Annotated in this window: 61 protein-coding genes (1 of these 61 cut by a window edge); 29 read left to right on the top strand and 32 right to left on the bottom strand. The window is 70.4% G+C overall.

Features of this window, described 5'->3' with window-relative positions:
* On the bottom strand, positions 1 to 451 hold the 5' portion of the coding sequence (locus tag ABZ463_RS37800) for a GNAT family N-acetyltransferase (RefSeq protein WP_362784203.1). Its footprint begins 326 nt before the window's first position; 451 of the gene's 777 nt are visible here — the first part of the coding sequence; it begins with the start codon at positions 449 to 451; its stop codon lies beyond the left edge, outside the window.
* A 411-nt stretch (positions 452 to 862) separates the two neighbouring features.
* Between ABZ463_RS37800 and ABZ463_RS37795 the strand changes: the two genes are divergently transcribed.
* Positions 863 to 1132 carry a GlsB/YeaQ/YmgE family stress response membrane protein gene (locus ABZ463_RS37795; RefSeq protein ID WP_362784200.1) on the top strand — a complete coding sequence of 90 codons (270 nt, stop codon included), beginning with the start codon at positions 863 to 865 and terminating at the stop codon, positions 1130 to 1132.
* Positions 1133 to 1322: 190 nt separating this feature from the next.
* Here the strand turns inward: ABZ463_RS37795 and ABZ463_RS37790 are convergent, their stop codons facing one another.
* The gene (locus ABZ463_RS37790) at positions 1323 to 2330 is read right to left on the bottom strand and encodes a sporulation protein (protein ID WP_362784197.1); all 1008 of its coding nucleotides are present in this window, start codon (positions 2328 to 2330) and stop codon (positions 1323 to 1325) included.
* A 336-nt stretch (positions 2331 to 2666) separates the two neighbouring features.
* Between ABZ463_RS37790 and ABZ463_RS37785 the strand changes: the two genes are divergently transcribed.
* Positions 2667 to 3350, top strand: a complete 684-nt coding sequence (locus ABZ463_RS37785) for a YoaK family protein (RefSeq protein WP_362784194.1) — start codon at positions 2667 to 2669, stop codon at positions 3348 to 3350.
* Between the two features lie 58 nt (positions 3351 to 3408).
* Here the strand turns inward: ABZ463_RS37785 and ABZ463_RS37780 are convergent, their stop codons facing one another.
* The gene (locus tag ABZ463_RS37780; RefSeq protein WP_362784191.1) at positions 3409 to 4914 is read right to left on the bottom strand and encodes an alpha/beta fold hydrolase; all 1506 of its coding nucleotides are present in this window, start codon (positions 4912 to 4914) and stop codon (positions 3409 to 3411) included.
* Positions 4915 to 5088: 174 nt separating this feature from the next.
* Between ABZ463_RS37780 and ABZ463_RS37775 the strand changes: the two genes are divergently transcribed.
* On the top strand, positions 5089 to 5496 hold the full coding sequence (locus ABZ463_RS37775) for a hypothetical protein (protein ID WP_362784189.1): 408 nt from the start codon (positions 5089 to 5091) through the stop codon (positions 5494 to 5496).
* Positions 5497 to 5642: 146 nt separating this feature from the next.
* Here the strand turns inward: ABZ463_RS37775 and ABZ463_RS37770 are convergent, their stop codons facing one another.
* Positions 5643 to 6464 carry a class I SAM-dependent methyltransferase gene (locus ABZ463_RS37770; RefSeq protein ID WP_362784187.1) on the bottom strand — a complete coding sequence of 274 codons (822 nt, stop codon included), beginning with the start codon at positions 6462 to 6464 and terminating at the stop codon, positions 5643 to 5645.
* 91 nt (positions 6465 to 6555) lie between these two features.
* On the opposite strand from ABZ463_RS37770, the gene ABZ463_RS37765 reads away from it, so the two are divergent.
* Both ABZ463_RS37765 and ABZ463_RS37760 read left to right on the top strand, forming a co-directional pair.
* Positions 6556 to 7158, top strand: coding sequence for a TetR family transcriptional regulator (locus ABZ463_RS37765; protein ID WP_362784184.1), 603 nt, complete (start codon positions 6556 to 6558; stop codon positions 7156 to 7158).
* A gap of 66 nt (positions 7159 to 7224) precedes the next feature.
* Positions 7225 to 7866: a hypothetical protein gene (locus tag ABZ463_RS37760; RefSeq protein WP_362784182.1), complete on the top strand. Its 642-nt coding sequence runs from the start codon at positions 7225 to 7227 to the stop codon at positions 7864 to 7866.
* Between the two features lie 41 nt (positions 7867 to 7907).
* Here ABZ463_RS37760 and ABZ463_RS37755 read toward each other — a convergent pair whose 3' ends face one another.
* The 3 genes from ABZ463_RS37755 to ABZ463_RS37745 form a co-directional block, all read right to left on the bottom strand.
* The gene (locus ABZ463_RS37755; protein ID WP_362784179.1) at positions 7908 to 8120 is read right to left on the bottom strand and encodes a DUF397 domain-containing protein; all 213 of its coding nucleotides are present in this window, start codon (positions 8118 to 8120) and stop codon (positions 7908 to 7910) included.
* A 360-nt stretch (positions 8121 to 8480) separates the two neighbouring features.
* A complete protein-coding gene (locus ABZ463_RS37750) occupies positions 8481 to 8693 on the bottom strand; it encodes a DUF397 domain-containing protein (RefSeq protein ID WP_362784176.1) in 213 nt (70 codons plus the stop codon).
* Positions 8684 to 9514 carry a helix-turn-helix transcriptional regulator gene (locus ABZ463_RS37745; RefSeq protein WP_362784173.1) on the bottom strand — a complete coding sequence of 277 codons (831 nt, stop codon included), beginning with the start codon at positions 9512 to 9514 and terminating at the stop codon, positions 8684 to 8686. Before ABZ463_RS37745 ends, ABZ463_RS37750 begins: the two co-directional genes overlap by 10 nt.
* 215 nt (positions 9515 to 9729) lie before the next feature.
* On the opposite strand from ABZ463_RS37745, the gene ABZ463_RS37740 reads away from it, so the two are divergent.
* Positions 9730 to 10197, top strand: a complete 468-nt coding sequence (locus ABZ463_RS37740; RefSeq protein WP_362784170.1) for an ATP-binding protein — start codon at positions 9730 to 9732, stop codon at positions 10195 to 10197.
* Positions 10198 to 10364: 167 nt separating this feature from the next.
* Positions 10365 to 10559, top strand: a complete 195-nt coding sequence (locus tag ABZ463_RS37735) for a hypothetical protein (RefSeq protein WP_362784167.1) — start codon at positions 10365 to 10367, stop codon at positions 10557 to 10559.
* Positions 10560 to 10736: 177 nt separating this feature from the next.
* Here the strand turns inward: ABZ463_RS37735 and ABZ463_RS37730 are convergent, their stop codons facing one another.
* A complete protein-coding gene (locus ABZ463_RS37730) occupies positions 10737 to 11333 on the bottom strand; it encodes a dihydrofolate reductase family protein (RefSeq protein WP_362784164.1) in 597 nt (198 codons plus the stop codon).
* A 171-nt stretch (positions 11334 to 11504) separates the two neighbouring features.
* Between ABZ463_RS37730 and ABZ463_RS37725 the strand changes: the two genes are divergently transcribed.
* Genes ABZ463_RS37725 through ABZ463_RS37715 form a run of 3 tightly spaced genes read left to right on the top strand, consistent with a single transcriptional unit; the run spans position 11505 to position 13368 of the window.
* The gene (locus ABZ463_RS37725) at positions 11505 to 12248 is read left to right on the top strand and encodes a CPBP family intramembrane glutamic endopeptidase (protein ID WP_362784161.1); all 744 of its coding nucleotides are present in this window, start codon (positions 11505 to 11507) and stop codon (positions 12246 to 12248) included.
* Positions 12249 to 12262: 14 nt separating this feature from the next.
* A complete protein-coding gene (locus ABZ463_RS37720; protein ID WP_352015415.1) occupies positions 12263 to 12613 on the top strand; it encodes a PadR family transcriptional regulator in 351 nt (116 codons plus the stop codon).
* A complete protein-coding gene (locus ABZ463_RS37715) occupies positions 12610 to 13368 on the top strand; it encodes a hypothetical protein (RefSeq protein ID WP_362784158.1) in 759 nt (252 codons plus the stop codon). Before ABZ463_RS37720 ends, ABZ463_RS37715 begins: the two co-directional genes overlap by 4 nt.
* A gap of 6 nt (positions 13369 to 13374) precedes the next feature.
* Here the strand turns inward: ABZ463_RS37715 and ABZ463_RS37710 are convergent, their stop codons facing one another.
* The 4 genes from ABZ463_RS37710 to ABZ463_RS37695 form a co-directional block, all read right to left on the bottom strand.
* A complete protein-coding gene (locus ABZ463_RS37710) occupies positions 13375 to 14238 on the bottom strand; it encodes an SAM-dependent methyltransferase (RefSeq protein WP_362784155.1) in 864 nt (287 codons plus the stop codon).
* 311 nt (positions 14239 to 14549) lie between these two features.
* On the bottom strand, positions 14550 to 14735 hold the full coding sequence (locus ABZ463_RS37705) for a hypothetical protein (RefSeq protein ID WP_362784152.1): 186 nt from the start codon (positions 14733 to 14735) through the stop codon (positions 14550 to 14552).
* A 344-nt stretch (positions 14736 to 15079) separates the two neighbouring features.
* Positions 15080 to 15277, bottom strand: coding sequence for a ferredoxin (locus tag ABZ463_RS37700; protein ID WP_352015502.1), 198 nt, complete (start codon positions 15275 to 15277; stop codon positions 15080 to 15082).
* A gap of 75 nt (positions 15278 to 15352) precedes the next feature.
* Positions 15353 to 16564: a cytochrome P450 gene (locus ABZ463_RS37695; RefSeq protein WP_362784149.1), complete on the bottom strand. Its 1212-nt coding sequence runs from the start codon at positions 16562 to 16564 to the stop codon at positions 15353 to 15355.
* A gap of 147 nt (positions 16565 to 16711) precedes the next feature.
* Between ABZ463_RS37695 and ABZ463_RS37690 the strand changes: the two genes are divergently transcribed.
* Positions 16712 to 17380, top strand: coding sequence for a TetR/AcrR family transcriptional regulator (locus tag ABZ463_RS37690; RefSeq protein WP_362784147.1), 669 nt, complete (start codon positions 16712 to 16714; stop codon positions 17378 to 17380).
* A gap of 5 nt (positions 17381 to 17385) precedes the next feature.
* On the opposite strand, the gene ABZ463_RS37685 is transcribed toward ABZ463_RS37690, so the two are convergent.
* On the bottom strand, positions 17386 to 17859 hold the full coding sequence (locus tag ABZ463_RS37685) for an Rrf2 family transcriptional regulator (RefSeq protein WP_362784144.1): 474 nt from the start codon (positions 17857 to 17859) through the stop codon (positions 17386 to 17388).
* 80 nt (positions 17860 to 17939) lie between these two features.
* Between ABZ463_RS37685 and ABZ463_RS37680 the strand changes: the two genes are divergently transcribed.
* Positions 17940 to 18713 (top strand): NAD(P)H-binding protein, encoded by a 774-nt coding sequence (locus ABZ463_RS37680; RefSeq protein WP_362784141.1) that lies wholly within the window; start codon positions 17940 to 17942, stop codon positions 18711 to 18713.
* Here the strand turns inward: ABZ463_RS37680 and ABZ463_RS37675 are convergent.
* On the bottom strand, positions 18698 to 19282 hold the full coding sequence (locus ABZ463_RS37675; protein ID WP_362784138.1) for a hypothetical protein: 585 nt from the start codon (positions 19280 to 19282) through the stop codon (positions 18698 to 18700). The two genes, ABZ463_RS37680 and ABZ463_RS37675, sit on opposite strands and share 16 nt — an antisense overlap.
* Before the next feature lie 435 nt (positions 19283 to 19717).
* Here ABZ463_RS37675 and ABZ463_RS37670 point away from each other — a divergent pair, with 435 nt between their 5' ends.
* Positions 19718 to 21373, top strand: coding sequence for a carbohydrate-binding protein (locus ABZ463_RS37670; RefSeq protein ID WP_362784135.1), 1656 nt, complete (start codon positions 19718 to 19720; stop codon positions 21371 to 21373).
* Between the two features lie 427 nt (positions 21374 to 21800).
* Here the strand turns inward: ABZ463_RS37670 and ABZ463_RS37665 are convergent, their stop codons facing one another.
* On the bottom strand, positions 21801 to 22871 hold the full coding sequence (locus ABZ463_RS37665) for a helix-turn-helix domain-containing protein (protein WP_362784132.1): 1071 nt from the start codon (positions 22869 to 22871) through the stop codon (positions 21801 to 21803).
* 72 nt (positions 22872 to 22943) lie between these two features.
* Here ABZ463_RS37665 and ABZ463_RS37660 point away from each other — a divergent pair, with 72 nt between their 5' ends.
* Positions 22944 to 23693 (top strand): DJ-1/PfpI family protein, encoded by a 750-nt coding sequence (locus tag ABZ463_RS37660; RefSeq protein WP_362784129.1) that lies wholly within the window; start codon positions 22944 to 22946, stop codon positions 23691 to 23693.
* Between the two features lie 77 nt (positions 23694 to 23770).
* Here ABZ463_RS37660 and ABZ463_RS37655 read toward each other — a convergent pair whose 3' ends face one another.
* Positions 23771 to 25609, bottom strand: coding sequence for a siderophore-interacting protein (locus ABZ463_RS37655; protein WP_362784126.1), 1839 nt, complete (start codon positions 25607 to 25609; stop codon positions 23771 to 23773).
* A gap of 255 nt (positions 25610 to 25864) precedes the next feature.
* Here ABZ463_RS37655 and ABZ463_RS37650 point away from each other — a divergent pair, with 255 nt between their 5' ends.
* Positions 25865 to 26593: an AraC family transcriptional regulator gene (locus tag ABZ463_RS37650; protein ID WP_362784123.1), complete on the top strand. Its 729-nt coding sequence runs from the start codon at positions 25865 to 25867 to the stop codon at positions 26591 to 26593.
* Between the two features lie 225 nt (positions 26594 to 26818).
* Here the strand turns inward: ABZ463_RS37650 and ABZ463_RS37645 are convergent, their stop codons facing one another.
* Positions 26819 to 27880, bottom strand: coding sequence for a hypothetical protein (locus ABZ463_RS37645; protein WP_362784120.1), 1062 nt, complete (start codon positions 27878 to 27880; stop codon positions 26819 to 26821).
* A 523-nt stretch (positions 27881 to 28403) separates the two neighbouring features.
* On the opposite strand from ABZ463_RS37645, the gene ABZ463_RS37640 reads away from it, so the two are divergent.
* Positions 28404 to 29207, top strand: a complete 804-nt coding sequence (locus ABZ463_RS37640) for a GNAT family N-acetyltransferase (protein ID WP_362784117.1) — start codon at positions 28404 to 28406, stop codon at positions 29205 to 29207.
* Here the strand turns inward: ABZ463_RS37640 and ABZ463_RS37635 are convergent.
* Positions 29098 to 29502: a helix-turn-helix domain-containing protein gene (locus tag ABZ463_RS37635; RefSeq protein WP_362784114.1), complete on the bottom strand. Its 405-nt coding sequence runs from the start codon at positions 29500 to 29502 to the stop codon at positions 29098 to 29100. The genes ABZ463_RS37640 and ABZ463_RS37635 overlap by 110 nt on opposite strands.
* Positions 29503 to 29574: 72 nt before the next feature.
* Here ABZ463_RS37635 and ABZ463_RS37630 point away from each other — a divergent pair, with 72 nt between their 5' ends.
* Genes ABZ463_RS37630 through ABZ463_RS37620 form a run of 3 tightly spaced genes read left to right on the top strand, consistent with a single transcriptional unit; the run spans position 29575 to position 32416 of the window.
* Entirely contained in the window at positions 29575 to 30834 is a 1260-nt protein-coding gene (locus ABZ463_RS37630) for a carotenoid oxygenase family protein (protein WP_362784111.1), read from the top strand.
* A gap of 20 nt (positions 30835 to 30854) precedes the next feature.
* A complete protein-coding gene (locus tag ABZ463_RS37625) occupies positions 30855 to 31736 on the top strand; it encodes a TetR/AcrR family transcriptional regulator C-terminal domain-containing protein (protein ID WP_362784109.1) in 882 nt (293 codons plus the stop codon).
* Between the two features lie 41 nt (positions 31737 to 31777).
* Entirely contained in the window at positions 31778 to 32416 is a 639-nt protein-coding gene (locus ABZ463_RS37620) for an HNH endonuclease family protein (protein WP_362784106.1), read from the top strand.
* A 170-nt stretch (positions 32417 to 32586) separates the two neighbouring features.
* On the opposite strand, the gene ABZ463_RS37615 is transcribed toward ABZ463_RS37620, so the two are convergent.
* Both ABZ463_RS37615 and ABZ463_RS37610 read right to left on the bottom strand, forming a co-directional pair.
* The gene (locus ABZ463_RS37615) at positions 32587 to 32889 is read right to left on the bottom strand and encodes a hypothetical protein (protein ID WP_362784103.1); all 303 of its coding nucleotides are present in this window, start codon (positions 32887 to 32889) and stop codon (positions 32587 to 32589) included.
* A 186-nt stretch (positions 32890 to 33075) separates the two neighbouring features.
* Positions 33076 to 33651 carry a hypothetical protein gene (locus ABZ463_RS37610; RefSeq protein WP_362784100.1) on the bottom strand — a complete coding sequence of 192 codons (576 nt, stop codon included), beginning with the start codon at positions 33649 to 33651 and terminating at the stop codon, positions 33076 to 33078.
* 289 nt (positions 33652 to 33940) lie between these two features.
* On the opposite strand from ABZ463_RS37610, the gene ABZ463_RS37605 reads away from it, so the two are divergent.
* Positions 33941 to 34135 carry a hypothetical protein gene (locus ABZ463_RS37605; RefSeq protein WP_352015393.1) on the top strand — a complete coding sequence of 65 codons (195 nt, stop codon included), beginning with the start codon at positions 33941 to 33943 and terminating at the stop codon, positions 34133 to 34135.
* 141 nt (positions 34136 to 34276) lie between these two features.
* Positions 34277 to 34729: a hypothetical protein gene (locus tag ABZ463_RS37600; RefSeq protein WP_362784097.1), complete on the top strand. Its 453-nt coding sequence runs from the start codon at positions 34277 to 34279 to the stop codon at positions 34727 to 34729.
* Between the two features lie 58 nt (positions 34730 to 34787).
* Here the strand turns inward: ABZ463_RS37600 and ABZ463_RS37595 are convergent, their stop codons facing one another.
* Genes ABZ463_RS37595 through ABZ463_RS37585 form a run of 3 tightly spaced genes read right to left on the bottom strand, consistent with a single transcriptional unit; the run spans position 34788 to position 37510 of the window.
* Positions 34788 to 35942, bottom strand: a complete 1155-nt coding sequence (locus tag ABZ463_RS37595; RefSeq protein WP_362784094.1) for a glycosyltransferase family 4 protein — start codon at positions 35940 to 35942, stop codon at positions 34788 to 34790.
* Positions 35939 to 36787, bottom strand: a complete 849-nt coding sequence (locus ABZ463_RS37590) for a sulfotransferase (protein WP_362784091.1) — start codon at positions 36785 to 36787, stop codon at positions 35939 to 35941. The genes ABZ463_RS37595 and ABZ463_RS37590 overlap by 4 nt, the downstream gene beginning before the upstream one ends.
* A 60-nt stretch (positions 36788 to 36847) precedes the next feature.
* Complete coding sequence (locus ABZ463_RS37585; protein ID WP_362784088.1) at positions 36848 to 37510, bottom strand: macro domain-containing protein; 663 nt, start codon at positions 37508 to 37510, stop codon at positions 36848 to 36850.
* 181 nt (positions 37511 to 37691) lie between these two features.
* Here ABZ463_RS37585 and ABZ463_RS37580 point away from each other — a divergent pair, with 181 nt between their 5' ends.
* Positions 37692 to 39272: an ADP-ribosyltransferase domain-containing protein gene (locus ABZ463_RS37580; RefSeq protein WP_362784086.1), complete on the top strand. Its 1581-nt coding sequence runs from the start codon at positions 37692 to 37694 to the stop codon at positions 39270 to 39272.
* 14 nt (positions 39273 to 39286) lie between these two features.
* Positions 39287 to 39652: a helix-turn-helix domain-containing protein gene (locus ABZ463_RS37575; protein WP_352015387.1), complete on the top strand. Its 366-nt coding sequence runs from the start codon at positions 39287 to 39289 to the stop codon at positions 39650 to 39652.
* Positions 39653 to 39719: 67 nt separating this feature from the next.
* On the opposite strand, the gene ABZ463_RS37570 is transcribed toward ABZ463_RS37575, so the two are convergent.
* The 3 genes from ABZ463_RS37570 to ABZ463_RS37560 form a co-directional block, all read right to left on the bottom strand.
* Positions 39720 to 40352, bottom strand: a complete 633-nt coding sequence (locus ABZ463_RS37570) for an NAD(P)H-binding protein (protein ID WP_362784082.1) — start codon at positions 40350 to 40352, stop codon at positions 39720 to 39722.
* A gap of 496 nt (positions 40353 to 40848) precedes the next feature.
* Positions 40849 to 41202, bottom strand: a complete 354-nt coding sequence (locus ABZ463_RS37565; RefSeq protein WP_362784079.1) for a hypothetical protein — start codon at positions 41200 to 41202, stop codon at positions 40849 to 40851.
* A gap of 164 nt (positions 41203 to 41366) precedes the next feature.
* A complete protein-coding gene (locus tag ABZ463_RS37560; protein ID WP_362784076.1) occupies positions 41367 to 42164 on the bottom strand; it encodes an aminotransferase class IV family protein in 798 nt (265 codons plus the stop codon).
* A gap of 90 nt (positions 42165 to 42254) precedes the next feature.
* Here ABZ463_RS37560 and ABZ463_RS37555 point away from each other — a divergent pair, with 90 nt between their 5' ends.
* Together ABZ463_RS37555 and ABZ463_RS37550 are read left to right on the top strand one after the other, a co-directional pair.
* Positions 42255 to 42608, top strand: coding sequence for a MerR family transcriptional regulator (locus tag ABZ463_RS37555; RefSeq protein WP_362784073.1), 354 nt, complete (start codon positions 42255 to 42257; stop codon positions 42606 to 42608).
* A gap of 329 nt (positions 42609 to 42937) precedes the next feature.
* Positions 42938 to 43288 carry a hypothetical protein gene (locus ABZ463_RS37550; protein WP_362784070.1) on the top strand — a complete coding sequence of 117 codons (351 nt, stop codon included), beginning with the start codon at positions 42938 to 42940 and terminating at the stop codon, positions 43286 to 43288.
* A gap of 63 nt (positions 43289 to 43351) precedes the next feature.
* Here ABZ463_RS37550 and ABZ463_RS37545 read toward each other — a convergent pair whose 3' ends face one another.
* Complete coding sequence (locus tag ABZ463_RS37545; RefSeq protein WP_362784067.1) at positions 43352 to 44005, bottom strand: response regulator transcription factor; 654 nt, start codon at positions 44003 to 44005, stop codon at positions 43352 to 43354.
* Complete coding sequence (locus ABZ463_RS37540) at positions 44002 to 45321, bottom strand: histidine kinase (RefSeq protein ID WP_362784214.1); 1320 nt, start codon at positions 45319 to 45321, stop codon at positions 44002 to 44004. Before ABZ463_RS37540 ends, ABZ463_RS37545 begins: the two co-directional genes overlap by 4 nt.
* Before the next feature lie 178 nt (positions 45322 to 45499).
* Here ABZ463_RS37540 and ABZ463_RS37535 point away from each other — a divergent pair, with 178 nt between their 5' ends.
* A complete protein-coding gene (locus ABZ463_RS37535; RefSeq protein WP_362784065.1) occupies positions 45500 to 46615 on the top strand; it encodes a hypothetical protein in 1116 nt (371 codons plus the stop codon).
* A gap of 1 nt (position 46616) precedes the next feature.
* Here ABZ463_RS37535 and ABZ463_RS37530 read toward each other — a convergent pair whose 3' ends face one another.
* Positions 46617 to 47555, bottom strand: coding sequence for an MBL fold metallo-hydrolase (locus ABZ463_RS37530; protein ID WP_362784062.1), 939 nt, complete (start codon positions 47553 to 47555; stop codon positions 46617 to 46619).
* Between the two features lie 82 nt (positions 47556 to 47637).
* On the opposite strand from ABZ463_RS37530, the gene ABZ463_RS37525 reads away from it, so the two are divergent.
* Positions 47638 to 48498, top strand: a complete 861-nt coding sequence (locus tag ABZ463_RS37525; protein WP_352015378.1) for a LysR substrate-binding domain-containing protein — start codon at positions 47638 to 47640, stop codon at positions 48496 to 48498.
* Here ABZ463_RS37525 and ABZ463_RS37520 read toward each other — a convergent pair.
* The gene (locus tag ABZ463_RS37520; protein ID WP_362784058.1) at positions 48477 to 49082 is read right to left on the bottom strand and encodes a TetR/AcrR family transcriptional regulator; all 606 of its coding nucleotides are present in this window, start codon (positions 49080 to 49082) and stop codon (positions 48477 to 48479) included. The genes ABZ463_RS37525 and ABZ463_RS37520 overlap by 22 nt on opposite strands.
* 84 nt (positions 49083 to 49166) lie before the next feature.
* Between ABZ463_RS37520 and ABZ463_RS37515 the strand changes: the two genes are divergently transcribed.
* Positions 49167 to 50183, top strand: coding sequence for a hypothetical protein (locus ABZ463_RS37515; protein WP_362784055.1), 1017 nt, complete (start codon positions 49167 to 49169; stop codon positions 50181 to 50183).
* Here the strand turns inward: ABZ463_RS37515 and ABZ463_RS37510 are convergent.
* Positions 50162 to 50452, bottom strand: coding sequence for a hypothetical protein (locus ABZ463_RS37510; protein ID WP_362784053.1), 291 nt, complete (start codon positions 50450 to 50452; stop codon positions 50162 to 50164). The two genes, ABZ463_RS37515 and ABZ463_RS37510, sit on opposite strands and share 22 nt — an antisense overlap.
* A gap of 25 nt (positions 50453 to 50477) precedes the next feature.
* On the bottom strand, positions 50478 to 50930 hold the full coding sequence (locus ABZ463_RS37505) for a carboxymuconolactone decarboxylase family protein (RefSeq protein WP_352015374.1): 453 nt from the start codon (positions 50928 to 50930) through the stop codon (positions 50478 to 50480).
* A 102-nt stretch (positions 50931 to 51032) separates the two neighbouring features.
* Here ABZ463_RS37505 and ABZ463_RS37500 point away from each other — a divergent pair, with 102 nt between their 5' ends.
* A complete protein-coding gene (locus ABZ463_RS37500; protein WP_362784050.1) occupies positions 51033 to 53216 on the top strand; it encodes a BTAD domain-containing putative transcriptional regulator in 2184 nt (727 codons plus the stop codon).
* Positions 53217 to 53395 lie beyond the last annotated feature (179 nt).

Genomic DNA, 53395 nt, shown 5'->3' with positions numbered 1-53395 from the left:
GCCACCCCATGTCGGTGTCCCACACCTCGGACTCCATCGCGGCGATACGCCGCAGGTCGGCCAGGTCGTGGACCTCCCGCAGGACGACCCCGGCGGGCAGGACCGGCTCGGCCGCCGTCTCGGACACCAGGCCGATCATGACCGTCTCGGTCTCCTCGGCGTGGAAACCGGCCTTCACCAGCCGTTCCACGATGTCCTCGGGGTGGTCGTGCCCCCGGGTCTTCCACTCGACCGCCTCACCGCGCGCCGCGAAGTAGTCGCGCTGCCTGGCGATCAGTGTGTCCAGAGCCGCGCCCTCGATCCCCAGGTCACGGGGCCCGGTCACCAGCCCCCGGTGCTCGCCGACGACCCGCAGCACCGGACCGTCCTGCTCGTGGGAGACACCGGAAGGGGGTCTGAGAGGGACACCGCGCATCTGCTGGTCATAGACGTTCAAAAGGTCGCGGATCATACCCCGAGCGTACCGGTGAGGGACGGAGCACACGCGGGGCCCGGGAAATCGCTCTCAGGAGACGGGCACGGGCGGGAGGGAACCCGGCGTGGCTTTGCGTGACGTCGCCCCCGAACCCCGGGCGCATCGGGCAGAGTAGGAGGGGGGCCGCGATCGAGGGAGAGAACATCGTGGTTCTGTCTGGCGGGGGTGGTCTCTGGTGGAGACGCGCCCGGTTTCCCGCCGCCGCTCTGTGGATCCTGATGACGTTGCTGAACGTCTACGAGTTCCTGATGACCTTCTGAGCGCCGCCGCCTCACGGGGCGGCGCTCAGAACTCCGGGAACCGCGACGGGGCGCCCGGTCGTTGACGCGACGTCAGGTTGACCGCCTCCACCCCCGGTCGGAGGCAGCTCACAGGAGTGTGCGCACCATGGCAGTGACCGGCATCATCTCCGCAATCATCGTCGGTCTTGTGATCGGCGTCCTCGGACGACTCGTCGTTCCCGGCCGTCAGAACATCCCGGTCTGGCTCACCGTCGTGATCGGCGTCGTCGCCGCGCTGATCGGCACGGCGATCGCGACCGTGCTCGGCGTGGCCAGCACCCGAGGGGTCGACTGGATCGAGCTCATCATCCAGATCGCCCTGGCCGCGGTCGGCGTCGCCTTCGCCGCAGGCCAGTACGGCAGGCGCCGGTCGTAGCCGCCCCTTCCACGAGAACAGACGTGGCCCCCGCCCGTGTCAGGGCGGGGGCCACATCACCTCTCACCACCTGGACCTGAAGCCGTAAGCCGACCGGCTGGGGTGATCCAAGGCCGTATGGCAGGGCGCGTCCGAAGCGGGCCATCCGGGACCGTTCGAGGCCGTACCGCCCGTCCAGGCCGGGCGGCTCCTACCAGTCGCCTTCGCCCTCGTCGTCGCCCTCGAAGATCTCCTCGACGACCTCGCCCGCGACGAAACCACCGACCAGACCGGCCGCTCCGGCCGCCGCGACCGTGCCCCAGCCGGGACCCCCACCGTGGTGACCGCCGTGGTGACCGCCATGATGGCCGCCGTGGTACTCCTCGTGGTGCCCGCCGTACCCGCCATGGGCGTAGGGGTCGTGATGGCCGGAGAAGCCACCGTGACCGCCGTGGGACAGGGCGGCGAGCCAGTTGTTGATCTCACCGGCCCAGTCGCGGTGCGGCGCCCCGTGGTGGTCGCTCTGCCAGTGGGCGAAGGAGTCTCCGCCGTGGCTGTGGCCGCCCGAACGCTTGTCGGCCTCCAGGATGAGGTCGAACCCGCCGGGGTTGGTGACGAAGGTCAGCTCGACCTCGTTGATCCGCCCCGAGTAGGCGGGCGGCGGATAGAACTCGATCTCCTGGTAGAACGGCAGCTGCTGGTGGACGCCACGGATGTGGCCGGTCTCCAGGTCGGCGCTCTTGAAGTGGAACCCGAGCTGGGAGAAGGCCCGCAGCACCGCCTCCTGGGAGGCCAGCGGCTCGATCACCAGCGGGTCCATGTCGCCCTTGTCGACGGCGGCGGCGATGGACAGCTCGGTGCGCACCCCCAGGGCCATGCCGTGCAGGTGCTGCCCGCCGATCTCCGAGAGCGGAGACTCCCACGGGACGGTGATCTGGAAGGGGATCACCCTGTCCTGACCGGTGCGCAGGGAGAACGGCCCGGAGACCGAGACGTTGTGGAACTCCACCAGCCCCACGTACTCCCCGTCGCCGTGCTCGGACTCGGTCCTGGCGACCAGGCCGAGCGAGACGTACTCGATCTCGGCGTCGAAGTCACCACCCTTGATGCGCACCTCGCCGTGCAGCGTCCCGCCCGGCTGTACACGCGGGGTGGCCAGAACCGTGTCCACCGAGGGACCTCCGACACCGAAGGCTCCCAGCATCCGTTTGAAGATCACGGCTTCCTCTCCTGCTACCGATGCCTGTGAGATGTGATCATTCGGCCAAACGGCCGCGTCACCACCGGAGTTCCCGGAGACCGGATCAGGCCACCTCGGCCGTGCCCCGGAGGCGGGGTCGGGCGGTCGCCGACGAGGACGGCGCGGTGGTCCTCAGGGCCGTGGCCGGTACGGCGAGCCGGTCGGGCGGTTTCCGACGACGGTTGCGCGGGCGGCGTCTCCTCGCGTTGGGTCCGGGTGCCTTCGCGGGTAGGAACCGTCTCACGTCGGCACGGCGGTGAGGAGTTCGGGGATGAACGGCGTCGTGGGGGCGCGGAGCCGTACGCGGGGACGGTCGTGAGGGGCGGGTTGCGGTGGGTCTCCGACCTGCTGTTCGTTCCCGGGGCGAACCGGCACGGAGTGCTGCCCGCCCTGCTGGTCGTGCTGACCGTCACGACCGGACTCGTGGACGCGCTCAGCTTCCTCGGGCTGAGCCGGGTCTTCGTCGCCAACATGACCGGCAACGTGGCCTTCCTCGGTTTCGCCCTGGCCGGGGACCCACAGCTGTCGGTCTGGGCGCCGCCCCTGGCCGTGGCGGTCTTCACCGCCGGGGCCTGGAGCACCGGCCGTCTGGCCCGGTGGATGCCGCAGGCGCGGCGGGAGTTCACGGTCCTCACGGCCGTGCACGCCCTCCTGGTCGCGGTGGCCCTCGTGGTCGCCCTGCTGGCGGGCCAGCGTACGGCCGGCGTCCGGGCGACACTGATCGCCCTGCTGGGGTACGGCATGGGCCTGCAGAACGCCGCGGCACGTCGTCTCGCGGTGCCCGACCTGGTCACCATCACCGTCCTGACCAGCACCCTCACCCTCCTGGCCGCCGACCCACCGGAACGGGCCGGGCTACGCCGTTCGGTCTCGATAACCGCCCTGTTCACCGGCGCCCTGACCGGCGCGGTCCTCTTCCTGAACCTCGGCGCGGTCCCGGTCCTGGCCGTCGCCCTGGTCCTCCTCACCGCCGTGACCCTCGCCTCCCGCCCCCGGTAGACCGGCCGTTGGACGTTTCCGGGTACGGGCCGCTTCCCTTGACCGAACGGCGTTGGAGCTACGGGGTGACGGGTTCGACCTTGAGGGGTGGGATCAGAGCGGCGCATGCCGTGGAACCGGGGTCGCCGGTGCGGACGAACTGGGAGACAAGGCCCGTGACGCAGCCGCTGCGTTCGAAGTCCACCAGATGGCCGAGGTTGGGCAGCACGATCTGGCGGGTGCGGGTGAATGATCGGGCGACCTGCGCCGCCTGCGTGGCGGGTGTGTTGGCGTCCAGATCGCCGGAGAGCAGCAGCACCGGTACGTCCGGCGCGGTGCCCGACGGCCTGTACGGGCGTACGCCCTTCACCTTCGGCCACTGCAGGCAGAAGTCACCGAAGCCGTAGCGGGCCGAACCGGCCGCCTCGGGGCTGAAGGGCCCGGTCCGGCCGGGTGCCGTGCGCGCCAGCGCTCTGCCGTACTGCCGTGCGCGTTGCGCCAACGGTGCGTTGGGCCGCCACAGCACGGGGAAGTCGTTGCAGCCCATGGCGGAGGCCGTCGATTCGTTGATGTCGCCGCCACGCCCGGGCCACAGGCGCTGGGCCAAGGCGGTGAGCCGTCCGTAGTCACCGCGTACGGCATCGTGCAGCATGGCGGGAAAGCGGCCCATCACCCCGATGGTGGCGGGGTTTCCGCGGTTGCTGCTGGCGGCGTTCTGCAGGGCCAGGCCGGCCAGCATGCCCTCGGTGAAGGTCACCGTACGGCTGGCACCGCCACCGGGATCGGGCACGACGAGCGTGACCGGACGTGCGCGGAGGCGGGTGGCGAACGTCCGCAGATCGGCGACGGCGGTGTCGGCGTCGCACGCTCCGGCGCTGCGTTCGCAGACGGCGCGCAGCATGCCGGGGAAGGCGCGGGCGCCCGGTCCCTGGAGCGGGTCGGCGTCGACCGGTAGGACTCCGGACAGAACGATGGACGCGACGCGGCTGGGGTGGCGGCGGGCGTAGACCTGCATGAGGTAGGTGCCGTAGGACTGCCCGATGAGATGGAGGCGTTCGACGCCGATGCGTGCGCGGACGGCGTCGATGTCGTCACTGACGGCGGTGGCGGTGTAGCCGCGGCTTCGAGGGCCGAGTACGGCACCGCAGCGTGCGACGGCGCTTTGGACCGCGGCCCGTCCGGCCAGGGTGTCGAGGGTGAGGCCGCAGTTCAGGGCGCCGGAGGCGTTCGTGCCCCGCGGATCGACCAGGAGGAGGTCGTGGTCGGTGAGAAGCGGTTCGAGCAGGGCGGTGTAGAAGCCGGTGAGGGGGATGGGCGCGTTACCGGGCCCGCCGGGGTTGACGGCGATGGTGCCGGCGGCCGGGGCCGAGGCGGCGGACCGGCGGATGAGGGCGTAGGCGACGTCGACGGTACCGAGCGCCGGGTCGGCTTGGACGAGCGGGCGGCTGACGGTGTCGCATTCGACCTGGTGACCGGGGACCGTGGGACACCAGGTCGGAGCGGCCGAGGCGGCGTGGGCGGGGAGTCCGGGAAGCATGGCCAGCCCTGCGATGGCGGTGGCAAGCCAGCGGTGTGCGTGCAACATGGTCCTGACGCTAGAAGTCCCGATCGTGGCGCGGCATGGGACCAATGGATGAACTTCTCCCCCGCCGCGCGGCGGATGGCGATGGCCCCCGGTTCGGAGGTGATACCAGCACCACCCTCAAGTGGGAACGCAGCACCATCGTTCGCCGGAGCCGCGAGTTTCTACCTTTGAGGCATGAAGAAGATCCTCGGAGTCACCACCTTGCTGGCCGCCGCCGCGATCGCCGGGGGCGCGGTACTGATCCACAGCAACAGCCGCGAGCCGATCGTGCCCGCTTCGGAGACCACCCGCACCACGTACCGACTGACCGGAGACGAGATGGAGGTCGACTCCAGCGGCCCGGTGACGATCACCGTGGTCACCGGGCCTGCGGGCGAGGTCGTGGTCGACCGCAGGCTGCGCTGGACCGGCCCCAAGCGCCACGCCGAGTCGTGGAGCGAGCACCGCATGGCCATCGACTACGAATGCGGGGGCGGCGACTGCGGCGCCGACTACCGGCTGAGCGTGCCTGGCGGTACCCGGGTCAGGTTCGGCGGCGTGAAGGCCAGCTGCCCGCCCGAGATCGCATGCGAGGAGGCCTAGACCCAGCGCCGTTCGGTCAGAGCCGGGGCGGCGGTTTCAAGGACCGGCGGGGATCCGGAAAGCCACAAGGCCGGACTCCGCCTTCGAGGCTCGATCACGTGGCTGAAGCTCCTCACCACAACCACATGATCCGAACCCCGAACGGCTCAGGGGGACAGGGACGCGGTGACGGCCATCGTGGTGTAGGTCATGGTGAAGCCGCCTCCGATGGCGTCGATGGCGGCTCCGACGTCCTGAAGGATCTCGGCCAGCCTGTCCGGGGGGAGCCGGGTGAGCACGCCGGTGGTGGGGAGCAGGTCGAGCCAGTCGGCACGGCTGTAGTGGTGCTCCCAGTCGAACCGCAGCTGTTCCGGCTCGCCGAACACGGCCGCCTTCCTGATGCCGTCGGCGAACGTCGTGAACATCGTCCGGTAGACGTCCCTGGCCGGTTTCGGTGACGCGGCGCCGAGCGGCGAGTCGGGCACGGCCTTCCCGAAGGCCGTGGCGAACGCCTCGGCGACAGGGGGCGGCGCGTCGTAGGCGTGGGCGAACACCGCGAGCAGGCCACCGGGACGCAGCACCCGCGCCGCCTTGGCCGCGCCCACGGCCGGGTCCACCCAGTGCCAGGACTGCCCCGCGACGACCGCGTCGAAGGTACGGCCCGCGGCGTCCCATTCCTCGAAGGTCGCGACCTCGACCTCGATCCCGGTACGGCGGGCGAACTCGGCCATCCGCACGTCCGGCTCGACCCCCAGCACCTCACACCCGGCCGCCAGGAACTGACGGGCCTCGATACCGGTGCCGCAGCCGACGTCGAGGACGCCGAGGCCGGGGCTGTCGGCGATGATCCGCCGCACCAGGGCGTCGGGGTAGGCGGGCCGGGCACGGTCGTAGCGTTCGGCGTCGACGCCGAACGACTCGGCCATCTGCCTGGCCTTGTGGGCTTCGTTCGGCTGGGGCTCCGGTTGCTCTCGCATTAGAGTGGGCATGCGCCCACCATAGTGGGCACATGCCCACTCGACAATCGGGTTACGGTTCGCGGTAAGCGAAGAAGGGTTCGAGGAGAAGGAGGGGCCGGAGATGCCGACCGGGGTGGCCCTTCGGGACGTACGGCAGCAGCTGTTCGACGCCGCCGAGCGGGTCCTGCTCCAGGACGGCGCGAACGGCCTGACCAGCCGGGCCGTCACAACGGAGGCGGGCGTCGCCAAGGGGGTCCTGCACCGGCACTTCGAGGACTTCGACGCCTTCCTCGCCGACCTTGTGCGCGACCGTGTCGCCCGGCTTGAGAGCCAGGCCGCGACCCTTCGTGACTCGGCCGGGACCGGAGACGTCGCGGGCAACCTGACCGGGGCGTTGGTCGACCTGTTCGACCCGGTCGCCGTGGGAATCGTCGGGCTCATCATCTTCCGCGACGAACTACGCGCCCGGCTGCGACAGGACCGACCGGCTCCCGGCATCCCGGTCCTGACGGACGCCGCGACCATGGTCGCCGGCTACCTGAGGGAGGAACGCGAGATGGGTCGCATCGCGGTGGACGCCGACGCGGACGCGCTCGCGCTCTCCCTGGTCGGTGCCGGGCACCTGCTGTTCGCCGACCGAGGGAGAACAGCCCCGGGACCCGGCGAAGTCGGCAGGGTCGTGAACGCCGTCCTCGCCGACGTCATACAGAGACGCCTGCTGTGAACCGGTGACCGGCGTTCGCCTGGTTCATGGGCCTCGCCCTCGACCCCCGTTGTTAGGCTCCTTCCGGTGAGTGAGCAACCGCTCGACGGTGGTGTGAAGCTGACATCCGCCGAGATCGAGGCCCTCGACGCCAGGTGGGCATCCTGCTGGACACCGGGCGAGGTGGCGCGGCGGCTGGCCGGGGTCTCGACGACCTGGTGTGTGGCCGCGGGCTGGGCGCTGGACCTGTTCCGTGGTAGGCGGACGCGCGAGCACGGGGACATCGAGATCGCGGTTCCCGCCGCCGACTTTCCCGAGGTTCGTGACCGCTTTCCCGGGTACGCCCTTGACGCGGTCAGCAGCGGCACTCTCTGGGAGAACGCCACGGCGGACGTCCTGGCCGCCACACATCAGACCTGGCTTCGTGAGCCGTCCACCGGCGACTATCTGCTCGACGTCTTCCGGGAACCGCATGACGGGAGCACCTGGATCTGCCGCCACGACGAGACGGTCCGGCTTCCCTACGAGGACATCATCGACCACAGTCCGGACGGGATCCCGTACCTGGTGCCCGAACTGGTGCTGCTGTTCAAGGCCAAGCACGCTCGCCCCAAGGACCACCGGGACTTCCATGGCACCGTCCCGCACCTGACCCCGGCCCAGCGCCGGACACTGGCCGACCTCCTCGCCCACACCTACCCGGGACACCCCTGGCTCGCGGGCCTGTAGCCCGCCTCACGCGGCTTCAACCGTGATCCGCGAGGTGGGAGTCAGAAGTCGAACTCGCCGTTTTTGGCGCCGTGGATGAAGGCGTCCCAGACGGCGGCGCGTACGACGTAGGGGGCCTGGTCGGGGGCTTCGGTGTCGCGGATGGCGACGCGGCTTTCGGAGAGGGGGCCGACCTCAAGGCAGTTGCCGCCGTTGGAGCTGCTTTTGGTGGCCTTGCGCCAGTGGGCGTTTCTCAGCTCTTCGCTCAGGTTCATTTTCAGGAACCTCCTCTGACTTCGGATCGGCTCGCTGCTGAGGCGTCCGGTGCCGTGGGCGTTCGTCGAGCTTCTTCATCCTGAATCCGCAGCTCAGAACGGTCAACAGGTTGTGGAGAACGCGCGATTCGGCACCGGGCGGACCGCCGGGCGTTTCAGCTCGGTCCGGGCAGTTCTGCGCCGACCGCCTTGGAGTACCTGGTGCGGAGGGTGAGAAAGGCTCGTTGTTTGGTGAGCGAATGGGTTTCCGGTGGGGGCGCCGTCCGGGGGTGGGCGGTGCCCCCTTTTTGTTCCTGTACGGCTCGCGGTTGTTTCGGGATGCCCTGTGGGTGATGGGAACCGAGGTCCGCGAGGCGGGGGTTAGAAGTCGAACTCGCCGTTTTTGGCGCCGTGGATGAAGGCGTCCCAGACGGCGGCGCGTACGACGTAGGGGGCCTGGTCGGGGGCTTCGGTGTCGCGGATGGCGACGCGGCCCCCGGAGAGGGGGGCGACCTCAAGGCAGTTGCCGCCATTGGCTCCGCTCTTGGTCGCCTTCCGCCAGGAAGCTCTGGCTAGTTCTTCGCTCAGGTCCATCTTTTGAGCATCTCCTTCATTATGCTGATCGATCCCCGCTGAGACTCTGCCTCGGATCGTAGTGATGAGTAGTTGGCGGAGATTTCTCGGACGATTTCCGGGGCGTCGGTGATTCGAGCCATCCCGGGCGATTCTAGGTACACCTTGTCCGCCTCCCCGGGGATCTGGGCGATGACGAACCCGCCCAAGAGTCCGTACGTGGAGCCCTGGGCTACGGGGACAATCTGTATCCGGATACGAGGAGACTTTACCGCCTCTAGCAGGCGCTCTACCTGACGGCGCATGACGTCCTTGCCGCCGATAGGGCGCATCAGGACGGTCTCGTCCATTACTACCCACAGCAAGGGGGCATTCGAGGTTTGCAGGATGGACTGTCTGCCCATCCTGAGCTTCGTCAGCTCCTCTACCTGCTCTTCATTGGTCATGACGTTGCCGCTGATTACCGCATGGGCATACTCGGCGGTCTGAAGTAGGCCGGGTACGACGAGGGGCTCCCAGGACTGGATCGAGGCGGCAAGAGCCTCGACCTCCATCCAGGAGCGGAACCAGGTGGGGGCTCCACGTACTTCGGCGACGACCTCTTTGAACATGTCAATCAGTGCGCCCTTCGTCCCCAACACCTGGTCGCACTGCTGGATGAACATCTCGGACGGGCGGCGGCCTGCGCGCTCCACCTGACCAACCTGGCTGTGGCTGTAGGAGACGCGGTCGGCGAGCTGTTCCTGGGTGAAGCCTGAGGCCTCTCGGTAGCGGCGGAGTGCCAGGCCGAGGGCGGCGAGCGGGGTCTTCGGGTTGGGGTCGAGCTTCTTCGGGGCAGGCACGGACCCTCCTGATACCGAGGTGCTACAGATACGACATACAGATTCCGTGCAACCGTCTAATAGGTGTGCGCGGAATCCCCATTCAGAAGGTAACCGGTTGACGGCAATCTGGGAACCGCCCAAGGAAATACAAGGGCACAGTCAAGGACCCCGTCGTACGGCTCAGCAGATATTTGCGTCATAGCCGGGCGGCCTGGAGAAGGTGGGTGATTCCTATGGCAAACGGACAATGCTGGCGGGAAAAGACCCTGGGAGATTTCGTGCTGGAAAGGGACCCGGCGTCGGTTCCGGCTGCCAGGGAGAGGGCTCTGAAGATTATCGGGGAGGACTGTTCCGTACGGGACGACGTTCTTCTCGTGGTCTCCGAGCTGGTGACCAACGCGATCCGGCACCCGGAACTGACCGGGAGGGTCCACGTCACCCTGACGGCGGGCATGGGGCTGCTCATCGTGGAGGTTCGCGACCCCGGCACCTGGTACGAGGCGCCCCGGGTCGTGCCACCGTACGACCCGCTCGCCGTCGGGGGCAGGGGGTTGCTTCTGGTCGCGCTGCTGTGCGGGGGGCGGTGGGGGACCTACGTCATCGGGGGTGGCGAGCGGATCGTGTGGGCCGCCGTACCCGTGACGGCGTGGGCTCCGCGCGCGCAGGAGGTGATCGCCGCCCGCAGGCGGCTGGTGGCCTGAGACCGGCCACCTCTCAGAACGACCCCGCTGGGGGTGCCTGCGGGCCGGGCCGGGCCCGCCTGGCTCCGCGTCGCGGAGCCCCTCCCACCGGGGTCCCATCCCTCTCCGGAAAACCAGAAGCCGGAGAAACCAGAAGAGCCAGAAGAGCCGGAGAAACCGGAGGGTCCATGTCCTCGAAGACCAAGAGCCTGATCGAGTTCGCCGCCGCCGTCGTGTTCGTCGTCGGGCTGCTGGCCTTTTCCATCTGGGCCGTTTCTGAGCCGGCCGCGATTTCCGTGCCGCTCCTTTTTCTCCTGGCGGTGCTGAGCGTTTCCGCGCTCATCGCGGTCCTCAAGCCGCCGAGTCGCGGGCGGCGCTGGTAAGAACTCCCCGGTAGGGTCTCTGGCCGACCTTCCCCCGGGGTCACGGTCCATTCCGCGAACCGTGGCGCCCTATCGGGGCAAAAACACAGCAGCCCTCTCCGACGGCATCCGGAGGGGACTGCTGTGTTTCGTCATTCCCGGTGAAACCGGTTTCCCCCGATCACACCGAGCACCCGGTCAGGCGGGTACGGCCGGGCGGTAGACGCACACCTGCGCCCCCGTGGTTGCGGTGACCAGGGAGACCAGGTCGAAGGTACGCAGCGCGCCGTCGCCGGGGAAGATCGTCTTGCCGCCGCCGAGGATCACCGGCATGACGACGAGTCTGAGCTCGTCGACCAGGCCCTCACCGATGAGGGTGCGCGCCAGAGTGGGGCTGCCCATGACCAGCAGGTCGCCCCCGTCCTGCTCACGCAGCTTCCGGATGTGGGCCACGGCCTCCTCGCCGGGCAGGAGGCTGGTGTTCTCCCAGGTCAGCTCGTCGTCGCGGAGGGTGCGCGAGACCACGTACTTCTGGATGGAGTTCATCCGGTCGGAGAACGGGTCGCCGCCGCGCTCCGGCCAGGCCGCGGCCATCGTCTGCCAGGTGCGACGCCCGAACAGCAACGCCTGCGCCGCGGACAGCCCTTCGTCGAAGAAGCCGCCGACGACCTTGGGGTCGAAGAACGGGTGTGACCAGCCGCCGTGGGTGAAGCCGCCGTCGGTGTCCTCCTCGGGGCCGCCCGGTGCCTGCACGACGCCGTCCAGGCTCATGAACTCGCTGATCACGATGCGCATGGGTCTCGCTCCTTCGATGTGCTCTCGTCCCGCCACAGGCTATTGCCGACGATTTGGACTGTCAAGACAACTCAATTTGTCGGTGGAAAGTGGCCATTGCAATATAGGTTGTATTCCTAACTAGGTTGCTCTACCGTTTAGGTAGCGAAGCACTTAGCGGAGGTTTCCCCCATGTCGTTCACCCCTCTGGCCTTTGGGCTGTCGGCCGTACTGGTCGTCTATCTGGCCGTCGTCAGCCCTCTGACGGGCAAGCACACCTACGACCGGCTGGGCCGTACCCGTGACGAGGACCCCGGCGTCTACCGCAGGATGCTCACGATCTGGAGCGCCGAACTGTGGGCGGTGGCCGCCGTGGCGCTGGTGATCGTCGCGATCGAGCCGAACCTCGACCTGGCGGACATCGGCCTGGTGATCAACAGGCCGCCGGACACCACCCTGGGGATGGTCGTCGGTGCCGTGTTCACCATGACGGTCGTCTCGATCGCCCGCGGGTGGGCGGCGGCCAGGGGGGTCAAGACGTCCAAGGCGGCTCAGGCCGCCCTCCAGCAGAAGGCCGTCAGCCACCTGCTGCCGCGTACGAGGACCGAGCGCTGGTACGCCGCGGGGCTCTCGGTGACCGCGGGCATCACCGAGGAGATCGTCTTCCGGGGGCTGCTCATCGCCGTCGGCACGGAGGCCTTCGGCCTCAGCCGGGAGGTCGCGGCGGGGCTCGCGCTCGCGGTGTTCGTCGCGGGCCACCTCTACCAGGGCTGGCGCGGCATGGTCCCGGTCGCCGTGGCCGGCCTCAGCCTGACCTTCCTCTACTTCAGGACCGGCGACCTGCTCCTGCCGATCCTGGTCCACGCGATGATCGACCTGTTCGCCCTCACGTTCTCCAGGCGGCAGCGGACCGAGCTGGTCAGGGAAGCGGCATAGGTAGGATCGCGACTGTGACGAGCGACCGACGTGCGAGCTGGCTCAAGGGCGTTCTCGACCTGCTGGTCCTGGCCAGCCTGACGTCCGGGGAGAACTACGGCTACGAGATCGCCAAGGACCTGGCCGAGTCGGGCCTGGGCCAGATCAAGGGCGGCACCCTCTACCCGGTGCTCAACCGGCTTGAGGAGGCGGGGCTGGTCACCGCCGAGTTCCGGGTCACCGAGCGCGGGCCGGGACGCCGCTACTACCGGCTCACCGACCAGGGCAGGCGGACGCTCGCCGAGCAGAGCGGTCTCTGGCTGAGTTTCGACGAGTCCGTGCGCGCCGTACTCGGCAGGGGCGGTGCGGAGGAGGTGTCACGATGAACGGTTACTTCGAGCGGCTCACCGCCGCGATGACCGAGGCGGGCATGCCCGCGGACCGGGTCGAGGCGACCGTCACCGACCTGCGGGCCTACCTCGCCGAGAGCGGTGGCGACCCCGAGGAGGAGTTCGGCCCGGCGGACGAGCTGGCCGCCGAACTGACCGGCGCCTCGGCCCCGCCCGTCGAGGGCGCCCAGACCTGGCGCTGGACCGCCGACCTGTTCCACGACGTCAAGATGCTCAACGAGTACGGCGCGCAGGGCTGGGAGGTCGAGAAGGTCGACGTCAAGGGCATGTTCGTCAGTGTCCGCGACCCCGAGAACTCCCAGCAGTGGGAGTACCGCAGGGAGACGCGCCGCCCCGGCCTCGTCGAGTCGCTCGCCCCCGACGGCTGGGAGCCGTGCGGGACGTGGGTGTGGTTCGAGTACTTCAAGCGTCCCAGGGCCGTCAGCCTGGGACCGGCCGCCGAGCTGAGCGCCCCGCCACGGGGGCCGGGGCGGGGCTTCTTCCTCAGCCCGAGGTTCTACGCCCTGGTCGGCGTCCTCCTGGTGGCCGAGGTCGTGTTCACGGTGCTCGTGCTGGTCGTCGGAAAGGATGAGATCGGGGAGTTCGACGGCCTCGACACCCTGTTCGGCCTGTTCACCGGCGCGACCCTGGGGGTGGCGGCCGTGGTGGCGGTGCTGTGGCTGTTCAGCAGGTCGCGCGGCGGGGGCCGCGACGAGCGCGACGGCGACGGCGGGAGCCGGCGGGCACCGTAGGAGGGGTCACGCGGCGGGGGCCGGGACCACCGAGCGGACCAGGCGGCAGTTCTCCGGCGGCAGCAGCCTCTCGTTACTCAGCCAGCTCTCCGGATCGGCGGCCTCCCGCTGGCCGACGTGCTCGGCGACCGACAGGCCGTGCTCCGCGAGCGTGGCGGACAGTTCCTCGGGGGTGAAGAAGCTCAGCCAGGGCTCGCCGCGTTCGGCCGCCGCGGCCATGGCCATCTGGCCGAAGGCGGTCGCGGTCTCGTCGCACAGAGCGGGCGGCAGGGCGTACTCCATGACCAGTTCGCTGCCGGGAGCCAGCCGGCCGACCGCCGTGAGCGTGGTGCCGATGGCCTGGGCGGTGAGGTACATGCTGACGCCGAGCCAGCTGACCAGGGCGGGTTCCGCCGGGTCGAACCCCTGGGCGACGAGCCGCTCGACGAGGTCGTCGGCCTCGAAGTCGGTCTCCACGAAGACCGGTCCGTCCTGCGGGGCGACGCCCGCCGCCGCGAGCAGGCCGCGCTTCCAGCGCTGGGTGGCGGGGTGGTCGACCTCGAAGACCGTCACCTCGCGGGCCAGCGGTGAACGGTTGGCGAAGGTGTCCAACCCCGCGCCGAGGATCACGTACTGCCTCAGCCCGAGCCCGGCCAGTTCCGCCAGCCGAAGCTCGGTGTACCGACTACGGGTGGTGACCTGCGCGCGGACACCGGACAGGATGAGGTGCTCTCCGTAGGCGCGGTGGTAGCCGATCAGCTCCTCGGCCCGGTCGCCCAGCAGGGCCTCGGCGAGGGTGTCCTTGAAAATGAAGGGTGCTCGGTCGACCACCAGATGGGCGGCGCGGGCCGCCGCCGCCATGAGCGCGGTCTGGCTGTGCTCGTCGTTCATCGGCTGTTTCCTTTCGCGGTTTCCAAGCCGTTGAACGACGATGCTAGGCGCGTGTCCGGGTGATTGTTTCCATCATATCAGTTGAAAATTAATTTAATGTAACGGCCGGATGATGATACGGGATCACTGTTTTTTATTCGCCGGTCGGCGCCCAGGGGGAGGGTGTCCGTCCGTGCACCGGGCGTGCCGTCCCCGCGGAGGTCTCCCGAGCACGAAAAACGGGGCCGCCCGGTTGGGCGGCCCCGCGGGGGGCTTGCCGTACGGCTGTGACCCCTAGGTGTTCTTCGAGGTCACAGCCATGTTGTCAAGGCTTAGAGGAAGTAGTAGACGTCGACTCTGCCGTCGGAACGGTTGGAGAAGACGGCTTCGCCGGCCTGCTGGGCAGGGGCCCTGTTGACGAACGCGACCGCCGCCGCAGGGTTCGCCTGGATGGTGTGCCGCCAGATCTTCGGGGCTGCTGCGAGGGCTTCCTTGCTGGCGACCTCGGAGTCACTCATTTTGTTCTGCCTTTCTGCCGATAGGCGGTCGTGGAGAGGTGGTGCAGCTCATGTATCGCACGACAGGAAAGGCGGTGTGTATGGCCCCAGGGTATGTATTGCATTTCTTTTCGGCCGGTTCGCTGATTGCCAGAAAGGGCAAAGTGTTTTATGTTCGTCTTTGTGTGGAAATGGCGTGCCGGTCATTTGTTGCCATTGGCGGTATATGCGACCTCGGTGGGGTGTGACATGGCATTAATACGGAGACAGAAGAATGGCTACCAAGAGTAATCGATTATTAACCCTGGGTCGTGAAATGGCTCGCGGACCGAAAGCCCCGGGGCAACGGCCCCGGGGCGGGGATCTCAGTCCTCGTGGACCGTGATCGTCGAGGTCGGGCAGACGGCGGCGGCCTCACGGACCGCCCTGTGCAGCTCCTCGGCGGGCGCGGGCTCGAGCAGCACGACGATGCCGTCCTCCTCGCGCTGGTCGAAGACCTCGGGCACGGTCAGCACGCACTGTCCGGCGCCGCAGCACCTCGTCTGGTCGACGCTCACTCTCAAACTCATGCCGGCTCCTCCTTCACCGTCACGGACGTCGACGCCATGGACGTCGCGTAACAAATGCCGCCACGGTCCTCACCACCGGACCGGCAGCTCGCTCAGCCCGCCGACGGCCAGTCCCTCGACCCGCCGCAGCTCCTCCTGGGGTACGGCCAGCTCCAGGGTGGGCAGCTTGCGCAGCAGTACCTCAAGGACCACCTGGAGTTCGGTACGGGCCAGGGCCTGACCGAGGCAGGAGTGGATCCCGGAGCCGAAGGCCAGGTGCGGGTTGGGGGAGCGGGTCATGTTCATCTCGGCCGCCGCGTCGAAGACGCCCTCGTCCCGGTTGGCCGAGGCCATGCTGCAGATCACGGTGGTGCCCCGGGGCAGGGTCGTGCCGCTGACCTCGATCTCCTCGCGCAGGTAACGCGGCAGGCCGATGCCCGCGTTGGCGTCGAGGCGCAGCGCCTCCTCGACCGCGGTGCGCACCAGCGAGGGGTCGGCCAGCAGCCGCTCCCACCGGCTCCGGTCGCTCAGCAGCATGGCGACCATCTTGCCGATCATGTTGGCGGTGGTCTCGTGCCCGGCGACCAGCAGTCCCATGCCGGTGACCACGATCTGGAGGTCGGACAGGCCGCCCTCCTCGGGAGGGCCGACCGCGATCAGCTCGCTGAGCAGGTCGTCGCCCGGCTCGGCGCGCTTGGCGGTGACGTGCTCCGACATGTACTGGAAGAACTCAAGCTGGGAGGCCTCGGTCTCCGCCTTGGTGTAGCGGGTGAGGTTGAGCAGCGCGTCCGACCAGTGGGAGAAGCGGTCCCGGTCCTCGGCGGGCACGCCGAGCATGTCGCAGATCACGTAGACCGGCAGCGGGAAGCCCAGGGCGGCCCGCAGGTCGCCGGGGGCGCCGCCGGCGACCATGTCGTCGACGAGCCGTTCGGCGATCTCGGTCATCTTGGGCCGCAGCGCGATCATCCGTTTGGCGGTGAACCACTTGGCGACCAGGCGGCGCCAGTGCTGGTGGCCCTCGCCCGTGTCGGGGACGATCTTCGTCATCTCCCCGCTGAACACCCCGTCGCCCTCCGCCGAGAGCCGGGCCGCGTCGGGCGCGTCGAGCCGGCGGGTGAAGCGGGGGTCGGCCAGCACCCGCTTGACGTCGTCGTACTTGGTGAGCAGTGTGGCCTGGTCGCCACTGGGCAGCCTCACATGGGCCACGGGACACTGCTCACGCAGCCGCTCCCACTCGGCGGGCGGCTCAAGCGCCGTCTCACCGGGGAACGGGTAGTTCAGAAGCTGCTCGTCGGTAGTCACGCGGGCCTCTCCTCCGAACGGAACGGTCGATGGGGGCGCTCGCCTCGGGCGACGATGCCCGATCTTCCTCCGTACGCCCCCTGTCATCGAACTTAACCTACATATGGAGGAAAACCTACATGTGTAGGTAGAAGGTAGATTTATCCCGTGACCACGAACAGAGACGGCAGAGCTCCCCTGGGTGATCGGCGGGTGCGCCGTACGCAGAAGGCGTTGCAGGGCGCGCTGATCGAGCTCGTCGAGGAGCGGGACCTGTCCCGCCTCAGCGTCGCCGACGTCGCGGGACGGGCGGGGGTGAGCCGTTCCACCTTCTACGACCACTACCGGGACGTCCACGAGCTGGCCGAGGCCGCCTGCACCGTGATGATCGACGAGCTGATCGGGGCCGTGCCCGGTCCCGGCGCGGTCTCGGCGGACCCGGCGCGGGACGCCCCCCAGAAGCTGCTGGCCTTCTTCACCACGCTGGCCGAGCACGCCGGGCTCTACCGCGCCCTGCTCGGGCCGAGCGGGAGCGCGCGGGTGATCGACCACATCCGCCGCCGTGCCACCGCGGCGGGGTACGCCGGGGCACGTCAGGCCAGGGGCAGGGCCACGGTGGAAGGCACAGGGGAAGGCACAGGGGAAGTCACGGTGGAAGGCGCGGGGGAGGCCGTACGGCAGGGTGACGGCGACCCGCACGACGTGCCCGCGGCCTTCGCCGCCGGGGCGCTGGTCGGAGTGGCCGCGGACTGGCTGCAGCGCGGCTGCCCGCGCACGCCCGCCGAGATGGCCGACCTGACCTGGCCGCTGTTCACCGCCCTCTACCGCCGGGACTGAGTCCGTCAGGGCTGGGTGAGCAGCCGTGACCGGGTGCGGGCGGGAGCCGTACCGGGCAGGGTGTCCAGGACGTCGGCGAGGGAGACCCCGGCGAGGCTGCTCCGCCACGCCTCGTGCGCCTCGGCCATCTTCCTGGCCAGCACACAGGTGTCCTGGCACTGCTCGGGGGGCAGCGCCCCGCGCCCCCGCATGCGGATCTCCCGGCACTCGTACGGCGAGGCTGCTCCGCCGACCGCCTCGACGATCTGCAGGAGCGTCACCTCGGAGGCGGGCCGCGCGAGTCTGAACCCCCCTCTCGGACCCGTCGTCGCGGCCAGCACCCCCGCCTTGACGAGCAGCTGCAACTGCTTGGCGAGATAGGGCGCGGGCAGGTCGTAGTACTGAGCGAGCTGAGCCGCCGACGCGATCTCCCCCGGGAGGAGCTGTGCCAGTGACGCGGCGCAGTGCAGGACCCATTCGGTGCTCACGGGCAACTTCATGCCATGAGTCTATCTAAGACATTGCGGATCTTTTTAGTCCGAGATACCGTGCAAGTGACACCACGGGAGGAAAGGTCATCATGCGGATCGCAGTCGCCGGTGCCACCGGCAACATCGGAGCCCTCACCGTCGCCGCCCTCGAAGAGCCCCTTGGAGGGCAGGGCCACGAGGTCGTGCGCGTCAGCCGTTCGCTCGGCGTCGACCTGACGACCGGAGAGGGGCTCGACACGGCCCTGACCGGGGTGGACGCCGTCGTCGACGTCACCAACGGGGGCGAAGGAGACCGGGCGGAGGCGATCGCCTACTTCGGCGCCACGACGCACAACCTGCTGGCGGCCGAGGAACGGGCGGGTGTCCGGCACCACGTGCTGCTGTCGATCGTCGGCATCCACAAGATCGAGGGCAACGCCCACTACGCGGGCAAGCGGGAGCAGGAACGGCTCGTTTCCGAGGGGCCGGTGCCGTGGACGATCGTGCCCGCCACGCAGTTCCACGACTTCGCCGCCATGGTGGCGAGCTGGACGGAGCGGGACGGCGTCGCCACCGTCGCGCCGCTGCTGGTGCAGCCGATCGCGCCCGCCGACGTGGCCGCCGTCCTCGCCGAGGTCGTCACGGGTGAGCCCCAGGGCCGTCACCCCGACGTGGCCGGGCCGCACACGGAGGACCTGGTGGACATGGCCAGGCGCACCAACGAGGTGCTCGGCCGTAAGGTGCGGCTGGTGCCCACGTGGAAGGAGTTGTTCGGCGTCGAGATGGCCGGCGAGGTGCTGCTGCCCGGCGAGGGCGCCCGCATCGCGCCGACCACCTTCGAGGAGTGGCTTGAGCGTCTATCGGAGGATCAGGGGAAGAGGTAGGCGATGTCGGCCCGGTCGTTGCCCGAGCCGAGGGCGTCGGCCTTGTACCACGCGCGGGAGCGGTTCAGGGTCGTCGCGTCGTCGTAGATCGCCCCACCCGCGCGGTCGGACTGGTTGTTCTCCAGGGCGCTGGTGATGTCCTGCCAGCCGAAGTCGGCCAGCTGGTGGAGGCCGTACTCGTAGAAGGCGATCATGGCGCCGCCCTCGCGGTCCCACAGGGCGTGCTGGTACAGGCAGTAGTCGCCGTAGCCGCAGGCGATCCTGGCGTAGGCGGTGCGCGCGGTGGCCTTCACCGGGGTGGGGAAGGTCATGACGGCGCCCTTGTCGCTCCAGACGATCTGGTTGGCGCCCCTGCGCTGCCCGCCGTACCTGGCGATGTGCTTGTCGATCTTGCCGGTCAGGTCGGCGTCGTCGACCGAGGCGAAGTTCGTCTCCTCGGCCCGCGCGGCGGAGACGGAGGTGGTCGGGGAGGGGTCCGGTGTCGGGACGGCGGCACCGGCGGGCGCCTGGACCGTGACGGTGAGCGCGACCGCCGCGGCGGTGAGCGACAAGGCTTCTCTGGCCTTCATGTGTCCCCCTTTTGTCGGTGAGTTTTCCCCAGTGCGATTGTGTGCCGCGTCCAGGAGGAACCGACAGCTGGGAACGCGCCAAAAAGCACGGATTCCCTGCCACCGTCGCGCTCGTCGACGGCCTTCATTGTCAGGAGTGCTTTACCGGAGTCCTTGCAGGGTCGTCAGGGCGACGTTACAATCCGAATCTATTAGGAAAGTTTCCTAATGGAAAAACGGTGAAGAGGTGTTCACCTGCCCCTTCACGCTTAACGGGTCGCTTCGGCGTCCACGCTGAACGTGACCCTGTCCCGTTACACATGCCGGCCAGGCAGTGCCGACGTGAAATCTCGGTACGGCCCGCCCGGTGAAAGACGCACTCCGCCCACGGCCGTCCCCACTTTGCGGGACAGCGGCGGGCATGCCAGAACACCCCCCATCCTCTGGAAGTGTGACGTGAGATTTCGTGTCGTCATCCTCGCGCTCTTAGCCGCCGGCATGACGGGTCTGGGCGCCCCCGCGCTGGCCGACGCCGGCGCGGTACAGGCGAGTGTCCAGGCCGTCGCCGCGGCCTGGGCTCCCTACACCTCCTACACGGCGGGCACCGTCGTCACCCACAACGGCGTCGACTACCAGTGCCTTCAGAGCCACACCTCGCTGCCCGGCTGGGAGCCCGACCGGGTTCCGGCCCTGTGGAAGGTCAGCACGGGTGGTCCCAGTGACCCGACGCCCCCCTCGACCCCGGGCAACCTGCGTGTCACCGGCACCTCGTCGAGCACCGTCTCGCTGGCCTGGGACGCCTCGACCGACAACGTCGGCGTGACCGGCTACGAGGTCTACCGGGGCACGACCCTGGTGACCACCGCCACCGGCACCACCTACACCGACTCGAACCTGAGCCCGTCGAGCACCTACACCTACACCGTGCGCGCCCGTGACGCCGCGGGCAACCGCTCGCCGGAGAGCGCCCCGGTCAGCGCGACCACGCAGGGCGACAACGGCGCCCCCGGTCAGCCCGGTACGGCCTCGGCGACTCCGACCGCGACCAGCATCACCCTGACCTGGGGCGCCTCCAGCGGCACCGTGACCGGCTACCGCGTCTACGAGGGTGCCACGCAGAAGGCGCAGGTCACCGGGACCACCGCGACCATCTCGGGCCTCGACGCCTGCCGGGCGTACACCTACACGATCAAGGCCTACAACGCCAACGGCGAGTCGGCGGGCCGCGACGTGACCGCCAGCACCTCCGGCTGCCCCCAGTCGCCCAGGCTGCCCGGCGCCCCGTACCTGTACATGGGCTGGGGCAACCCCCCCAACCCGGGCACGGTGATGGACGCGACCGGCGTCAAGGCCTTCACGATGGCCTTCATCCTCGCCCAGAACGGCTGTAACCCGGCGTGGGACGGCCAGCGTCCGCTGACCGGCGGCTCCGACCAGAACGCGATCAACACGATCAAGTCCAAGGGCGGCAGCGTCGAGATCTCCTTCGGTGGCTGGAGCGGCAACAAGCTCGGCCCGAACTGCTCCACCCCCGAGGCCTTCGCCGGCGCCGTGCAGAAGGTCATCGACGCGCTCGGCCCGGCCGTGGTCGACTTCGACATCGAGAACACCGACGAGTTCGAGAACTACACCGTCCAGGACCGCATCCTCAACGGTCTGAAGATCGTCCGGCAGAAGAACCCGAACGTGAAGATCGTCGTCACCATCCCGACGTTCAAGACGGCCCTGAGCGCGGCGGGCGTCCGGCTGGTCAACCAGGCCAAGGCGCTGGGCGCTCCGATCGACAACTACACGATCATGCCGTTCAACTTCAGCGGCACCGAGATGTACCAGGACACGGTCAACGCCTCCGAGGGGCTGAAGAGCTCGCTGAAGAGCGCGTTCGGCTGGAGCGACTCCGAGGCCTACGCGCACATGGGCATCTCCGGCATGAACGGTAAGTCCGACAACAACGAGACGACCACCCCGGCCCAGTGGACCAAGATCCGTGACTGGGCCATCTCCAAGGGCCTGACCAGGTTCTCCTTCTGGGCGGTCAACCGTGACCGGGTCAACGGCGGCGGCGTTCCGCAGGCCGAGTGGGAGTTCACCAAGATCACCGCAGGCTTCTGACCTTCGGCAATGATCTGACCTGAAGTTCGGAAAGGGGACGGGGCGCCACCCGTCCCCTTTTCTTCTGCTTATTCACGATTTTTCGGGATGTGTCCGGGAGTTCTGCCGGTCGTTTCTCCGAGGCCCCCTTTCAGCCGTTCCCCCGAACGTCCCGAATGCCTCCTCGAACGTCCTGGACGTCCCCTGGTTCGCTCCCTGGGACGGGCCTCCGGCATCCTGAACGCCCTCTCATCCGACCCCCGGGACGTCCCCGTACGGCTCCCGGATGTCCTGAACGTCCCTCGTGCGCCTGGCGTGTTCCCCGGGACGCCCTTCAGCCGTCTCGGACGTCCTGGGCGTCCCCCGCCCACCCCTGGGACACGTCCCCTGGCGCCCGAACACCCCCTCGTCCGACCCCCGAGACGTTCCTCACGCGGCTCCCGGACGTTCAGGGGGCGTCCTGGATGTTTCCCCGGGCGTTCTCCCGGAAGCGGAAGGCGGCGCGGTAGGCGCTGGGGCTGACCCCGGCGCGTTGGGCGAAGCGGGCGCGGAAGGACGCGGGCGAGCCGAAGCCGCAGCGCTCGGCGACCCGCTCGACCGGCAGGTTCGTGCTCTCCAGCAGTTCCCGCGCCCGGTCGACCCGGGCCCGCAGCAGCCACCGCAGCGGCGTCGTCCCCACCTGGTCCTGGAAGCGGCGGTTGAGGTTGCGGACGCTGGTGTTCGCCTGGCGGGCGATGTCGGCGAGCGTCAGCGGCAGGTGCATGTGCTCGCGCGCCCAGCGCAGCGTCGGCCCCAGATCGGCCCCGCCGGGTGCGGGCGACGGGTGGCGGACGAACTGGGCCTGCCCGCCCTCGCGCTCCGGGGCCATCACGACACCCCTGGCGACGTTCGCGGCGACCGCGGGCCCGTGGTCGTTCAGCACCACGTGCACGCACAGGTCGAGCCCGGCCGCGACACCCGCCGAGGTGAGGATCTGCCCGGTGTCGACGTACAGGGCCTTCGCCTCGACCTCGACCAGCGGGTAGGCGCGGGCCAGCTCCCCGGTCATCCGCCAGTGCGTGGTGGCCCTGCGCCCGTCGAGCAGCCCGGCGGCGGCGAGCACGAACGCGCCGGTGCAGATGGACAGGACACGGGCACCACGCCGCGCCGCCGTACGGAGGACGTCGAGCACCTCGGGCGTCACCTCGGGCGCGTCCCGCGTCAGGCCGGGCACCACGACGGTGTCGGCGGAGGCGGCGTCCGCGAGCGGGTGCCCCGGGCTGAGCCGGAAACACGCGACGCCCACGGCGGTGGCCGTCACCTCACCGGGGCCGCAGACCAGGACCCGGTAGAGCGGCGTCCCGCCGGGCGAGTACGCGCTGGCGAACACCTGGCAGGGCACACCCAGGTCGAACGCCACGACCCCGGGCAGCGCCAGCACGGCGACGGTGTGCACAGGGGTGGACACCGCCTCGGACGCGTCACCGGACACGGCGTCGGGCACGGGAGCGGACACGCCGAGGGGTGCGGGGGTGAACACGGCCAGAACCTAGCGCACCACGGCACTCACGCCACTGGTCCGCCCCGGCCGCCGACCGCAGACTCGTGGCTCATGGAACGCAGAACCCTTCTCCAGAGCGCCGCCGCCGTCACCACCGGCGCGCTCCTGCCGACCGCGGTGAGCACCGGTACGGCCACAGCGACGACCACAGCGACGACCACGGCGACGACCACGACGCCGGGGTCGTCCCTGCGACGGGTGCACATCGTCCTCTTCGACGGCGTCGAGGAACTGGACTTCGCCGCCCCGCTGGAGACACTGGACATCGCGAGCAAGTTCGGCGCGCCCATCGAGACGACACTCGTCACCTGCGACGGGCCGAGAACGATCGTCGCGAGCTGCGGCACCAGGATCCAGGTCACCGCCCCCTGGCAGCCGGAGAACGCGGACGTGATCCTGGTGCCGGGCGGCTACGCGCGCGACCCCGACCGGCCGGGCGTGGCCAGGGAGATCAAGCGGGGGGTGATCCCCGCCGCCCTGCGGGCCGCCCGCCGTACGCGCCCTGTCATGGCGTCGGTCTGCGTCGGCGCCCTGCTGCTGGGGGCGGCGGGCCTGGTCAGGGGACGGCCCTGCACGACCCACCACATGAGCAAGGACAAACTGGCCGAGCAGGGCGGCAAGGTCGTCGACGCCCGGGTGGTGGACGACGGCGACCTCGTCACCTCGGCAGGGGTCACCAGCGGCCTCGAACTGGCCCTGTGGCTCGTCCAGCGCGGTCACGGCATCGACGTCTCCCTCAACGTCGAACGGGTCCTGGAGTACGAACGCCGGGGCGCCGTCTACCGGACCGGCCGCGACTGACCCGGACAGACCTCAGCGCGCGGCCTCGGACACGCGCCCGGCCCGGTGGACGGCAGGTTCGGGACCACGAGCGGACCTCAGCGCGCGGCCTCCAACACCCACAGCCGGTGGTCCCAGCCGATGTTCCTGGAGAACCTGACGCGCAGCCCGGCCTGGGCGGCGAGCCCCTCGATCCGCTCGGCGGGACGCAGCCCGGAGCCGAAGGCGCACTTGAGCCGCAGGTGGTAGAGCATGTCCTCGGCGTCGTGGAAGTCGTCCGGCATGCACGGCTCGACCATGACCAGGTCGGCGCCGTCGGGCAGGCCGTTCGCGGTCTCGGTGAGCACCTGTACGGCGTCGCCGTCGGGCAGCCAGGTCAGCAGGTGCGCCAGCAGGTAGGTGCCGTCCCCGCCGGGCGGCACCGCGCTCGCGGAGGCGACCAGCTCGACCTTCGGCAGGACGTCGGTGTCGAGCACGCTCTCCCTGAGCACACCCAGCGCCGACGGCATGGCCGCGATCCGCACCTTCAGCGTGGGGAAGGCCTTGACCAGGGCGTTGACGACGCTGCCCGTCCCGCTGCCCGCCGCGGTCAGCGAGCTCACCTTCTCCCAGTCGTAGGCGCCGACGACGCCGGGCACGACCCACAGCGCGGTCTCCTCGACGATGGAACGGGCGGAGCCCCCCAGCGTCTCGTCGGTCCGTACGGCGACGCCCAGCGTCTGTCCCGCCGCGGTGCGGTAACCGCTCTGGCCGGTGCGGAGCGTGTGCACCAGCCCGGACAGCGAGAGGTCGAGGGCGGCATGAGCCCCGTCGAGGTGATACTCCTCCGCCGAGTGGTCGTCCTCGATCAGCTCGTCGCTGATGGGGGTGAGCCGGTAGCCGCCGTCCTCGTCGCGTGCGAACACCTCGATCGACACCAGGTAGGACATCAGCACGCCGAGGGTCTCCGGGTCCGTGGCGGAACGCCGGGCCAGCTCGGGCAGGTCACGCACCCCGGAGTGGACCAGGTCGACCAGGCCGAGCGTGATCGCGGCCCTGACGGCGAAGCCGGGCGCCAGGTCGGTCATCGTGTGCAGCCGCTCGTGGGCGTCGTCGTCCTCCTCCTCGTGCGCCTCGGCGGTGGGGGAGGGCGCGGTGTAGCGCCAGTAGCCGGTGAGGTGCATCCACTCGCGGGGCACCTCCCGTTCGGTGACGAGGTGCCGCCGTACCTCCTTGAGGGCACCCGCCTCTCCGGCCGCCCAGACGAACACGGTCCCGGGCAGCCACTCCAGCTCCCGTACGGCGCGCGCGAGCAGATCGGTCGTCCCGGCGGGGGCGCCGTCCCGCGACAGCCAGACGACGTCGGCTTCGGCCCTGGTCGGCAGCTCCTGCCGGTGGGAGGGGTCGCCGATCTCGATGAGGACCTTGGCCCTGGTGCCCTCGGGCATCTCCTCAAGCCAGCGGCCGATGGCGGGCAGCGCGGTCTCGTCGCCGATGACCAGGAGCCAGTCGGCGCCCTCCGGGTGGCCGTGGGACATCTTCGGCCCGGCGATCCAGGCGACCTGTCCGGGGGCCGCCTGGTCGGCCCACGACGAGGCCACGCCGCCTTCGTGCCGTACGAAGTCGAAGTCGATCTCACCGGCCTCGGGGTCGAAGCGGCGCGGGGTGTAGTCCTTGGCGAGCGGCCGTTCGTCGACCGGCCAGTCGAGGCTGCTGACGTTCTGCGCGGGCAGCACGGGCGGCTCGTCCCCGACGCCGAAGAAGAACTTCACGTGGTCGTCGAAGCCCTCGGAACGCAGCTCGGGCAGGTCGAGCCCGTCGCGGGTGAAGGCCCGCAACTGCTCGCCGCCGAAGGTGACCCGCCGCATTCCCGGCGTGACGTCCGAGACACGCAGAACGGTCAGCTCTCTCAGCACGATGGGAAAGGTGACGGCCGCACGGGGATTGCGGGTGGGCATCTGCGCTGCTCCTTGGTAGAGGGCGACGGGCTCAGGAAACTGACCATAGGACGAACAGGGCGAAACAAATCCAACCGGGCGGCCAAACCGTGTGTCCGTCCGTGCCATTCAGGCGCTCACGGCGGCCGTACCCCTGCTTCTTAAGCTGATAAATGGCTACTTAGGTTACCCTTACCTTATTTGGGTCGATCCAACGTGGAGGGCGGCCGCTCACACTCAGGGGTCACGTGCCCCTGACCGTCAGGAGGTCGGACCGTGATCGGAGAGGTACCTGGGCCGGAGACCATGGCGGACGACGAGTTCGTCGCGGACTGGGGGCATCCGCCGCACGCGCACACCTACCACCAGTTCCTGTTCGTCCCGCTCGGGTGGATCACGGTGACCGCGCAGGGCAGGGAGCACCGCCTGTCGGCGTCGGTCGCCCTGTGGATCCCGGCGGGGATCGCGCACAGCGCCAGGTTCGGCGAGGACTCGATGATCGTCTCCGAGTCGTTCGACGCCGAGCGGTACCGCCTGCCGTACACCGAGGTCACGGGGGTGAACGTCACGGACGCGCAGCGCAGGATGTTGCTGAGCAGGACCCGCAGGTCCGTGCTCTCCGACGACGCGTTCGCGTTCGCCTCCCTGTCGGCGGCGACGCGGGCGAGCCTCCCCCTGCCGCAGCCGAGCAGCCCGCTGGCCGCGACCGTCGCCAGGGAACTGGGCCGCAGGCCTGACGATCCGCGCACGGTCACCGAGTGGGCGCTGAGCCTGCACACGAGCTCGACGAGCCTGCGCCGGGCGTTCCGGGCCGAGACGGGCCTGGCCTTCTCCGAGTGGCGGACCAGGCTGCGGCTCAACCACTCCCTCGACCTGCTCCAGCGCGGCCACCTGGTCGGCGCGGTGGCCGCCATGGTCGGCTTCAGCAGCGTGAACGGCTACATCATGGCGTTCCGACGGCATTTCGGGCAGACGCCGGGGGCGTACGCGAGGAAATCGGCCTGAAGGGGGAGTCGCGATGGAACCGTCCCAATGGCGGTCCGGTCCCGGAAGTTGTCAATTCACCTGAGGTGACCGGCTGATCACTGATAGACACGTCATCGGTGGGCGCGGTGCTGGAGGAGGAACCGGGCCCACCCGAGGGGAAGGGACGGGACCATGGCCGCCGCCGCACGCCAATCTCACCCCGTCCGTCCCCGGCAGCTTCCGGGCACGCCGTACGGCCGGGCCTCAGCCGTGGTCGGCGGGGGAGTCACCGGCCGGCGGCTCAACGGGAGCCGGGGCCTCGATCAGCCCGATGGGCAGCGCGCCGTCGGTGTTCCACGGGGGCTGGGTGAGCTGCTCGGAGGCGCCGTCGAACTTCCTGGCGGCCTTGGGGTGGCCGTTCGAGGCGGCGCGGTTGAACCAGCTGGCCGCGGCCCAGTCTTCTCCCTTGCTCTGGTGGATCATCGCCAGCCGGTAGGCCGCGTCCGCCTGACCGTGGTTGCCGGCCAGGCGGTAGAAGAACATCGCGACACTGAGCTGCTCCGGCCCCGCCCGCTGGTAGTGGCGGCCGTACCGGTAGGCCAGCTCGGCGGCGGCCCGCGACTGCTGCGGGTCGTTGAACAGCGCGGGCGCGTCGGCGTGCCCGGCGTCACCGGCCTGGCGCAGCCACTGGCGCCCCTCCTCGGGCCAGCCCTTCAGCAGGGCGATGACGGCCAGGCGCATGCAGTCGTCGCCGTTGCCGACGTCGCTGTGGTGCAGTAGCCGGGCACCGGTCCTGCCGTAGACCTGCAGGAGGTGCTGGGTGGCCTCGGGCAGCGGGGGCTCGCTCGGGGCGGTGGGCCGCTGCCGCGTCCTGCGGGGGGCCTCCTGAGGCCCGGACTGCTCCTGAGGCCGTACGGCGGGCCGGGTGAACGGCGAGGACGCCGGAGACGCCGGGGACGCCGGAGCCGTCTCGGCCGGCGCGGGTTCCTGGACGGTGGGGGTGCCGAGATGGGCGGCGCGCCAACGCCGGTGCCAGGCGTCCGTGTCTCCCAGGGTGCTCACGTCGAGCCCGGTCAGCTCGGCGGCCGTCGTGCAGGCGCTCACGAAGGAGGACACCCACGGCCAGCCGGGGACACGCTTGCGTTTCCCGCTGAGGATGTCGTGGGTGGTGCTCTCGGTCAGCTCTCTCGCCAGGCCCGGGGTCTTCCCCGACGGCCGTGAGAGCCTGCGCAGCTCGGACAGCGTGGGGGAACCGGCCAGCTCACGCAGCTCGTTGAGCTGCGCGATGAAGGCGCGTAGCGTCGCGACGTGGTGTGAGTGAGCCATCGCCCCCAGCCGGAAAATGAGTGATCTGTGATCTACGGGTAGTAGTTGGAGTCATATTGGCATCAACCGAGGGTCAAGCAGGGGGAGATCCCATATCCCGCCTCGTCCGGGGCCGATCGGGGGTTGACCTGGTCAGGCACACCCGGATGAGACAGAACAAGGTCGAAACGATCCGGATGACTCCGGATAGGTCCGGATGAAATCGGATGCCCTCGTAGCTCTGGAAAGCCCGAAGAACGACGAGCCCAACCCCATTCTTCCGTCACCCGCCCCGCCGTGACAGGTGATCCGCTCCAGACACCGGTCTCCGCGGAAGTCCTCTGGCGTCCCGCGAAAAAGGCATGTCACAGTGTCGGAATGACCTCTGCGACCGTGGAGTCCTTCGTGCCACGCCACGCGACCGAGGTCGATCTCACCGCCTGGTGCGAGGTGTTCGGCGACGGGCAGCGGGAGGCCTCCGGAGACTCGCCCTCCGTGACCGCGCTGGGTCGCCCGGGGCGACGACGCCCGGCCGGTCGTCGGCGTGGCCGAACTCCGGCCACAGTCGCGCGACCCACGCGTCGGCTTCCTCCGCCTGTTCGTGGCCCCGTCGGCCCGGCGCGCCGGTGTGGGTTCCGCCCTGCTGACCCGGATCGCGGAGGACGCCCGCCGGGCCGGACTGGAGCGGATCCAGGCGACGGCGCCGGCCGGGGAGCCGGGGGAGGCGTTCGCCCGCACCTGGCGCGGAGCGCGGGAACTGTTGCGCCTTGAGCGTCAGGAACAGTCACTCGACGAGACGGTGCTGCGCCGCTGCCGTGATCTCGCCGCCTGCCCGGACCCCGCCCGATACCGGCCGGTGTACTGGCACGGCCCGGTTCCCGAGCCGCTGGTTCTCGCCTTCGGTCAGGCCATGGGCCACGTGCTGGACGCGCCGGGCGCCGCGCTGCAGATGGCGTCCCGGCAGGGGTGGGACCGGGAGGCGGTGCGCGCCTGGGAGGCGCGGCTGACCGCCGGTGGCGAGCATGTGATGGTGCACGCGGCACTGTGGCGCGACACCGGCCAGGTCGTCGCCGCGACGGTGATCACCGTGGCGGGGGACGACGCTCGGGACGCGGCACAGCACGACACGGTGGTGCTTCCCCAGCACCGGCGGCGTGGCCTGGCCCGCTGGATCAAGGCCCGGCACACCCTGCTGCTGCACGAACGCTTCCCGTGCGTGCGGACCGTCGGCACGACCGTCAACCAGCGGAACCTGCCGATGATCGCGGTGAACCGGACGGTGGGCTACCGCACGGTGCACGAGCGACTCCTGATGGAACTGCCCCTCGCGGACGGTGCGCGCCGATGAGAAGGCCGACCAGGCGTCGCCCACGGTCGTCCCGGTTCGGTGCCGGGCACCGGCGCGCTCGGCTGAGGCGGGGGCAGGAAGACGTCTCACCGCCTGCCGCCATCCCGTCCCATGGGTCCTGCCGGGCCAGGAACGCCTGCCGTACGGTCATTGAGATGGCGTAGACCTCGCGGAAGAGGTGTTCCTTGCTGCTGAAGTGGTGGTGGAACGCGCCACGTGTCACGCCGGCCCTGGCACAGATCTCGTCAACCGCGGTGGCGGAGAAACCGTCGCCGTCGAAGGGCGCCCCACTCACTGCACTAGTGCAGAATGCGGCTCTTTCCGCTGTTGCAAAAGGGGCGGTCGTACTTCTGCGTACGGTGTCCACATGAAGTACCTGGAAGGGCCCTTCGCGCCCGTCACCGAGGAAGTCACCGCATACGACCTGCCTGTCACCGGACGCGTCCCGGCCGAGCTCAACGGCCGCTACCTGCGCAACGGGCCCAACCCGCTGGGCGTCGAAGACCCCGCCGTGCACATCTGGGGCATGGGCCAGGGCATGGTGCACGGGGTGCGGCTGCGTGACGGCCAGGCCGAGTGGTACCGCAACCGTTTCGTGCGCGTACCGGGTTTCGCCCCCATGGTGCACGTGATCGAGCACGCCCGGCGCACCTTCGCCATGGCGGAGGGCGGCCTGCCGCCCGCCGAACTGGACGAGGAGCTGAACACCGTGGGCGTGTGCGAGCTGGGAGGGACCGCGGAAGGATTCACGGCGGGGGCGCACGCCAAGCACGACCCGCTCACCGGCGAGCTGCACTCGCTGTCGTACATGGTGGGCCGCGACTTCGTCCAGCACATCGTGACCGACGCCGGGGGGACCGTCGTCCAGAGCACCGGCATCCCCATGACGCGGACACCGTTCATGCACGACTTCGCGCTCACCGAGAACCACGTGGTGGTGTGGGACACGCCGCTGGGCTTCGACGGGTTCGACTGCCGGTGGCTGCCGGAGCACCCGACGCGGGTGGGCGTCATGCCGCGGACGGGCGGCGACGTACGGTGGCTGGACATCGACCCGGTCCACGTCAGCCACACGCTCAACGCCTACGACGACGGCGACTCGATCGTGGTCGACCTGGTCACGGCCGAGGGGCCGTTCGATCCCGCCGACCCCGGGGCGATCCGGCCCACGCTGGACCGCTGGACGATCACGACGGACGGGATCCACCGGCGGCGTGTCGACGACCGGCCGCAGGACTTCCCGCGGGTGAACCAGGCGCGCGCCACCCGTCCGTACCGCTACGGCTACTCGGCCGCGACCGCCCTGTACGGGATCCCGTTCGCCCCCGAGGGCATGCCACCGGACGACGCCTTCACCAACGCCCTGGTCAAGCATGACCTGGAACGGGGGACGACCGAGGTGCACGGGTTCGGCAAGGACGAGGCGGTCGGGGAGGCGGTGTTCGCCGCCGCGGGGCAAGGCGAGGACGAGGGATACCTGCTCACGTACGTGCACGATCCCCTCCGGAACGCGAGCGACCTGGTGATCCTTTCGGCCCAGGACTTCACCGGCGAGCCCGTCGCGCGTGTCCACCTCCCCGTCAGGGTGCCGCTCGGCCTGCACGGCAACTGGATGCCTGACCGCTGAGGCGTGGCAGCATGGCCGATGTGAGCGCTCCGCAGCCGCCGTACCTCCGGATCGTCGCCGACCTTGAGCGGCGCATCGCCGACGGAGAGCTGCGGCCGGGTGACCCGGTCCCCACCACCCGGGCGATCATGCGCGAGTGGGGGGTCGCGATGGCGACGGCCAGCAAGGCGCTCGCCGCGCTCAAGCAGGCGGGCGCCATCGAGTCGACGTCGCGGGTCGGCGCCGTGGTCGCAGGCCGGAGACTGCCCTCGCGTTCGGCCGGAGGCCTCGAACGTGGCCACGTCGTCCGCGTGGCCATGGAGATCGCCGACGCCGACGGCTTGGCCGCGTTGTCCATGCGGGCGGTGGCGGCCGACCTCGGGGTCGCCACCATGGCCCTCTACCGGCATCTGGAGGGCAAGACCGAGCTCACCCAGCTGATCGCCGACGCCGCGTTCGCCGAGATCGAATATCCGGAGCCGCCGCCGGGATGGCGTTCCCACCTGCGGGTGGCCGCGCGGCTGCAATGGGCGGCCTACCAGCGTCATCCCTGGTTGCCGCGGCTGGTGTCCATCACCCGGCCGGTGACGCCGCCGGGGCAGCTGGCGTACGGACTGTGGACCCTGCGCGCCCTCGACGGCCTCGGCCTGGACCCGGACACCCGGCTGCACATCTACGCCACGGTGGTCAACTACGTGCGCGGGACGGCGATCAACATCGAGAGCGAGGCAGCCGCCGAGCTGGACACGGGGATGACCAGCAAACAGTGGGGCAGGGCCAAGCTGTCCGCCGACGGGCCGCTGGTCGCCCAGGTCGCGGAGCCGGGCACGGAGCTCGACCTGGAATCGCTGTTCGCCTTCGGCCTCGAACGCCTGCTCGACGGCCTGACCACCGTCATCGCCCCCCGGGAGACCCGCCGGTGACCGGTCGACATAGCCGGATCTTGGTGGGTATGGGGAAAGTCATGATTTTTCCGAGGCGGGCAGTCCTCGTCGCCGTACTGACCCTCACGCTCATTCCCCTCACCACCCCACAGGCGGAAGCGGAACCACGTAAGCAGTCACAGGCCGCGGGCGCGGCCCTCGCCCGGCACATGCTGGCCCGGCTCAAGGTCGCCAGGCCCCTGAGCATCCGCGGCTACAGCCGCGAGCGGTTCCAACCCTGGGAACGCCGCTCGGGAAGATGCGACACGCGGGAAACGGTTCTGGCCCGCGACGGGCGGCACGTACGCCGCGACGCGGCCTGCCGTCCGGTCAAGGGACTCTGGTACAGCCCGTACGACGGCAAACGGCTCAGGAGTGAGAAGCAGGCGGACGTCGATCACGTGGTGCCGCTCGCCTACGCGTGGCGCTCGGGCGCCAAACGGTGGAGTCAGGCCAAGCGGCGCGCGTTCGCCAACGACCTCATCCGCCCCGAGCTGCTCACCGTCAGCCACTCCGCCAACATCGCCAAGGGCGGGCGGGGCCCACAGGGCTGGCGCCCGCAACGCCGTGCCCACTGGTGCCGGTACGCGGCCTCGTGGATCACCGTGAAACACCACTACCGGCTCTTCGTGACCCGCAAGGAGAAGGCGGCCCTGCTCAACATGCTCCGGACCTGCTGACGCCGGCCTTCCCGACGATCCTCCCCGGGGCGGACGAACCCTTCCGGCGGCTTCGCGCAGGTGGCTTCGGGCAGGTGGCGGGCCGGAGGCGCCGTTTCGGCGGAGGGTCGCGCCGGGCCACGTGGGCGCGTCGGGCGGTGCGGACGTCGGTCACGCGGCCGCGGCGGAGGTCACGACGCCTTCTTCGCTCCGCTCCCGGTGATCGAGCAGGAGTGGGCGCCCAGGGTGCCGTTCCAGGGGAAACCCCAGCCGCAGTGGTAGGTGTCCGCCGCCGCCCCGGATCTGACGGTGACCGTGAAGTCGACGTAGCCGGTGCCGTCGCAGCTCCACGCGTCCAGCGCGTAACCGCCCTGCTCCTGCTGCCGCTGTCCGAACCAGCAGTCGAAGGAGCCGTCGGCGTGCGCGGGGGGAGTTCCCAGCAACGGAACGGCCAGGACCACCACGGCGCCGAGGACGAGCCCGATCGGTTTCATGGTCCTCCCTCATACGCGTATCTGGCGTTTCCCTTCGGACGGTATACAGCCGCACCGAACGTGTCGACGGTAATAACTCAGCGGTTCTATGTGGATTTCTCCCATCGGCGTGGCGGGGCCGAAAAAACCCGTCGACCGAATTCCCCGCAGGCCGGACCACAGGGCTACACGCCGAGCATGAAGAAGCTAGAAGGACTCGACCCAGAGATACCAGGGGCCGTAGTAGTGCTCGACATGGGGTTCGTATTCCTCCTCTTCCGGCAACGGGGGTTCCCCGTACGGGCTCCATATGAGGCCGTGGGCGTGGATGACGTCGCCGCCACCGGCCAGCGCGAAGCGCACGGTGTTTCCATGCCGTTCAGCCCAGGAGATGTCGAACGACCCCAGCGTTCCGGACCTCGTCTTCCAGTCGGCGTCCCCCGCCACCGCCGACCGGGCGACCCTTTCGAAGGCCTGCTCGGACAGGGCGAACCTGGATTTCGCCGGCTCCCCCGCCATGACCAGGGCGAGGACCAGGAGCCCGATGGCCGGCGGCGCCGCCCAGCGCGGCAGGTTCCTCCTGACGTCCGGCCGGGTCACCGGGTTGAGAAGCCTGGCGACGAGGCGGCCGAACCAGATCACTCCGAGCACGAGGGCCACCAGGAGAACGGGAAGCACCCAGAGGGAGACACCGCCGGGGTAGCTCACCCCGTACAGGAGCAAAAGGGCGACGACCGCCAGCGAACCGATCAGGGGAACCCCCGGTGCGCCGATCGAACTCATCGAAGACCGTTCTTTCAGGGCCACAGTGACTCCAACCGGTACGGATTCCGACCCTTCATGATCTACGAAGCCTGTTCGTGGGATCCAGTGCGCGAGGGCGCGGGAAACGTGGATTCTTCGCGGGTTCGGAGACCGTGGAAGGAGTCAGCCGGCTGTGGAACGACGGCCGCCTGATATGGAGGAGGGGCTTTCCGGATCCGTCCGGAGATGTTTGGAATGGTGGCGGCCGGGCTTCGGGGGGCGGAGGGTTGGGGGAACCCTCCCGCCTACCCCTCATGGAGGCGAGTCCATGTCGCGCGTAGACATCTCCCATACCTTCGTGCGCACCCCCGGCCGGGACCCCGAGGACGACCGGCTGCTGGCGCTGCTGGTGACGACGTGGGTCCTGGTGACCGGACGGGTTCCTCCCGACCGTCCCTTCGACGAGTTGAGCGCCGACGAGCTGTTCGACTTCTGGGCCGACGACCAGACGGCGGAGGTGTGACCACAGGCCGATGAGCCGCCGGAGTCCGGCCCGTGGACACCGCGGTTCCGTGTCCGCCGAATCCTCTGGGATGCTGGGCGGAGAACCGCGCCCCTGCTGCGCCAGGACCGGTGCCAGGTTTTCCTGGCGGAGAGGACCAGCATGCCCATCGCCTTCCACTACGCCGACGACACCGAACGCGGGCACGCCGAGAAGCTCGCCGCGACACGCCACAGACTCCTCAACGAGGGGACGTCCCACCCGGCGTGGGAGGAGCTGACCGACGGCGAACGCGAACGGGCCGCGACGGAGGCGGCCTGGTATCTCCGGGCGGGGCGCCGGGCCGGGCTGTACGACCGCAACGTGGCCCCGCCGGTCACCTCCATGGCCCGTGGCGCCGACGGCAGACCGATCTCCCGGGACGACCACGAGGCCCAGCTGCGCGCCTGGATCGAGAAGAACGGCACCGGGGAACGGCTCGCGCTGCTGGACAGGGCGGAGCTTTCGGTCGTGACGGCGCTGCTGAACGAGTTGTGCGGCGCCCTGCCCAAGGAACGGCTCGGCCAGTTCGCCCGCGAGATGGCGGTGAAACTGAACGACCGGGGAGGCGTGTGACCTGCCCGTGGTGACGGCCCCGTGCTCCGGGTACGGCCCGGACGCGGGAAAGCCGGACTCAGTGCCGGGCGGGGCCCAGGAGTTCGGCGAACAGCCGCTCCCACATCGGCGTCACGACCTCCGGGGAGTAGTCCCGGGAGGTCCGTACGGCCGCGGCCCCCATCCGCAGCCGTAGCTCGCGGTCGCCGATCAGCCGCAGCAGCCCCCCGGCCAGGGCGTCCACGTCCCCCGGAGGTACGAGCAGCCCGTCGACCTCGTCGGTGAGGACGTCACGCGGGCCGGTCGGGCAGTCGAAGGCGACGACCGGCAGGGCGTGGGCCATGGCCTCGATCATCACCATCGGAAGTCCCTCGAAGCGGGAGCTGAGCGCGTAGACCGACGCCTGGGCCAGCTCCCGGTCGAGGCGGTCGCTGCGTCCCATCAGGGTGACGTTGTCGCCGACCCGGTGCTCCCTGACGAGCGCGCGCAACGCGGCCTTCCCCTGGCCGGTGCCGTACAGGCGCAGCCGCCAGTCGGGGCGGTGCCGTACGACCTGGGCGAAGGCCGGGACGAGCAGGTCGAAGCCCTTCTGCGGGACGAGCCGCCCGGCGGCCACCACCAGGCGGTCGTCCTGCCGGGACGGCGCCCGGTCGAGGGGGTGGATCGCGTTGGGGATCCGCACGACCGGGGTGTCCGGCAGCAGCGCCTGGTAGTCGGCGCGGTCGGTCCCGGTGAGCGTCGCGACCGCGTCCAGCCTGCCGTAGTGGCGGGAGATCTGCCGCCGGACGGTCTCCGGGTGGGTGGCCAGGTTGATGTGCTCCTGCGCGACCCGGACCACGCTCCTGGGGGTACGGCGGGCGGAGATGAGGTTCAGCGCGGGACGGGTGGTCACCAGGACGCCGTCCCGCAGGGAGGAGACGTAGTCGGCGACGGCCCTCTCGACCCGTTCGGTGAAGTAGGCCGCCGCGAACTCGCCGGGCGGCACGACCTTCCCGCGGACCCTCCGCCAGGCCCTGCGGCCCAGTGAGTCCTGGGGTATCCCGGCGCGCTGGTCGGCCAGGACGGTGACCGGCACCCGGGGGTCGATGGGGAAGCGGGGGGCGTCGCGGCGCCGTACGACGCTGACGATCTCCACCTCGTGCCCGGCCCGCGCCATCGCGTTGGCCTGGTTGACCACGGTGCGGATCGTGCCGCCCATCCCGTAGGCGTGCAGGAGCAGGTAGCGGACTCTCACGGGGCCGCCAGGTAGTCCCAGGTGACGGCCATCGGGCGCAGCGCCTCGGGGACCTCGTCGGGGGCCGGGAGGGCACGCCCCGGCTGCACGCTTCCCGAGCGGATCTTGTCCTTCCAGTCGCCGAGGCCCTTCTGGAGCACCTCCTGCTCCCCGTATTCGAGCATCCCGGTCTCCCAGGGGACGCCGAGGAAGTCGCACAGACGCCGGGTCTCCCGCCTCGGGTTCTCGGTCAGGTCCTCGTAGCGCACGGTCAGGCCGTCGAGCGCCCGCCGTGCCCGCTGCACGGCCTTCATGTAGCGCAGGGCGTCGAGCGCGGCCTCCTGCGGCGTACGGCGCTCGGGGCCGGCCTCGTGCCAGGATTTCGCGATGGAGGCCGGGTGCCGCAGCAGGAAGACGAAGCGGGCGTCGGGCCAGCAGGTGGCGATGCGTTCGAAGGCGAAGGCGTTGGCGGGTGTCTTGTCGACGATGAAGGACTTGCCGCTGCGGACCAGTTCCCGGTGCAGGACCCGGTCCCACAGCAGGTGTTCCAGGTCGGCTCCGTTGTGGCCGAGGGCCTCCATCGCCCGCTTCGACAGTGAGGTGCCGAAGTCCACGCTCAGCCTGCGAACGTGCAGCTCGTGCGGGGCGTGCAGCATGGAGTGGGCGTTGAGCAGCGCCCGCAGCAGCGTGGAGCCCGACCTGACGGGGGACAGGACGAAGATCGGCGCGGTCAGCAGCCGGTCGGTCACCGGGTCGGCGGGAGGCCGTATCGGCTCCCGCTCCTCCTCAGGGGCGTCCCTCACCCGGTTGAGCTGAAATCCGGTGACCCTGACCAGGGCCTTGCTGACCGTGCGCTGCCAGTTCATGGCGAGGCACGTTACCCAGCCTTCCTGGCATTTCTCTGTGTACGGCCCGGCACCTCGGCGTCAGCGGCGCCCGGGCGGGACGATCCGTACCCGCTCCTCGGGGCGTTCGTCGATGCCGTCGAGCTGCTTGACGACCGTCTCGCGCAGGTCGTCGTAGTCCTGGAAGGAGTGGTCGTTGAACAGGGTGTAGCCGGTCCACATCAGGTTGGCGCAGACCCGGGCGGGGACCTGGCCGGTGGCCGCGCCCATGCCGACCAGCGCGACCGAGGTGATGGCGCCGGGCTCGTTCCTGTTGTGCATGTGGACGGCCTGGAAGGCGGCGGCGCACGCCAGTGCGACGTTCAGCGTCTCGCTCACGTCCTGCGCCGAACGGGTCATCGTCGGCGTCGAGATGAGGAACTTCGGGGTGACCGCCCCGGAGCGCACGCACACGGCGCTGCCGACCGGGAGCGTCCCGCCGAACTCGTCCTTGATCGCCCGCTGGACCCGGAGCTGGATGCCCGCCCCGAGGTGCCGCTTGATGACCGCGTCCACTCCGCCGTCCATCCGGCCCTTGGAGTTGGTCGGGGTGACCCAGGCGTCGACGTTCTGGTCGAGGATCGACCCCCTGGTGATGTCGATCTCGGGGGTGTCGGCGAACGCCGCCAGCCACGACTGCACCACCTCGGTGTTGACGTCCGTCAGCACGACCCTGAGTGGTGACTTCACGTGTTCGACGGCCATGGATGTGCTCCAGTCGCAGGAGGTTCTTTCCGACATATCCAAAAATATCCTGCTGGACTGACAATTTGGATCATGCTTGGTGAGGCCGTCCCGGAGATCGCGCCCAGGGCTTCCAGACGGCACAATTCCCCCCAATCCGCCCCATCCGTTGTCCGTACGGCACGCTGACCAGGAGCTCACGATGAGTGACGGCAAGACCCCGCCCGACCCGAACGACCCGCTGGCCCTGGTCGAGCTCTTCGCCGGGGGCGAGGACTGGCTGCCGCTCCTGAAGCCGGTCATCGAGCAGCAACCCGGGCGCGACCAGTTCATCGGCCCCAACCGTGACCCGCAGATCGTGCCCGTGCGGGAACTGACCTTCCAGGCCCTCAAGCCCAACCCGCCGCACAGGTGGAAGGTCGTCGTCTTCGGCCAGAACCCCTATCCCAGGGCCGAGAGCGCCACCGGCATCGCCATGTTCGACAACACCTTCCACGACTGGAGCGACAGCCAGTTCGGCAAGGTCGTGAGCATCCGCTGCATCATCAAGGCGGCGGCCATGTGGAAGTACGGCATCCCCAAGAAGACACCGATCGCCGACATCCGCGCGCTGCTCAAGGAGCACGAGACCGTACAGCCGCCGGAGTGGTTCCAGGCGATGCTCACCCAGGGCGTGCTGCTGCTCAACGCCGCCCTGACCGTCAGCGGCGACGGGGCGATGGGCACCGCCAGGCACACCGGGTTCTGGAAGCCCGTCGTCGAGACGATCGTCGAGGAGATCCTCAAGGCCAAGCGGGACGCCGAGGACGAGGAGGACCGCGGCATCGTCTTCGCCTGGTGGGGAGCACACGCCCGTAACCTGAAGGCGGTCGTCCAGCGCCTGGAGAGGAAGTATCCCGAGGTCACGGTCTGGCACATCGACCATCCCAACCCGGCGGCCCAGGGTGACATCTTCTGCGACGGCGACCACTTCGGCGCGGTGAACAACGCCCTCAGGGCACTCGGCACCGACGAGATCGACTGGCTGCCCAGCAAGGGGTGGAACACGGCCGCCGGAGGTGAGACCGCTGGCCGCATGGGGGAGTTCATCGCCTCGACGATGGAACTCCACCAGCTCTATCTGGAGCGGCTCGCCAGCGTCAAGGACGAGGGCCTGCTCCTGCCCGCGATCACCGGCGTCTTCGACACCCCGCTCATGGACTTCCTCAAGGCCGTCGAACCCGTCGAACGACTGCTGTCCGGCCTCGGCGGGCACGTACGGCGGGCGCACGAGTTCGGCGCGCGGAAGGCGGGTGTCCTGTCCGCGGAGGAGGCCGCCGCGCTGTACCTCTACACCTGCGAGTCGGACTTCTACCGGCGGATCAACGCCACCCTGCGCGACCCCGACCGCACCCGGATCGTCCCCTACCTGCCGTACCTGCGCCTGCTGTTCGCGGCCGTCTCCAACCTGCCGGCCCACCGGCAACCGCTGTGGCGCGGCGTCTCACTCGACCTGCGGGCCCAGTATCCGCTCGGCCGTACGGTGACATGGTGGGGCGTCTCCTCCTGCACCTCCGAGCTGGACGTCGCCAGGGGCTTCCTGGGCAGCCGGGGCAAGCGGACGCTCTTCGAGGTGCGTCCCACCCGGGCCGTGGGCATCCGGGCGTTCTCCGCGTTCACCGGCGAGGAGGAGTTCATCCTCACCCCCGGCACGCAGCTCAAGGTGACCGACGTGAGGACCGAACGCGGTGGGCTGTGCACCGTGCAACTGACCGAGCTGGACGAGCAGAGCATGGTGGCCTGAGTAGTGTGACGGACATGAGCGAACCACTTGATCCGGACATGTTCGCCGGCTGCCGGAACATCGTCCCGCCGATGAGGATGCACAACAAGTGGGCGCTCAAGATCATGGTCTGTCTGGAGCCGGGGCGGCGGCGCTTCTCCGAACTCCAGGTCCCGCTGCGGGGCATCACCCCCAAGGTCCTCACGGAGTCGCTGCGGGCGATGGAGCGTGACGGCTTCGTCACCCGCACCGCCTACCCCGGCGTCCCGCCCAGGGTCGAGTACGAGCTGACCGACCTGGGGCGGTCCCTGCTCGGGCCGATGGACGCCTGGTGCCGGTGGTCCGAGGAGCACCTGACGGAGCTTGAGGCGGCCCGCGAGGCCTACGACGCCGCCGTCTGACCCTCCCGTCCTTCGGGGTTCCGGGGTTCCGGGGTTCCGGGTGCTTCGGGTGCTTCGGGCTTTCGGGTCAGGCGACCGCGACCACCGCGCGGGTGTGCCGCCTCTCGGTCGCCTCGTCGACCAGCGCGACCGCGAGGTCGGCGTAGGAGAACGTCTCGGCCGGCAGTACGGCGTTGCCTCCGGCGCGGTAGACCCCGGTGCGCTCGGCCTGGGCGTCGAGGAAGACCGGAGGCGGGGTCACCACGACCCAGTCCAGCCCGCTCCCGGCGAGGATCGCGATCTCCGACGAGTGCCCGACGGAGAAACGCCGGTACTCCTCGGGGAAGTCCGGCGTGTCGTGCATCGCCACCCCGGGCGCCACCTCAAGGGCGGTGCCGACCCCGACCGTGACCAGCCGCTCCACACCCGCCCGGGAAAGACCCGCGACCAGCGCGTCGGCGGCCGAGGTGTAGAACTCGTCCGCGGGCACGTCCGCCCGGTAGACCGTGGAGATCACGGCGTCGTGCCCGGCCGCCACGGCCGCCACGCTCTCCGCCCGGGTCACGTCCCCCGCGACGAGCGTGACACCGTGACCCCGTACCCCCTCGTGCCTGCCGGGGTCCCGCACCACCGCCGTCACCGCGTGCCCCCGGGAAACCGCCTCGGCGACGACCCTCCTGCCCGCGTTGCCTCTGGCCCCGAACACCACGATCCTGCTCATCGCACATCCCTTTCGCCTGGTCTCGCTGGACGTGTCCAGACGCTAACCCCGCCCCCCTCGGTTACCGCAACGATAGGAAGGCCGCCGTCCGGCCCCCATCTCCCGGACGGCTCACCGGTCCCCGGCGGCGTCGAGAGCACCCGCCATGGCCGTGGTACGGGAGGTTCGTCTCAACGGCGTGACGCAGATCAGTCCGGACGGGTTCTACGTCACGGCCGCCATCGTCGTCACGATGAGTCGGCGGCCCGCTCGGATCGGCGGCTGAGGTGCCGCCGAGCCGGCCGCCATGGACGGACGTGTCGCCGGTCGGTACGGCCGGGGCGTCCTCTCCACTGACCTGACGTGTTCCCGGTCACCCGGCCGGGATGATTCCCTTGGTTGGGGTGACCCGTCGTCCGGACGTGACCCCGTACCGCCGCGGTCGCCCTGTGCCCCGGGACACCGCTTCGGCGACCGCCCTCCTGCCCGCGACGCCCCCGTTCACGGCGTGCCCCGCTCAGGCGGGCCAGATGCGGGTGAAGACCACACCGGTCCGAGTACGGCCCGCCTCACGCAGATCGAGGACGAGCCGTCCCCCGCGCCAGGTTCCCCGCGCCTCGACGGCTCCGTCCAGGAAGTGGCTTCGCGTGGTGAAGGAGACGACTCCGTCGCGCAGGTCGTAGCGGGCGACATGGACGCCCCCGAGCGGGGAGTCCCGGTTGAGCCACGTCGCGATCGCCCGCCCCTTCTCGGGGCCGGGAGCGGGCTTCACCAGCACGTCGAGCACGACGCCGTCCGGGAAGAACCGGAACACCTGCTCCCCGGCGGCGTGGATCTCCGCAGGCCGCCGCGGCGCGCGGGCCTTTCTCACCTCTCCGGTCCGACGGTCGGCGGTTGGGTGACCCTGGCGACGCGCGGCCGGTGCGGATCGGCCGGAGCCACCGGCAGCCGGTCCCCCTGAGTCGCCAAATGCCGCCCCTTTCCGTCACACGCCATTATTTCCTGACACGACAGGAGCATGCCGGGAACACAACCTCAGGGTGCCGTGAGGGGTTCCGAACGGTAGGCCCGATGGAGTGTCTCGACGAAGTCAGGTGCCTCCGGCAGGGGGACGGGGCCGATCCGGTGTACCGCGATCCCCGGTGACCAGGAGTTCATGACCACGGCCCCCGCCAACGCGGGCAGGTCGTCGAGCGTGATCTCCTGGACGCGCTGGGGCACACCGAGGCGCTCAAGGCGGCGCCGTACGATCCCCATCGTGATCCCGCCCAGCTTCTCGGCGTCGGGCCACACCACGGCGGCACCGTCCCAGAAGGCCAGGTTCCAGATCGACGCCTCGCTGAGCCGTCCCCGGCGGTCGACGAAGGCGGCGTCGTCGAAGCCCCGTTCGACGGCCTGACGGAGGAAGTACGTCTTGGCGACCTCGCCGACGTGCTTCACGGCCGGGAGCACCCGTTCGTACCCGACCGCCGTCAGGGCGAGCGGTCCGCGCGGGGCGGTCGCGGGAGGACCGGTGCGCACCAGCAGCGAGGGCTCCGCCTCCGCCCGCGTGAACTCGCCCGCGGGGGAGTAGACCGTGGCCGTCAGCGACAGGTCGGCCGGACCGGCCCGGAGTGCCGTCCGCAGACCCGCCAGCACCCGGTCGTCAGGCAGGGCCCGGCCGTACAGTTCCATCGAGGCGACCCTCAGCCGCTCCAGGTGGAGGTCGAGGCCCCGGACCCGTCCTTCGCGCACCTGCATGGCGGTGAAGTGGGCGTAGCCCGCGAAGGCGAGTGGCGCCAGCTCCTCGGCGCTCGCCTCGTGGCCGTCACGGTGAACAACGAAAGAGGACATGTGTCGCTCCAGACGTGTGTGGAATGTCCGTTCCTGGGGCGACGTTAGGGCTTCACACCAGTGGAAGGGTCAACCCGCCGGGAGGGGCACATGCTGATCGGGGAGCTGTCCCGCAGAACCGGGGCCAGCCCGCGCTCGCTGCGCTACTACGAGGAGCAGGGGCTGCTCGACACCGGCCGGGGGACGAACGGCTACCGCCACTACGACGAGGACTCCGTGGTCACGGTGCGCCAGATCCGCGCCCTGCTGAAGGCCGGTCTGTCCACCGAGGTGATCCGTTCCGTGCTGCCGTGCGCGCGGGGTGAACGCCCGGACTTCGACTGGTGCGCGGAGCTGTGGGACATCCTGAACGGCGAACTGGCCGCCATGGACGAACGCATCGACGGCCTCCAACGCAACCGGGGCACCCTGGCCTCCTACCTGACACCCCCTGACCGGTCGTAGCCCCTCGGCGAGAACTCCCAGCCGCCAACGTCGCTACCGAGAAAGCGACATCAAGGCCCTCCTCAACGCCGGATGAACCCAACCGGCCTCCAGGGGGTTCTCCCGTTCCGCCACCCGGCCACATCACAAGGAACCCGGCCTGAACACACCAACCCCCCGGGAAAAGGGTTTGGGGTACCGGCGCCGTGCGTGAGGGGTGTCGGCTTGGGCGCGTCGGTGTCTGGACTGAGGAACGCAGGAGCGCAGCGACGGAGTGACGAGGGAAGACACCGACCCGAAGCGCCCGAGCCCGCGACGCCGAAGGCGTCGCAAAAGAATAAGGTGCTCTGATGCCTTTGGTTGAGGTCACCCATCGACCGGACATCGCCGAGACGAAGCTTCGTGAGCTCGGGGAGGTGTTGCCGCACCTGGTGTCCGTGGCCGTCGAGTGTCCTGAGGAGCCGTACGACGGCGACCTGCAGCCGGGCGACGTCGAGATCCGCTTCCGGGCGCTGGGGCCGTTTGACCGCTGTGGCCTGGACGTGGTGATCGAGATCAGGTCCAAGTGGTTCGAGAGCAGGGCAACCGACCGGCAGGAACGGGTGGACGGCCTCCACGAGGCCGTCGCCGCCGCGACCGGCCTGACCGACTTCGGCGTCTACCTCTCCCTCCCGGTCGCCGCCTGGTCCCAGGGCGACTGAGACAGCGGTTTCCAGCGCGGAGTCACGAGGTCATGGCTACGCCCCGGGGAGGGGGAGCGCGTCCTAACGAGGAGCGTCGTGGGCTATGAGGGCGAGTTGGATGCGGTTGTCCAGGTTGGTCTTGGTGAGGATTCTGGAGATGTAGCCCTTGACCGTGCCGACGCTCATGTGGAGTTCGGTGGCGATGTCCCCGTTGGACATGCCTCGGCCGACCGCGGCGGCGACCTCGCGTTCGCGGTCGCTGAGCCTGGACAGCAGCCGGTCGGCGTCGTCACGGCGGCGGTCGTCCGTCTCCGGCGCCAGGTGGGCGATCAGGCGCCGGGTCACGCTCGGGGACAGGATCGGCTCACCGGCCACGACCCTGCGGATCGCGTCCACGATGCCCTCCGGCGGGGTGTCCTTGAGCAGGAACCCGTCGGCCCCGGCGCGCAGGGCGCCGAAGACGTGCTCGTCGGCGTCGAACGTGGTCAGCATGATGACGTACGGCGGGGCGGGCCGTCGTCGGAGCAGCCGGGTGGCGTCGATCCCGTCCAGGCCCGGCATCCGGATGTCCATGAGCACCACGTCGGGCGTGTGGGTGTCGACCGCGGACCCGACGTCGGCGCCGTCGGCCACCCCGCCGACCACGACCAGTTCGTCGGCGCCCCTGAGCATCAGCGTCAGCCCCGCCCTGACGAGCGGGTCGTCGTCCACGACCAGTACGCGTATGGCCGTCATGCCGGCCATGGTAGCCAGACCGTCAGGTGGAACTCCTCGCCCTCGACTCCGGCGTGCTCGACCCGGCCGCCCGCCAGCTCGGCCCGCTCCCGTACCCCGGCCAGCCCGGCACCCTCGCCGGAAGCACCAGGTGAACCAGATGAACCAGGAGAACCAGGGAAGCCGGAAGAACCAGGTGAACCGGGGAAGCCGGAAGAACCAGGTGAACCGGGGAAGCCGGAAGAACCAGGTGAACCGGGAAAGCCAGGGAAGCGAGAAGAGCCGGGAAAGGCATCTTCGCCGGGCAGGGACCTCTCGTCGTGGAAGCCTGGGAAGGGTCCCTCGGTGGGGTCGGACGCTTCGACGGGGTTGCGGACCTCGACGGTCAGTCCCCGGCCGGGGGCGCCGTCGAGGTGGAGGGCCACCGGCCGTCCCGGCGCGTGTTTGAGGGCGTTGGTGAGGCCCTCCTGGACGATCCGGTAGGCGGCCCGCGCCGTGGCGCCCGGCAGGTCGGGCAGCCGTATTCCGCCGTCGTGCGACTCGACCCGGGCGCCCGCCCGCCGTACCTCCTCGACCAGGGACCGCAGGTCCAGTTCGGCCAGGACGGGGGCCTCGCGCAGCACCGAGATGACCTGGCGCAGCTCCTGCAACGCCTGGTGCGCGTTGGCGCGCACCACCGAGGCCGCCTCGACCACCTCGGCAGGGTCGGCCTTCGCGTTGAACTCAAGCGCCCCGGCGTGCAGCGCCAGCAGCGAGAGGCGGTGCGCCAGCACGTCGTGCATCTCACGGGCGATGACCAGGCGTTCGGCGTGGCGGGCCTGTTCGGCGCGGCGCCGCTGCTCCTCCTCGGCTCTGCGGGCCCGTTCGACCAGCGAGAGCACGAGCTGACGGCGGGCCCGCGCCAGCATCCCCCACCCGGTCAGCGCCACCCCGAACAGCACCGCGACCAGGGCCCACACCGGGTACGGCGCCAGCCCCGGCGGCCGGATCCAGAAGCGCGTCAGCGTCGCGGCCGTCCAGGCGGCACCGACGCTGACCGCGACGGCCGAACGCCGGTACAGGGCCGCCGTCAGCGTCGCGACCCCCGCCGCGACCGACGCCGAGGCGGCGGGCACCGAGATGGCCACGGCCACCAGCGCCATGGTGGCGGGCCGACGGCGTGCCAGCCACAGCGCGGCGCACGCCACCACGCCACCGGCCACGTCGACGGGGAGCCAGGTGTCGCCGAGCTCGCCCCACACGACCGCGACCGCCGAGGCCAGCGCGCAGACCAGGCCGCCCGCCCGCGTCGCCCGGTCCCAGGTGGTCCTGGCGGGGCCGGGCCGTACGTCTGCCATCACGGGCGTTCAGCGTAATCGGGGGGATCGGCCGTGGGCAGCAACCAAAGTCGCCGCCGCTCCCTCACCTGGGTTGCCACGGGTGGGTCCGAGGTCGCCGCCGACTCCTCACCCGGGTTGCCACGGACAGGCCCGGAGGCACAGGCCCCGGAGGGGAGGCGCGGAACACGATCGCCGTATGACAGCGAACCGGAAAGGCGGCCGCCGGGCCGCGTTGCTGCTCGCGGTGGTCACACCGCTCGTGGCCGAGTTCACCCTCGGTAACCCGCCGCTCCGCATGGCGTGGATCCTGCTGCTGTGGATCCCGATCTACGGCGCGGGCACCGTCCTGGTGCGCGAGCTGGTACGGCGGGCCGGGACAGGCTGGGCCGGGGTGCTGCTGCTCGGCGCGGCCTACGGCGTCGTCGAGGAGGGCCTGGCCCTGCAGGCGCTGAGCAGCCCCACGATGTACGGCGCCGCCGGGTGGGCGCCCCGAATCCTGGGCCTGAACAGCGCCTACGCCGAGCTGCAGATCCCCTACCACGCGGTCTTCAGCGCCGTGATCCCGATCCTGCTGACCGACCTGGTCTTCCCCTCGCTGCGTGACCGGCCCTACCTGGGCAGGCTGGGCCTCTGGCCGGCCGGGACGGTCTTCGTCCTGGGCGCGCTGCTGCTGCGGGTGACCGTGGTGACGAGCATCGACCCCGGATACCGGGCTCCGGCGGCGGTCCTGGCCGGATGCGCGGCCGTGGTCGCCCTGCTGACGGCGGCGGGCCTGCGGCTGCGGTTCCCCACAGGCGTCTTCCCGACCGGATCGACCGGATCGACCGGCCCGGTCGGACCAACCGAACCGACCGGACTGGCCGGTCCGGCAAAACCGGCAAAACCGACTGGGCTGACCGGTCCGGCAAAGCCGACCGGACCGGCTGGACCGCCTGGGCTCGTTGTGGCCGGGGTGTTCGGTGTGGTCGTGGTCTTCGGGTACCTGGCGCTGCTGTTCCCCTTCGGGGGTGCGACCCGGCCCTTCTTCACCCATGGCGGGTGGGTCGCGGTGCCCATGACGGCCGCCGCCGTACTGGCCGTGGGGGCCGGGTGGCTGCTGCGCCGCTGGACGGCCGGGGGGCTGTGGACCGACGGGCACAGCCTGGCCCTGGCGGCCGGGGCCCTGGTCGCCCACACGGCCTTCGGGCTGGTCTCCAACGCCGACACGGTGGCCGACCGGATCAGCCTGGCGGCCGTCGGCGTGGTCATGGCCGCCCTGTTGGCCCTGCTCGGCCGCCGGGTCCGCTCCTCCCGGAGGTTCACGGCCCGATAGGTCACCCGGCGTGCGCCGAGGACCCCCTGTGTTCCGTGTGCCCGGCGTGTTCGGCGTGTTCGGCGCACAGGCAGCCGACGCCCCGTTCGATCCACTCGTGGCCGGTCCACTCGGGGTGCCGTTCGACGAGCAGGGCCCTGACCTCGGCGACGATCTCGGCCTCGCTGGCCGCCGAGTCGCGCCGCAGCCAGGTCTCCGCACGCAGTTCGCGCAGGTAGTCGCGGACGCCGGTGAGCACCTCGGGGCCGCCGAGGTCGCCGTGACCGGGGACCACGGTCCTGTGGCCCGCGGCGGCCAGCCGGTCCAGCACCGCCAGCCAGCCCACACCGGAGACGTCGGTGTCGTACGGCGGGAACCAGGGGAAGATGGCGAACTGCCCGGTCTCGGCGAGGTCCCCGGTGAACAGCACACCGGCGTCCGGCACCTCGACCACCTGGTCGCCCCTCGTGTGGCCCCGGCCGGTCGGGCGCAGCCGTACGGTGCGACCACCGAGGTCCAGGTCGTGGGCGTCGTCGTAGACCAGGTCCGGGACGGGCACCGTGACGCCGTCCAGGCGGCGGGCGACGGTCTCGCCCAGGCCGCGGAACATCTCCAGGTAGCCCTGTCCCTTGGTCCTGAGGTCGTCGGCCTGGGCGCGGTTGACCAGGTAGGTGGCCTCGCCGGAGAACACCTGCGCGCCGAAGGCGTGCTCGGGGTGGAAGTGCGTCGTGGTCAGGTACAGCCTGCGGCCCGCCGCCACCTCCGAGGCGAAGGCGAGGACCTGCTCGGCGTTGGCGGTGCCGATACCCGTCTCGACGACCAGTACGGCTCGCGTGCCGCCGATGACGCCGATGTTGGGTACGAGCCCGGCCCGGTGGTTCGGGATCACCAGCAGGCCGGGGGCGATCTCCTGGGCGCCGGAGACCTGGACGACGGGGTCGGGTATGGGTTCGTGGGTCATGTCCTGATTGCAGCGCTGTGAGGCCTTCGCGGTCCAAGTCCTGTTGGGTGGCGGCGATGCCCTGCGGGTATCGTCGCCGGTCATGGAGCTACGCACGCTGCGGTATTTCGTGGCCGTCGCCGAGGAACTCCACTTCGGCCGGGCGGCCGCCCGGCTGCACATGAGCCAGCCGCCGCTGAGCCGGGCGATCAGGCGGCTTGAGACCGACGTCGGCGCCGTCCTGTTCCACCGTTCCCCCTCGGGGGTCCGGCTCACCCCGGCCGGGGCGGTGCTGTTCGACGAGGCGCGCGTCCTGCTCGAACAGGCGGAGCGGGTACGGGTGCGGGTGGCCGCCGCGGCGGGGGCCGCGACCGTCACCGTCGGCATCCTGGGCGACGGCACCGACCGGGGCGCGACCCGGCTGGCCGCCGCGTACCGCCGCAGGCACCCGGACGTCGAGATCCGGGTCCGGGAGACCGACCTGACCGATCCGACCTGCGGGCTGCGCGCCGGGCTGGTCGATGTGGCCCTGACGCGCGGGCCGTTCGACGAGACCGGTCTGACGGCGCGTGAGCTGCGGGCCGACCCGGTCGGCGCGGTGCTGCGCGCCGACGACCCGCTGGCCCGCCGTGACCGGCTGAGCCTGGCCGACCTGGCGGGGCGGCGCTGGTTCCAGTTCCCCGACGGCGTCGATCCGCTCTGGCGGACCTACTGGAACGGCGGCGAGCCCCGGGAGGGTCCGGTGGTGCGCGCCGTACAGGAGTGCCTGCATGCGGTGCTCTGGAACGGCACGGTCGGGATGTCCCCGCTCGGGCACACCCCGCCGGAGGAGCTGACCGTGGTGCCGCTGGCCGACATGGCGCCCAGTCGTGTGGTCGTGGCGTGGCGGACGGGCGACGCGAACCCGCTGGTCAGGTCGTTCGTCCGGATCGCGACGGCCGTCTACCGCGCCTGGGAGACCTGAGGAAGGGGCTGGGAGAGGGCGCTCACGATCAGGTCGGTCAGCGCTGTGACGGCGTCGTCGAGGGTCGTCCGCCCGTGGTTGAGTTCGGCGGCGATCGCGTCGGCCGCGCCGAGCACGCCGACACAGCGCAGCCGGAGCGCCCGGACGCCGAGGGCGGAGTGCGGGGCGAGCGCGGTGGCCATCAGGTCGGTGTAGTCGTCGAGCATCTCGCGCTGGATCACCTCCATCTCCGGGTTTCCCTTCAGGGCGGCGGTGACGGCGTTGAACTCCGGCATGGCGGTGGCACACGCGAAGTAGGCCGCGCTCATGACGTGGGCGACCTCGGGGCCGGTCGGCGGGGCCTCGCCCAGCGCGCGGGTCAGCGCGGCCCGGTGCTGCTCGTCGAGCCGCCGGTGGAGCGCGGTCAGCAGGCCGTTCCTGGTGCCGAAGTGGTCGTAGACGATCGGCCTGCTCACCTCGGCGGCCTCGGCCAGGGTGGGCAGGGTCAGGCCGTCGGCGCCCTGGACGCGCACGACCGCCAGGGCGGTCTCCAGCAACTGCTCCCGTCTCTCCTGCTTGGACAGGCGGGTCGGTGATGCGGCCATCGTCCTCCTCTTGCGTCGCGGTCCCAGCTTAAGCTACAACGTGTAGTCTACAAAACGTAGCTTAGCCGTACGGGAGGAAACCCGATGGAACCGGTACTGATCATGGGCGGCTCCGGGCAGGCGGGCGCGGGCACCGCGGCCGTTCTCCGGCGGTGGTACCCGGCGCTGCCGCTGGCCGTCGCGGGCCGCGATCCCGGCCGCGCGCGGCGGGTCGCCGACGAACTCGGCACCGCCACGGCCGTCCCCCTCGACCTGCGGCGCGACGACCTCGGCCTGCCGGACGGCCAGGAGTGCTCGGCGGTGGTCGCGACGGTGTGGGACTCCCACCTCAACGGGCTGCGTTACGCGCAGGAACGCGGGCTGCCGTACCTCAGCATCTCCAACGGCCTGGTGGACCTCACGCCGGAGGTCTTCGCCGGCGCACAGCGGGCCTCGGCCGCGCCGATCCTGCTGGCCAGCCACGGCTGCGCCGGACTCGTCGTCCTCGCGGCGCTGGAGCTGGCCCGCGAGTTCCACCGGCTCCACACCGTCAGGGTCGCGCTGGTGCTGGACGAACTGGACGGGGGCGGTCCGGCCGCCGTCGAGGACATGGAACGCCTGATGGCCGCGACCTCGGCGGGGCTGGTGCGCCGTGACGGTGTCTTCACCTGGGTGGACGGCCAGGAGGCCCAGGTGGAGGTGCTCACCGCCGACGGCACCGTACTGCCCGGCCAGACGGTCGCCATCCCCGACGTGCCGAGCCTGGCGCTGGCGACGGGCGCGCCGAACGTCCGCTTCGACTTCGTGGTCGGCGAGTCCTCGGGCAGGCGACGCGGCGGACCGGCCTCCGTCGAGGTCAGGATCGACCTGGAGGGGACCGGCCCCGAGGGGACGCCGCTCGACGTGACCCACCACATCACGCACCCCCTGGGGCAGCGGCCGTTGACCGCGCTCGGCGTCGCCCTCGGCGTCGAACGGCTGCTCGGCCTGCGCGGAGACCCCGTGGCGCCGGGCCTGTACACCCCGGAGGCGTTGATCGACCCGGCCCTCGCGGTCGAGCGGATGGTCGAGGAGGGGACGCTCCTCACCCGGGGCCGGGTTCAGCGCTCGTCGACGACCTGACCGTTCAGGGCGGTGGCGTCCGAGGTGAGGGCCATGGTCAGCGGGGCCTCGGCGATGGTGGGCAGGGAGGCGAACGCGGCGCCCATCTGCGCACCGCTCTCCCAGTGCCAGGTGTCGGTGTAGACGCCGTCCTCAAGCCGGATCAGCACGGCGTGGGTGAGGCCGGGGTGCCCCTGCCTGACGGCCTCGATCAGCGCGCCCCTGCGGGAGAGGAACTCCTCAAGGTCGTTGTCGGCGACGTGGTAGCGGTGCGAGCGGACGACGGACATGTCTGTTCTCCTTCGGAAGTGGGGGTTACCAGCTGCCCGCGACCTGGCGGATTGGGGCGTTCAGCCGGTTGAAGAGGTTGGTCACGGCGATCATCAGCAGGATCGAGGCCAGCTGCTTCTCGTCGAAGTGGTCGGCGGCGTTGTCCCAGACCTCGTCGGGGACGGCGTCGGAGTGGTCGGCCAGCCGGGTCGAGGCCTCGGCCAGCTCCAGCGCGGCCCGCTCGGCGTCGGTGTAGTACGGCGCCTCACGCCAGGCCACGACCAGGCCGATGCGGTCCTCGTTCTCCCCGAGCTTGCGCAGGTTCTTCAGACCGGCGTCCACACAGAAGCTGCAGCCGTTGATCTGGCTGACCCTCAGGTGGATCATCTCCATGAGCTCCTGGGGGAGGCCCTGCGACTGGGCGGCCTGGATCAGCTCCTGGATCGGCTTGATGACGCCGGGGATGATCGAGGCGGGGTTCTTCATACGGGCTTCCATGGTGTTCCTCGTTCCTTCCGTTGCGGTTGGTGTGAGATCAGGATGGATGTCCGTATTGATAGATTCGCTATGCACTCGCGATGTGGAGGTGATGGGGGGACGATGCTGCGCTTCACCCTGCTCGGTCCCGTTCGGATGACCGTCGACGGCGCCCCGCTGCCGGACATCGCCCCACGTCACCGGGCCGTGCTGGCCTATCTCCTGCTCAACGCCGACCGGGTGATCAGCATCGAGCGGCTGATCGACGCGATGTGGGGCCACGACCGGCCCGACACCGCCAGGTCGCAGATCCACGCCTCGATCACCGTGATCCGCAAGGCGCTGCGCGCCGCCGGGGCCGTACAGCTGCTGGAGACGCGGGCGGGCGGCTATGTCGCGCGGCCCGAGCCGGGGCAGGTCGACACGGGGGAGTTCACCGAGCTGGTGGCCGCGGGCGCGCTGCGCGAGGCCCTGGACCTGTGGCACGGCGAGGCGCTTGAGGACGTGCACGCGCACTACGTCTGCGGCGTCAGGGAGCTGTGGAACGACCGGCGGCTTTCCGCCTACGAGCGCCTGGCCGAGGAGGGGCTGGCCGCGGGGCGGCACGACGACCTGCTCGACGAGCTGGCCGCCCAGGTGGGCGCCAACCCGCTGCGCGAGAGGCTCAACGGCCATCTCGTCCTCGCCCTGCACCGGTCGGGACGGCAGGCCGACGCCCTGGCCGCCGCGCGCGCCTACCGTACGGCTCTCGCGGAGGAACAGGGGCTCGACCCCGGGCACGCCTTCGTCGAACTGGAGCGGGCGGTTCTGGTGGACGATCCGTCCCTTCGCCCGGCTGCCGAGGCCTCGGCTCCGGCCCGTCGGTCGACCTTCCTGCCCTACGACATTCCCGATTTCTCCGATCTTTCCGGACGGGTCGCTGAGGTGGAGCGGCTCGTGGGGGAACGCCGTGGAGCGGCGGTCGTCACGATCGACGGCATGGCCGGGATCGGCAAGACCACGCTCGCCGTCCACGCGGCCCACCGGATGGCCGGACGCTACCCGGACGGACAGCTCTTCATCGACCTGGGGGCGCACACCGCGGGCCGGGAACCGGTCGACGCCGCCGCCGCGCTTGAGGCCCTGCTGCGCCAGCTCGGGGTGCCCGCGGAGAGCATCCCGGTCACACCGGCGGAGCGCGGCGCCCTCTGGCGTGCCGAACTGGCCGGTCGCCGCGTGCTCGCCGTACTGGACGACGCCGCGGACGCCGAGCACGTACGGCCCCTGCTGCCGGGACACTCCGACACCCTCGTCCTGGTCACCAGCAGGCGGCGGCTCGTCGAACTGGACGGCGCCCACGCGCTCTCCGTCGAGGTGCTCGACGAGGAGGAGGCCACCGAACTGTTCGGGCGGATCGTGGGGGAACGCGCCCGGCGCGAGCCGGAGGCCGTAGGCGAGACGCTGCGCCTGTGCGGGTACCTCCCGCTCGCCATCCGCATCGCCGCCGCCCGCCTCCAGCACCGCCCGCGCTGGACGGTCGCCTACCTGGCCGAACGGCTGCGCGACCACCGCAGGCTCCTGGACGGCGTCTCGGCCGCCTTCGCCCTCTCCTACGAGCAGCTGGACGAGCGGGAACGGCACATGTTCCGCCTGCTCGGACTGGTGCCCGGCCGTGACATCGACGCGTACGGCGCGGCGGCGCTGGCCGGGATCCCGGAGGAGGAGGCCGAGGACCTCCTTGAGAGTCTCCTCGACGCCCACATGCTCCTGCAGCTCGAACCCGGCCGGTACACCTTCCACGACCTGCTCCGCGAGCACGCGCGTTCGATCGCCGAGGACGACGGCGCCGTCATGCGGCTGCTCGCCTACTACCTGCACCGCTCCCGCGCGGCGATGGACCGGCTCTTCCCGTACGGCGTCGCCGAGCGGGAGGGCGTCCCACGGCCCGCCACCCCGGTCCCGCCCGTCCGCGACGCCGTCGAGGCACTCGCCTGGCTCGACGCCGAGCGCGCCAACATCATCGCCACGGCCGTCCACGGTCCCGAGATCTGCCTCAGCCTGCTGTCCCTGGTGATACGGCCCTATCTCGACCGGTACGCGCACCACGACGACGCGCTCACCCTGTACGCCCTGGTGCTCCAGCGCAGCCGTACGCTCGGCGACCGCGAGGTCCAGGCGCGGGCGCTGGCCGACCTGGCGTGGACCCACTGGCGGCTCGGCGACCACGACCAGGTGGACGAGCACGGACGGCTGGCGCTGGCCCTCTACGAGGAACTCGGCGTTCCCGAGGCGGGTGAGCTCCGGGTCCTCCTGGAGTACGCGGGATAGAGCCGACGTCCGGTCTCCTCGTCATCGGTGCCACGCTTGTCCTGTAGGAACGCGCCCGTCGGCACGGGCTTCCCGAGGAGCGGATCATCGTTGGCTGACAGGAGAGACGACCCGGTGGTGGTGATCGGGCTGGGCAGGTTCGGCACCTCGCTCGCCCTTGAGCTCGTCCGCCAGGGCAC

This window comes from Streptosporangium sp. NPDC020145 (assembly GCF_040631275.1).
GTDB lineage: Bacteria > Actinomycetota > Actinomycetes > Streptosporangiales > Streptosporangiaceae > Streptosporangium.
Note: the sequence above shows the minus strand (reverse complement) of the source record. Positions and strands in the feature narration are given on the sequence as shown.

Excerpts from the sequence above, each read along its gene's own strand:
- ABZ463_RS37510 (WP_362784053.1), bottom strand. The coding sequence starts at position 50,452 with ATGTCCGTCGTCCGCTCGCACCGCTACCACGTCGCCGACAACGACCTT.
- ABZ463_RS37610 (WP_362784100.1), bottom strand. The coding sequence starts at position 33,651 with ATGAGTTCGATCGGCGCACCGGGGGTTCCCCTGATCGGTTCGCTGGCG.
- ABZ463_RS37530 (WP_362784062.1), bottom strand. The coding sequence starts at position 47,555 with ATGACCCACGAACCCATACCCGACCCCGTCGTCCAGGTCTCCGGCGCC.
- ABZ463_RS37705 (WP_362784152.1), bottom strand. The coding sequence starts at position 14,735 with ATGAGTGACTCCGAGGTCGCCAGCAAGGAAGCCCTCGCAGCAGCCCCG.
- ABZ463_RS37580 (WP_362784086.1), top strand. The coding sequence starts at position 37,692 with ATGAGTGACGGCAAGACCCCGCCCGACCCGAACGACCCGCTGGCCCTG.
- ABZ463_RS37520 (WP_362784058.1), bottom strand. The coding sequence starts at position 49,082 with ATGGCCGCATCACCGACCCGCCTGTCCAAGCAGGAGAGACGGGAGCAG.
- ABZ463_RS37685 (WP_362784144.1), bottom strand. The coding sequence starts at position 17,859 with ATGAAGTTGCCCGTGAGCACCGAATGGGTCCTGCACTGCGCCGCGTCA.
- ABZ463_RS37585 (WP_362784088.1), bottom strand. The coding sequence starts at position 37,510 with ATGGCCGTCGAACACGTGAAGTCACCACTCAGGGTCGTGCTGACGGAC.
- ABZ463_RS37535 (WP_362784065.1), top strand. The coding sequence starts at position 45,500 with ATGACAGCGAACCGGAAAGGCGGCCGCCGGGCCGCGTTGCTGCTCGCG.
- ABZ463_RS37560 (WP_362784076.1), bottom strand. The coding sequence starts at position 42,164 with ATGTCCTCTTTCGTTGTTCACCGTGACGGCCACGAGGCGAGCGCCGAG.
- ABZ463_RS37725 (WP_362784161.1), top strand. The coding sequence starts at position 11,505 with ATGTCGTTCACCCCTCTGGCCTTTGGGCTGTCGGCCGTACTGGTCGTC.
- ABZ463_RS37735 (WP_362784167.1), top strand. The coding sequence starts at position 10,365 with ATGTCCTCGAAGACCAAGAGCCTGATCGAGTTCGCCGCCGCCGTCGTG.
- ABZ463_RS37550 (WP_362784070.1), top strand. The coding sequence starts at position 42,938 with ATGCCTTTGGTTGAGGTCACCCATCGACCGGACATCGCCGAGACGAAG.
- ABZ463_RS37590 (WP_362784091.1), bottom strand. The coding sequence starts at position 36,787 with ATGAACTGGCAGCGCACGGTCAGCAAGGCCCTGGTCAGGGTCACCGGA.
- ABZ463_RS37740 (WP_362784170.1), top strand. The coding sequence starts at position 9,730 with ATGGCAAACGGACAATGCTGGCGGGAAAAGACCCTGGGAGATTTCGTG.
- ABZ463_RS37755 (WP_362784179.1), bottom strand. The coding sequence starts at position 8,120 with ATGAACCTGAGCGAAGAGCTGAGAAACGCCCACTGGCGCAAGGCCACC.
- ABZ463_RS37605 (WP_352015393.1), top strand. The coding sequence starts at position 33,941 with ATGTCGCGCGTAGACATCTCCCATACCTTCGTGCGCACCCCCGGCCGG.
- ABZ463_RS37770 (WP_362784187.1), bottom strand. The coding sequence starts at position 6,464 with ATGCCCACTCTAATGCGAGAGCAACCGGAGCCCCAGCCGAACGAAGCC.
- ABZ463_RS37765 (WP_362784184.1), top strand. The coding sequence starts at position 6,556 with ATGCCGACCGGGGTGGCCCTTCGGGACGTACGGCAGCAGCTGTTCGAC.
- ABZ463_RS37780 (WP_362784191.1), bottom strand. The coding sequence starts at position 4,914 with ATGTTGCACGCACACCGCTGGCTTGCCACCGCCATCGCAGGGCTGGCC.
- ABZ463_RS37710 (WP_362784155.1), bottom strand. The coding sequence starts at position 14,238 with ATGAACGACGAGCACAGCCAGACCGCGCTCATGGCGGCGGCGGCCCGC.
- ABZ463_RS37505 (WP_352015374.1), bottom strand. The coding sequence starts at position 50,930 with ATGGAAGCCCGTATGAAGAACCCCGCCTCGATCATCCCCGGCGTCATC.
- ABZ463_RS37500 (WP_362784050.1), top strand. The coding sequence starts at position 51,033 with ATGCTGCGCTTCACCCTGCTCGGTCCCGTTCGGATGACCGTCGACGGC.
- ABZ463_RS37750 (WP_362784176.1), bottom strand. The coding sequence starts at position 8,693 with ATGGACCTGAGCGAAGAACTAGCCAGAGCTTCCTGGCGGAAGGCGACC.
- ABZ463_RS37525 (WP_352015378.1), top strand. The coding sequence starts at position 47,638 with ATGGAGCTACGCACGCTGCGGTATTTCGTGGCCGTCGCCGAGGAACTC.
- ABZ463_RS37660 (WP_362784129.1), top strand. The coding sequence starts at position 22,944 with ATGGAACGCAGAACCCTTCTCCAGAGCGCCGCCGCCGTCACCACCGGC.
- ABZ463_RS37600 (WP_362784097.1), top strand. The coding sequence starts at position 34,277 with ATGCCCATCGCCTTCCACTACGCCGACGACACCGAACGCGGGCACGCC.
- ABZ463_RS37730 (WP_362784164.1), bottom strand. The coding sequence starts at position 11,333 with ATGCGCATCGTGATCAGCGAGTTCATGAGCCTGGACGGCGTCGTGCAG.
- ABZ463_RS37775 (WP_362784189.1), top strand. The coding sequence starts at position 5,089 with ATGAAGAAGATCCTCGGAGTCACCACCTTGCTGGCCGCCGCCGCGATC.
- ABZ463_RS37555 (WP_362784073.1), top strand. The coding sequence starts at position 42,255 with ATGCTGATCGGGGAGCTGTCCCGCAGAACCGGGGCCAGCCCGCGCTCG.
- ABZ463_RS37715 (WP_362784158.1), top strand. The coding sequence starts at position 12,610 with ATGAACGGTTACTTCGAGCGGCTCACCGCCGCGATGACCGAGGCGGGC.
- ABZ463_RS37570 (WP_362784082.1), bottom strand. The coding sequence starts at position 40,352 with ATGAGCAGGATCGTGGTGTTCGGGGCCAGAGGCAACGCGGGCAGGAGG.
- ABZ463_RS37795 (WP_362784200.1), top strand. The coding sequence starts at position 863 with ATGGCAGTGACCGGCATCATCTCCGCAATCATCGTCGGTCTTGTGATC.
- ABZ463_RS37575 (WP_352015387.1), top strand. The coding sequence starts at position 39,287 with ATGAGCGAACCACTTGATCCGGACATGTTCGCCGGCTGCCGGAACATC.
- ABZ463_RS37680 (WP_362784141.1), top strand. The coding sequence starts at position 17,940 with ATGCGGATCGCAGTCGCCGGTGCCACCGGCAACATCGGAGCCCTCACC.
- ABZ463_RS37545 (WP_362784067.1), bottom strand. The coding sequence starts at position 44,005 with ATGACGGCCATACGCGTACTGGTCGTGGACGACGACCCGCTCGTCAGG.
- ABZ463_RS37675 (WP_362784138.1), bottom strand. The coding sequence starts at position 19,282 with ATGAAGGCCAGAGAAGCCTTGTCGCTCACCGCCGCGGCGGTCGCGCTC.
- ABZ463_RS37645 (WP_362784120.1), bottom strand. The coding sequence starts at position 27,880 with ATGGCTCACTCACACCACGTCGCGACGCTACGCGCCTTCATCGCGCAG.
- ABZ463_RS37630 (WP_362784111.1), top strand. The coding sequence starts at position 29,575 with ATGAAGTACCTGGAAGGGCCCTTCGCGCCCGTCACCGAGGAAGTCACC.
- ABZ463_RS37515 (WP_362784055.1), top strand. The coding sequence starts at position 49,167 with ATGGAACCGGTACTGATCATGGGCGGCTCCGGGCAGGCGGGCGCGGGC.
- ABZ463_RS37620 (WP_362784106.1), top strand. The coding sequence starts at position 31,778 with ATGATTTTTCCGAGGCGGGCAGTCCTCGTCGCCGTACTGACCCTCACG.
- ABZ463_RS37615 (WP_362784103.1), bottom strand. The coding sequence starts at position 32,889 with ATGAAACCGATCGGGCTCGTCCTCGGCGCCGTGGTGGTCCTGGCCGTT.
- ABZ463_RS37655 (WP_362784126.1), bottom strand. The coding sequence starts at position 25,609 with ATGCCCACCCGCAATCCCCGTGCGGCCGTCACCTTTCCCATCGTGCTG.
- ABZ463_RS37540 (WP_362784214.1), bottom strand. The coding sequence starts at position 45,321 with ATGGCAGACGTACGGCCCGGCCCCGCCAGGACCACCTGGGACCGGGCG.